Source organism: Metapseudomonas resinovorans DSM 21078, assembly GCF_000423545.1.
GTDB classification, from domain to species: Bacteria; Pseudomonadota; Gammaproteobacteria; order Pseudomonadales; family Pseudomonadaceae; genus Metapseudomonas; species Metapseudomonas resinovorans.
The window spans coordinates 1-55,911 of record NZ_KE384032.1 but is presented as its reverse complement, the minus strand read 5'-3'; the positions used below and the strand labels follow the sequence as shown (position 1 = coordinate 55,911).

The window sequence follows — 55,911 nt, the reverse complement described above, 5'->3', positions numbered from 1 at the left end:
GAAGACGGTGGCGGCTTGCAGCAGTTTTTCCTGCATCTGCTGACGCTCGGTGACGTCGCGAGCGATGGTCAGCAAGCAGGGTTCTCCACCGATGGGGATCGGTTGGGCGGAGAGCTCGCAGATGCGTACCTGGCCATTCTTGGTGCGGATGGCTGTAGTGAAGTGGTGCAGGCTGCCCTGGTCGCCGATGAGCTGGATCATGTGCTGACGATCCGCGGGATTGGCCCATAGGCCGAGTTCAAGGGTGGAGCGCTCAGCGACTTCCGGCTGGCTGTAGCCGGTGATGCGGCTGAAGCCGTCGTTGGCTTCCAGCAGCAGTCCGTCGCTGATGCGGGTGATGAGCAGGCCATCCGGGGAGGCGTGGAAGGCGCTGGCGAACTTTTCTTCGGAGACTTGCAGCAGTTGCTGGGTTTCCTTGAGCTGGGTGATGTCGCGGACTACCACCACGAGGGCGGGCGTGTCGTCCAGATCGATGGTCTGGGCGGAGATCAGGCCGATGAAGGTTTCGCCATTGGCGCGGCGGAAGGGCATTTCCAGGTTGTGCAGCGGGTTGCCCTGTTGCAGACGCTGCAGGAGTTTCGGCCCGATGCCGGGAATGCCCCAGATGTCGAGTTCGGTGGCGGTGCGGCCAAGGGCTTCGCTGGCCTTGAGGCCGATCTGCTGCTCGAAGGTGTGGTTGATGGCCAGCAGGCTGCCGTCGGTGCGGCGGGCGATGACGATGATGTCCGGGCAGTTGTGGAACACCGAGGCGAATTTCTGTTCAGACAGGCGCAGGGCCTGCTCGGTCTGCTTGGCCTCGGTGATGTCGATCATCAGGCCGCGCATCATCTGGGTCTCACCGTGGGGGATGAGGGTGATGATGTCCCGCACCCAGAGCACCCGGCCGTCGGCGGCGATCATGCGGTAGTCGAGGCTGTGGTCTCGGCCGGCGAGGGTTTCCGCTTCACAGAAGGCATTGGCCCAGGCTGTGTCGTCGGGATGCAGGGTGCGGCGCCAGAAGCCTGGCTCCAGCCAGTGGCTCAGGGGGTAGCCGAGCAGGCGTTCGGCGTGGGGGGAGACGTAGGTGTAGCAGTAATCGTCGACGCGCATTTCCCAGGCGATGGCGTTCAGGCTTTCCACCAGGCCGCGGTAGTGCTGTTCACTGCTGCGCAGTTCGTCTTGCAGGGCGGCGCGGCTGGCCATTTCGTTGCTGAGCCGGCGGTTGACGCGCAGGACGAAGGCCAGCACGCCAGCCAGTAGCAGCAGGGCAGGCAGGCCGTAGAGCAGGATGCGGCCCCAGTCAGGCTTTCGGTAGAGGGCGCCGCCCACCCAGCGTTCCTGGATGGCGGCAGCTTCTTCGGGGGTGATCTCGGCGAAAACTTTGTCGAGGATGCTGGCCAGCATCGGGTGGTTCTTCGGTGTCGCCATGGCCAACTGGTAGCGGTAGGGCGTTTCGCCGCTGATGCTGATGCCGTCGAGCTTGAGTTGGCGCAGGCTCCAGACGCTGGAGGCGAGGTCGCCGACGAAGGCGTCTACCTGTTCGGTGGCCAGGGCCTGGAGGGCCGCGGCGACGGAGGGATAGGCCTGCAGGCTCAGGTCGGGGTGCTGGTTGCGCAGCAGCTCGTGGGGGGCGTAATCGGCTACCACGCCGACGCGCAGGCCGTAGAGGTCGTCAATGCTGGACGGCTGTGGGCCGCGGGTCTGGGACAGGATGACGATGGGGAAGTCGAGGTAGGGGCGGGTGAAGTTCAGGTATTGCTGGCGCTCCGGGGTGGACATGATGCCGGGCAGCAGGTCGAGGTCGCCGGCGCGGGCACGTTGCAGCACTTCGGTCCAACTGCTGGGTTCGACGGGGGTGAGTTTCACGTCGAGGCGCCGGCGGACCTGGTCGATGTAGTCGGCGGCCAGACCCTGGTGGTTACCCTGGGCGTCGCGAAACTCGAAGGGCGGCCAGGAGGCGTCAATGCCGAGGCGCAGCTCGCCGTGATTGTCGAGCCAGGCCTGTTCTTCCGGGGTGAGCGTCAGGGCGCCGGCCGGGAAGGTCCAGAGTGCCAGCCAGAGCATCAGTAGGGCCCGCGCTCGCGCCATTGGCGGCCTCGTTCCTGGTAGGGATGTCAGACCGAAGTGTAGACGTGGCCGCCTGTCGCCTGGAAGAGGAAAGCACCCGGCTGCGGCCTTGCTGAGGCACAAAAGAAAACCCCCGGACTGGCCGGGGGTCTTTGTATCGCTTACTCGTCCAGGAACGAGCGCAGGTGCTCGCTTCGCGACGGGTGACGCAGCTTGCGCAGCGCCTTGGCTTCGATCTGGCGGATACGCTCGCGGGTTACATCGAACTGCTTGCCGACTTCCTCGAGGGTGTGGTCGGTGTTCATGTCGATGCCGAAGCGCATACGCAGGACCTTGGCTTCGCGGGCGGTGAGGCCGGCCAGGACTTCGCGAGTGGCTTCCTTGAGGCTTTCCACCGTGGCCACGTCGATCGGGGACTGCATGGTGCTGTCCTCGATAAAGTCGCCCAGGTGCGAGTCTTCATCGTCACCGATCGGGGTTTCCATGGAGATCGGCTCTTTGGCGATCTTAAGAACCTTGCGGATCTTGTCCTCAGGCATCTCCATGCGCTCGCCAAGCTCTTCCGGAGTGGGCTCGCGGCCCATTTCCTGCAGCATCTGACGGGAGATGCGGTTGAGCTTGTTGATGGTCTCGATCATGTGCACCGGAATACGGATGGTGCGCGCCTGGTCGGCGATCGAACGAGTGATCGCTTGGCGGATCCACCAGGTGGCGTAGGTCGAGAACTTGTAGCCGCGACGGTATTCGAACTTGTCCACCGCCTTCATCAGGCCGATGTTGCCTTCCTGGATCAGGTCGAGGAATTGCAGGCCGCGGTTGGTGTACTTCTTGGCGATGGAGATCACGAGACGCAGGTTGGCCTCGACCATCTCTTTCTTCGCCCGGCGAGCCTTGGCTTCACCGATGGACATGCGACGGTTGACGTCCTTGATCTCGTTGACAGTCAGTTCGACTTCCTGCTCGAGATCCACCAGCTTCTGCTGGTTACGCTTGATGTCGCCAACCAGCTTGCCGATGGCTTCGGCGTACTTGGCCTTGCCCTTGGCCAGGCCGTCGGCCCAGTCGAGGTCGACTTCGTTGCCCGGGAACAGGCGCAGGAAGTCGGCACGTGGCATGCGGGCGTCACGTACGCAGAGCTGCATGATGGTGCGTTCCTGAGCGCGGACACGGTCCAGGGCGCTACGGACTTTTTCCACCAGGGCGTCGAATTGCTTCGGCACCAGCTTGATCGGCATGAACAGCTCGGCCAGGGCCAGCAGTTCTTCGATAGCCTGTTTGCTGCTGCGGCCATGCTTCTTCAGGGCCTTCTTGGCCTTGTCGAGCTGGTCGGAAACCGCTGTGAAGCGGCGCAGGGCCTCTTCCGGGTCCGGACCACCATCGCCTTCTTCTTCGGCGTCGTCGCTTTCGCCTTCTTCCTCTTCGTCTTCGTCCTTGTCCTTGGCCGCGGCGGTATCGGATTTAAGCTCGACAGGCTCGACTTCTTCAGCCGGCACGGTGCCGTCATCCGGGTCGATGTAGCCGCTGAGAACGTCGGACAGACGGCCACCTTCGGTGGTGACGCGCTGGTATTCGGCGAGAATGCCGTCGACGGCGCCGGGGAAGTGGGCGATGGCACTCATCACCTCGCGGATGCCTTCCTCGATGCGTTTGGCGATTTCGATTTCGCCTTCTCGAGTCAGCAGTTCCACGGTGCCCATTTCACGCATGTACATGCGTACTGGGTCGGTGGTGCGACCGATATCGGTCTCCACTGCGGCCAGGGCGGCAGCGGCTTCCTCTGCTGCGGCTTCGTCGGTGTCGGCTTCGGCCAGCAATAGGGCGTCCGCATCCGGGGCACTCTCGAATACGTTGATCCCCATGTCGTTGATCATGCGGATGATGTCTTCCACCTGTTCCGGATCGGAAATATCCTCCGGCAGGTGGTCGTTGACCTCCGCGTAAGTCAGGTATCCCTGCTCACGGCCACGGGCGATCAACTCTTTGAGGCGAGACTGCTGTTGCGCTTTTCCGGACATAGCACCCTATCCACTTAGGTCTTGGCGGGCTAAAAACAAGCCGAGGATTATACCTGATCCTGGGCCTTACGCGCCAGTTGAGGTCGGAGTCAGGGAAGACGTGTTGCGGCTGAGTAGGTCGCGCAGCTGATCTTTTTCCTCTGCGCTGAGTTCACTTTGCCGCGCTTTGCGCAGCAGATTCTCCAGGCGGCGTTCCCGCTGGCGTGCCGACAACCTAGTTATAGTGTCGAAAAACTGTTGTTCAAGGTTGTCGTCGGAAATCAGCCATTCCTTTTCCGCCAGGGCCCGTAACAGCCGGCCCTGATCAGTGCCATGCCAGCGGGCGATCAGCTGCAGTGAACGGAGTTTCGGGTTCTTTTGTACGGCCTCTACCAACGCCACCATGAGCTGGGCGTAGGTGTCGTCTTCTGCGGCAAAATGGCTGGCATCCTCGACTTTCTGTGCAAGCGACGGATGGTGCAGCAGGGTGCGAAGTGCGGTGAGGGTGGGGGATTCCACCTTGACTTCGGTGCGCGGTGGACGCTTGAAGTCATCGCGGCCTTGCTTGTTCCACTTCTTGCCGTCTTTTTTCCAGTCGTCCTTTTTCCAGCTCTCTTTGCGCCGCTCGTCTTTCTGCCAGTTGCCCTGCTGCGCGGTGGGCTGCTCGAAGTAGTGCGCGGGCTCAGGCTCGTACTGCTGGTCGCCGTAGCCGGAGAAGGATTCGTAGTAGGCGTCGTCCGAGTGTTCGTGGCCCCCGCTGCTGACTGGGGCGCTGCGGGCGAACTGGCTGAGGGCATCGCCATTGAGGCCGGTAATTTCGGCCAGGCGCTGGCGCATCAGGACTTTCAGGTTGGCGCCGGGAACGCGCTCGATCAGAGGAGCCGCCAGGGTGGCCAGGTGGGCCTTGCCTTCCAGGGATGAGGGGTCGGCTTCCTGGGTCAGTTGCTGGAAGAAATAGTCGGCCAGGGGTTGCGCATGCTGGGTGATGCGCGCGCGGAGGGCGTCGGTGCCTTCCTTGCGAACCAGGCTGTCCGGGTCCTCGCCTTCGGGTAGGAACAGGAAGCGCGCACGGCGGCCGTCTTCGAGGCTTGGAAGCGTGGCTTCCAGGGCGCGCCAGGCCGCCTTGCGTCCGGCTTGGTCGCCGTCAAAGCAGAAGAGGATGCTCGGTACCAGTCGGAACAGGCGGCGGATGTGCTCTTCGCTGGTGGCGGTGCCCAGGGTGGCGACGGCATTGCGCAGTCCCTGTTGGGCGAGGGCGATGACGTCCATGTAGCCTTCGACGACCATGATTTCGTCGAGATTGCGATTGTGTTTGCGTGCCTCGAACAGCCCGTAGAGTTCCTGGCCCTTGTGGAATACCGGGGTTTCCGGGGAGTTGAGGTACTTGGGCTTGTCGTCGCCCAGGACTCGGCCGCCGAAGGCGATGATGCGTCCGCGGCTGTCGCGGATCGGGAACATCACTCGGTCGCGAAAGCGGTCGTAGCGCTTGCCGGTCTCGGCGTTCTCGATCAGTAGGCCGGCGTCGATCATGTGCTTCTGTTGCAGGCTGTCGCCGCCCATATGTTTGAGCAGGTTGTCCCAGCCGGGTGGGGAGAAGCCCAAGGCGAAGTCGCGGGCGATTTCGCCGGTCAGTCCGCGACCTTTCAGGTATTCGACCGCGGCTTTGCGCGTCGGATGCTGCTTCAGGGCGTGGCGGTAGTAGTCCGACGCGGCGGTGAGCAGGGCATAGAGCGGGGAGTCGGTCGGCTGGCGGTGGCCGCTGCTGCGGCCGCCTTCTTCCCGTGGGACTTCAAGGCCGGCGCGCTTGGCTAGATCCTCAACCGCCTGGGGGAAGTCCAAGTGGTCGTGGTCCATGACGAAGCCGAGGGCATTGCCGCCAGCGCCGCAGCCGAAGCAGTAATAGAACTGCTTGTCCGGGCTGACGCTGAACGACGGCGTCTTCTCGTTATGGAAGGGGCAGCGAGCGGTGTAGTTCTTGCCGGCCTTTTTCAGCTGCACGCGCGCGCCGATCACTTCGACTATGTCGGTGCGGTTCAGCAGGTCGTCGATGAAGCCTTGGGGGATCAGGCCAGCCATAGGGTGCTCGGGGCGCGGGAAGGTTCAAAGCATACTCGCGCCAGGTCGGTGACGACAGGCGGGAGGTGGAAGCTGGAAAGCAAAAAACTCCGCTATTCGCCGGGGCGAAGCGGAGTTTCTTGTGTGCTCATGATGCACTCGCCCGGCCGGGGCCGGGCGAAGCTTGAGCGTGCGGCGGTGCCTGTTAACTCAGTACAGGCGCTCGCGGCGGCGCTGCTCGCGCTGCACTTTCTTGGCATGACGCTTGACCGCGGCTGCGGCTTTGCGCTTGCGCTCGGAAGTGGGCTTCTCGTAGAACTCACGGCTACGGACTTCAGCCAGTACGCCGGCTTTCTCGCAGGAGCGCTTGAAACGACGCAGGGCTACGTCGAAGGGTTCGTTCTCTTTAACTTTGACGGCTGGCATCCAGGTCGTACCTTCATCAATTACCGAATGGTCGACGCATTCCGGCAAAAGCAGGCTCGGTGGCGCGTCGGATTTCAAGGGCTGCGGATATTAACGCCTCAAGGCTCGGAATGCAAAGCCTTCAGTCGAAAACCGCTGGTCGGCACAGGGGGCGACGATTATGATTCGCGCCTTCTTCATTTGCCAGGCCAGAAGGGCTCGTACCCATGCTAGTGCTGGGGTTGGAAACCTCCTGCGACGAAACCGGCGTCGCTCTATACGACAGTGAGTGCGGCCTGCTGGCCGACGCGCTGTTCAGTCAGATCGACCTGCATCGGGTCTACGGCGGCGTTGTGCCCGAGCTGGCGTCCCGCGACCACGTCAAGCGCATGCTGCCGTTGCTGCGTGAGGTGCTGGAGCAGGCCGGTCGCAAACCCGAGGATATTGACGGCATCGCCTATACCGCCGGCCCAGGCCTGGTGGGTGCGCTGCTGGTGGGCGCGTCCTGCGCCCAGGCGCTGGCCTTTGCCTGGGGCGTGCCAGCGCTCGGCGTGCACCACATGGAAGGCCACCTGCTGGCGCCCATGCTGGAAGAGCAGCCGCCGGGGTTTCCGTTCGTCGCCTTGCTGGTTTCCGGTGGTCATACCCAACTAGTCCGGGTAGACGGCATCGGTCGTTACCAGCTGCTCGGCGAATCGGTGGATGACGCTGCTGGCGAGGCCTTCGACAAGACCGCGAAGCTGATTGGCCTCGGTTACCCCGGTGGTCCGGAGATCGCCCGCCTGGCCCAGAGTGGTACGCCGGGTCGCTTCACCTTCCCCCGTCCGATGACTGATCGCCCCGGCCTGGATTTCAGCTTCAGCGGTCTCAAAACCTTCGCCCTCAACACCTGGCAGCAGTGCCGCAATGCTGGGGACGACGGTGAGCAAACCCGTTGCGACATCGCTCTGGCCTTCGAGCAGGCGGTGGTGGAGACTCTCACCATCAAGTGCAAGCGTGCTCTCAAGCAGACCGGCCTGAATCGCCTGGTGATCGCGGGCGGTGTCAGTGCCAACCAGTCGCTGCGCCAGTCCCTGGGCAAGATGCTGGGCGATCTCAAGGGCGACGTGTTCTACGCGCGACCGCGTTTTTGCACCGACAACGGCGCGATGATTGCCTACGCCGGATGCCAGCGACTGCTGGCGGGACAGCACGACGGTCCCGCAATTGCGGTTCAGGCACGTTGGCCGATGGAACGCCTTCCCGCGATCTGATGGCGGCTTGAGCTGTTTTCACTCAAGGTGTTCAGAAATGCCGTTCGCGTCCGGCAAAAAGGTCGCGTAGATTGCCGCGATGGCGCCAGACGATGAGTCCGGTCAGTACCGTCATTGGCAAGAGCGCACCGGGTTGCTGCCAGGCCAGCAATGGCAAGGTCAGCGGCGTAGCGATCAGCGCCGCCAGCGAGCTGGTACGAGTCAGATGAAAGGTCAGCAGCCAGACGCAAACAGCCAGCAGTGCGGCCGGGGGGTATAGCCCCAGAAGCATGCCGGCGGCGGTGGCAACGCCCTTGCCGCCTCGGAAGCGGAAGTACAGGGGGTAGAGGTGCCCGAGCACTGCGGCAAGGCCAACCCAGGCCTGCTGCTGGACCTCGAGGCCGCAGAGATGGGCGACCAGTACGGGCAGCAGTCCCTTTAACAGGTCGCCGAGCAGGGTCAGGATCGCCAGCTTCTTTCCCGCCACCCGCAGCATGTTGGTGGCGCCAGGGTTGCCGGAGCCCTGGGCACGTGGGTCGCCCGTGCCGAACACACGGCTGAGCAGAATGGCGAAGGACAACGATCCGAGCAGGTAGGCGAGAGTCGCCAGCAGCCAAAACATGGTATCCATTCCGGGGCGAGGAAGTCCCGATTCTAGCGGGGCAGCACTGACGTGGACACGGTTTTCATCGAGGGTCTTGAGGTCGACACCGTAATCGGTGCCTATGACTGGGAGCGCAGCATTCGCCAGTGCCTGCGCCTGGACCTGCAACTGGGCTGGGACAACCGCCCCGCCGCCGAGGGCGATGACCTGGACAAGGCACTCGATTACGCGGCTGTGTCCCAGCGCATCCAGGCCTTCGCCGCCGAAGCACAGTTCCTGTTGGTGGAAACGTTCGCCGAGCGGCTGGTTGCCGTGTTGATGACCGAGTTCAACATCCCGTGGGTCCGTCTGAAATTGCACAAGCCTGGCGCCGTACCGGCCGCCAGTAGCGTTGGCGTGGAGATCGAGCGCGGATGTCGCTGACCCCTATCTACCTTGGCCTCGGCAGCAACATCGAGCGCGAGCGCAACCTGACGGCTGGGCTCGAGGCCTTGGGTAGCTTCCTGCAGGACATCCGTTGTTCGCCGGTGTTCGAGAGTCTTCCCGTGGGTATCAAGAGCGGGAATTTCTTCAATTTCGTGGTGACCGCCCGCACCGACTTGTCGTTGCACGAGCTGGATCGTCGGCTGAAGGAGATCGAGGCTAACAACGGCCGGTATGCACCGGGTCGAAAGGGCCTGCCGCTGGATATCGACGTGTTGCTCTATGGCGACCGCGTGGGCAACTTCGATGGCCTGGTCCTGCCGCGCCCCGAGGTGTTGAAGAATGCCTTTGTGCTTTGGCCCCTGGCGCTGCTGGCGCCGGAGGTGAGGCACCCGGGTGAGAACCGCACCTTCGCTGATCTCTGGGAAAACGCCGCCATCCAGCAGGCACTCTGGCCTGCGTCCTTCTCCTGGGGCGGCGTCGAGTTGACGCCGCCAGACCTGATTCAGGCCTTCCCGCGACTTTCCTTGTAAGTCTTGAGCGCCTTGAGGCGTTCGCCCTTGAGCGCTTCACCCAACTCTGCGCCTTTGAGTCCCTTCGCCAACAGCGGCTGCACCGCCACGCCGCGGGCGACTGCGGCTGCGCCCAGGAGATAGGCCGCCTGGGGATAGTCGCGCTGTTCAAGGCCGGTCCTGCCGCGGGCATCCATTTCGCTGGCAGCAACGAACTCTTCGAAACGTTGCGGCCGGCGATAGACGTCGAAGCTCTGTAGCAGTTCAAGCAAGGTCGAGGCGCGCAGTTCCAGGGCGCGATGGGCATGGGTGTGATACTCGCCCACCAGCAGCGCCAGTTCCTGACAGTCGCGAGGTGCCTTGCACCGCTCGTTCACCGTCCTGATCAGCTTCAGTCCACGCTTCTCGTGGGCGATGTGCTGCGGCCATTCCTCTTCCGGGGTAAGCCCCTTGCCCAGGTCATGCAGCAGGCTGGCCCAGCGCACCGTCAGCGGCTGGTCGTGCTCGGCGCACTGGCGCAACACGGCCAGCACATGCACGCCGGAGTCCACCTCGGGATGGTGCTTTTCCGGCTGCGGCACGCCGAACAGACGGTCCACTTCAGGCAGCCAGGCAGCGAGGGCCCCGCTGTCGCGCAGTACCTGAATGAACACATCCGGACGCGGCTCCATCAGGGCGCGGGAGATTTCCTTCCAGCTACGCTCCGGCGTCAGTGCGTCCAGTTCGCCGGACTCGGCGATCTGTCGCATTAGCGCGAGGGTTTCCTTGGCAACTGTGAACCCCAGCGGCGCGTAGCGTGCAGCGAAGCGCGCCACCCGCAGCACGCGCAGGGGGTCTTCGGCGAATGCCGGGGATACATGGCGCAGTCGCCGGGCTTTCAGGTCTTTCTGGCCGCCGTAGGGGTCGATCAGGTGCCCGTGATCGTCCTCGGCCATGGCATTGACCGTAAGGTCGCGGCGGATCAGGTCTTGCTCGAGTGTCACGTCCGGGCTGGCATAGAAGGTGAATCCGCCGTAGCCGCGCCCGCTCTTGCGCTCGGTGCGCGCCAGCGCATATTCCTCGCCGGTCTCCGGGTGGAGGAACACCGGGAAGTCGGCGCCCACCGGGCGATAGCCTTTCTCGAGCATTTCCTCTGCGGTGGCGCCCACCACGACCCAGTCATTCTCGGTCGCTGCGCGACCCAACAGGCGGTCGCGTACTGCTCCGCCCACTCTGTATATCTGCATGGCTTGCCTCCGTGGCTGCGGAGGATAGCAGCCTAGCGGGCCGCAGGGACCTGCTCGACCAGTGCGCGAACCGCGCTTTCCAGCAGTTCGGCGCTCTCCCAGGAGGGGCTGAGGCCGGTGCTGGCCAGGCCTTCCCAAAGCACATTGCCGGCAGTGTCGGTCAAGCGCAGGCGCAAGGTGCCGGTTTCATCGCGCAGTCGGTGGATGGCCTGGTAGGGGCCGAGGGGGCTGGGCGGTGCTTGATCGACCTTGAATTCCAGCGGCTGGTCGTTCACCGCCAGCCAGTAGTAGACCCGAAACTGTGCATCGCGGGTGGCGCGGTAGCCGCGTGCCTCCAGGCCTCGGCGGATCAGTGGTGCGACCTGGGCATAGCGCTCCTGGTACGGCAGTTCGCCATCTACTGCCTGCGCCGGTGAAACCAGCTCGAAGCGGATGCGCCCAGCCAGCTCGGCAGTGGCCGGCTGCAGGATGCGGATCTGGGGCACGGGGGTGGAACAGGTGGCCAGGGCCAGGCACAGCAGCAGGACGAGGAACAGACGCATCTGAGGGCGGCTCCCATAGAGGGTGAGCCGCATGCTCGGCGTGCGCCGGGCATGCGGTCAACCGATCAAATGGGTGGAATGATCAGGTCCAGGCGTGGGTATTCCCCGTCCTCAGTGCGTTCCCCCTTTGGGGGTACGTGGTGGCTCCCGGTGATCTGCTCGCCGTGTCGGGTCTCCAGGTGAATGTCGAAACCCCAGAGGCGGTGCAGGTGCTTGAGTACCTCCTCGGTGGATTCGCCCAACGGTTTGCGGTCGTGCTGCTGGTGGCGCAGGGTGAGCGAGCGGTCACCACGGCGATCGACGCTCCAGATCTGTACGTTGGGCTCGCGGTTGCCCAGGTTGTACTGGGCCGCCAGGGTTTCGCGGATCAGGCGGTAGCCCTGCTCGTCATGGATGGCCGGAACTAGCAATTCGTCTTTCTGGTCGTCGTCGAGGATGCTGAACAGCTTGAAGTCGCGAATCACTTTGGGTGAGAGAAACTGCAGGATGAAGCTCTCGTCCTTGAAGCTATTCATGGCGAACTTGAGCGTGGACAACCAATCGCTGCCGGCAATGTCCGGGAACCAGTACCTGTCTTCTTCCGTTGGCTCCTCGCAGATGCGACGGATGTCGCGGTACATGGCGAAGCCCAGGGCATAAGGGTTGATGCCGCTGTAGTAGGGGCTGTCGAAAGGCGGCTGGTAGACCACGCTGGTGTGCGACTGCAAGAACTCCATCATGAAGCCGTCGGTGACCAGGCCTTCGTCGTACAGATCGTTGAGGATGGTGTAGTGCCAGAAGGTGGCCCAGCCTTCGTTCATCACCTGAGTCTGGCGTTGCGGGTAGAAGTACTGGGCGATCTTGCGCACGATGCGCACCACTTCCCGCTGCCAGGGTTCGAGCAGGGGAGCGTGTTTTTCGATGAAGTAGAGGATGTTTTCCTGTGGTTCGGCGGGGAAGCGCTGGTTGTCCCGCTCGCCACCCTTGCCGGCCCCCTTGGGAATGGTGCGCCAGAGGTCGTTGATCTGCTTCTGCAGGTGCTCTTCGCGCTCCTTCTGCCGGCGCCGCTCTTCCTCGGCGGAGATCGGGTAGGGGCGCTTGTAGCGGTCAACGCCGTAGTTCATCAGGGCATGGCAGGAGTCCAGCAGGTCTTCTACCGCGTCGATGCCATGGCGTTCCTCGCACTGCATGATGTACTGCTTGGCAAACACCAGGTAGTCGATGATGGAACTGGCGTCAGTCCAGGTGCGGAACAGGTAGTTGCCCTTGAAGAAGCTGTTGTGGCCGTAGCAGGCGTGGGCGATGACCAAGGCCTGCATGGTGATGGTGTTCTCCTCCATCAGGTAGGCGATGCAGGGATCGGAGTTGATCACGATCTCGTAGGCCAGGCCCATCTGACCGCGCGAATAGCCTTTCTCGGTGGCGAGAAAGTGCTTGCCGTAGGACCAGTGGTGGTAGCCGATGGGCATGCCGACTGAGGCGTAGGCATCCATCATCTGCTCGGCGCTGATCACTTCGATCTGGTTCGGGTAGGTGTCCAGCGCATAGCGCTCGGCGATCCGGCTGATCTCGCGGTCGTAAGTGCGGATCAGGTCGAAGGTCCATTCCGACCCCGTGGAGATGGGCTTGCGTTCCTTCTTGCTGGCAGTCATTTCACGCCTCCCCTCAGGTCACGAGCCTGCGTTGGAACAGCTCGCGGAACACCGGGTAGATATCCGCCGCCGAGACGATCTGCTGCTGGGCGAAGGTATCGCCGAACGTATCGCAGACCTGCTCGTACTCGTACCACAGCGCCTGGTGCTCGCGTGGAGTGATCTCGACGTAGGTGTAGTACTGCACGAACGGCATGATCTGCTTGATCAGGATATCCCGGCAGATGGGTGAATCGTCGTTCCAGTTGTCGCCGTCCGAGGCCTGGGCGGCATAAATGTTCCATTCGTTGATGGGGTAGCGCTCGGCCATGATCTCCTGCATCAGCTTGAGCGCACTGGAGACGATGGTGCCGCCGGTTTCACGGGAATAGAAGAACTCCTCCTCGTCGACCTCACGGGCGCTGGTGTGGTGACGGATGAACACGACCTCGATCTTGTCGTAATTCCGCTTGAGGAACAGGTACAGGAGGATGAAAAAGCGCTTGGCGATGTCCTTGGTGGCCTGGGTCATGGAGCCGGAGACGTCCATCAGGCAGAACATCACCGCCTTGGAGGAGGGGTTGGGCTGCTTGACCAGCAGGTTGTACTTGAGGTCGAACGTGTCGAGGAAGGGTACACGTTCGATCCTGGCGCGAAGTTTTGCGATTTCTGCTTCAAGTTCCTGTATATCGCCGAAGTTATCCGGTTCCTCGCGCTTCAGGCGTTCCAGTTCCTCTTTCGCTTCCTTCAGCTTGCCGCGGCTGCTGCCGGACAAGGCGATGCGCCGGGCATGGGCTGAGCGCAGGGTGCGGACGATATTGATGCGCGAAGGATTGCCTTCATTACTGATCCCGGCGCGCACGGTCTTGAAGGTATCGGCACCGGTGAGGTGACGTTTGACCAAGTTGGGTAATTCGAGGTCCTCGAACATGAAGTCGAGGAATTCTTCCTGGGTGATCTGGAAGACGAAGTCGTCCATGCCCTCACCCTGGTTGCTGGCCTTGCCGCCGCCACGGCCTCCACCCCCGCCCTGGGGGCGCGGAATGCGATCGCCGGTGGTGAATTCCTTGTTGCCGGGATGGACGATGGTCTGCCGACCGCCACGGCCGTGATGCAGGACAGGTTCGTCGATGTCGCGACCAGGGATGCTGATCTGTTCGCCATGCTCCATATCGGTGATGGAACGGCGGCTCACGGCCTCCTCCACGGCCTTCTTGATGTGCTCGCGGTAGCGCCGCAGGAACCGCTGGCGGTTCACCGTGCTCTTGTTCTTGCCGTTCAAACGCCTGTCGATGACATAGCTCATAGACCCCTCCGGGGAGCTTCAGGCTGCAAGACGCGGAGGACGCCGTACGAGACGGCGCCTCCGGCTAGCGTATTCCTGGCTTGCAGCTTGAGACTGTTTTACTGCGACTTGCGTACCCGCAGGTACCATTCGGACAGCAGGCGTACCTGTTTCTCCGTATAGCCGCGTTCGACCATGCGTTTGACGAAGTCGTTGTGTTTCTGCTGCTCCTCCTTGCTGCCCTTGGCGTTGAAGCTGATGACCGGCAGAAGGTCTTCGGTGTTGGAGAACATTTTCTTCTCGATGACCACGCGCAGCTTCTCGTAGCTGAGCCAACTGGGGTTCTTGCCGTTGTTGTTGGCCCGAGCGCGGAGAACGAAGTTGACGATCTCGTTGCGGAAGTCCTTCGGGTTGCTGATGCCGGCCGGCTTCTCGATCTTTTCCAGTTCCTCGTTCAGGGCCACCCGGTTGAGGATTTCGCCGGTTTCCGGGTCGCGGTATTCCTGGTCCTGGATCCAGAAGTCCGCATACAGCACATAGCGGTCGAAGATGTTCTGGCCGTACTCGCTGTAGGACTCCAGGTAGGCGGTCTGGATTTCCTTGCCGATGAACTCGATGTAGCGCGGCGCCAGGTACTCCTTGATGAAGCGCAGGTAGCGTTCACGCATTTCAGCCGGGAACTGCTCCTGCTCGATTTGCTGTTCCAGCACATAGAGCAGGTGCACCGGGTTGGCCGCCACTTCGTGCGGGTCGAAGTTGAACACCTTGGAAAGAATCTTGAAGGCGAAGCGAGTGGACAGTCCGTTCATGCCCTCGTCCACGCCGGCGGAGTCGCGGTACTCCTGGATGGACTTGGCTTTGGGGTCGGTGTCCTTGAGATTCTCGCCATCGTAGACGCGCATCTTCGAGTAGATGTTCGAGTTTTCCGGCTCCTTCAGGCGCGACAGCGCGGAGAACTGCGCCAGCATGCGCAGTGTGTCTGGTGCGCAGTGGGCGTGAGCCAGGGAACTGCCGACAAGCAGTTTGTCGTAGATCTTGATCTCGTCGGTGACCCGCAGGCAGTAGGGCACCTTGACGATGTAGATCCGGTCGATGAAGGCCTCGTTGTTCTTGTTGTTACGGAAGCTGTGCCATTCCGATTCGTTGGAGTGGGCCAGGATGATGCCGCTGAAGGGCAGGCCGCCCAGCCCCTCGGTACTGTTGTAGTTGCCTTCCTGGGTGGCGGTCAGCAGCGGGTGCAGCACCTTGATCGGCGCCTTGAACATCTCGACGAATTCCATCAGGCCCTGGTTGGCCCGGCACAGCGCGCCCGAGTAGCTGTAGGCATCGGCGTCGTTCTGCGGGAACTCCTCCAGTTTGCGGATATCCACCTTGCCCACCAGGGCGGAGATGTCCTGGTTGTTCTCGTCGCCTGGTTCGGTCTTGGCGATAGCGATCTGGTTGAGGACCGAGGGGTAGAGCTTGACCACGCGGAACTTGCTGATGTCGCCCCCAAACTCATTGAGGCGCTTGGTCGCCCAGGGCGAGATCACCGTACGCAGGTAGCGTCGCGGGATGCCGTACTCTTCCTCGAGGATGGCGCCATCCTCGTCGGCATTGAACAGCCCGAGGGGTGACTCGAACACGGGGGAACCCTTGATGGCGTAGAAGGGCACGCGCTCCATCAGTTGCTTCAGTTTCTCCGCCAGGGACGATTTGCCGCCGCCGACCGGACCCAGCAGGTAGAGGATCTGCTTCTTCTCTTCCAGACCTTGGGCGGCATGGCGGAAGTAGGAGACTATCTGGTCGATGCATTCCTCCATGCCGTGGAAGTCCGCAAATGCCGGATAGCGACGGATCACCTTGTTGGAGAAAATCCTCGAAAGCCGCGGGTCTAGCGAGGTGTCCAGCAGTTCCGGATCGCCGATTGCCAAGAGCATGCGTTCCGCCGCGCTGGCATAGGCACTACGGTCCTGCTTGCACAGGTCGAGATATTCCTGAAGGGAATATTCCTCCTGGCGGGTCGCTTCGAAGCGTTGTTGGAAGTGGCTGAAAATGCTCATGACGTCACCTCGCTGGAAACAGGAAGCCGGCGCGGGGTCGGTTGTGCGGGTGCGGGCAGTCAGCCGAAGAAGGTCGGCCGATGAAAGTCCCCCAGAACACCTGAATGGTCGCTGCCGATGGCCCGGAACCGGTGGACCGGCTCTCCCCTTTTTTGGATGGCCTGAGCTAAGAGTAGTTCGTTATCGGCAAGGTCAAGCATGACGGAACGATAACAGGGGAATACCGTTCGTCGGAGGGGAGGCGCTAAGCCAGTGATGGCGCGGGGTTGCGCCTCACCGAAAAAAATTTCAATCGACGCTGCCCTGGGTGACTTCGCCGGGATAGACGCTGCGCCAGAGCTCGAAACCGCCGTCCAGGCTGTAGACCTCGGCAAAACCCTGATGGGCGAGATAGGCAGCCGCGCCCTGGCTCGAGTTGCCGTGGTAGCAGGAAACGATCAGGGGCTTGTCGAAGTCGGCACGGGCGATGAAGTCGGCAAGGGAGTAGTTGTCCAGGTGGTGCGAGCCGCTGATATGGCTCAGGGCAAAACTCTGCGGGTCGCGGATGTCCACCACCACTGCGCCTTGCTCGCGCAGGGCCTGGGCCTGTTCAGGGGGGATGCGCTGGAACTCACTCATGGCGATTCTCCTCACAGCTGCAGCTGATGCGTTCGCGGCTGTCGATATTCAGCAGGGTCATGGCGCCGCCCCAGACACAGCCAGTGTCCAGGGCGAACAGGCCGGGTTCGTCACATTTGCCTTCCAGGGACGCCCAGTGGCCGAAGATGATCTTCTGCCCACGGGTCTTGCGCTCGGGGAAGCTGAACCAGGGGGCGAAGCCGGGCGGGGCGGTGCCTAGGCCTTCCTTGGACTTGAGGTCCAGGGTGCCGTCGGCGCGACAGAAGCGCATGCGGGTGAAGTAATTGGTGATGACGCGCAGGCGGGTGACGCCGTGCAGGTCGCTGTCCCACTTGGCCGGCTCGTTGCCATACATGCCGTCGAGGAACAGTGGCAGGCGGGCGTCGTCCTGCAGCGCTTCTTCGACTTCGGCGGCGCGCTTGAGGGCCTTCCTCAGCGACCACTGTGGCGGGATGCCGGCGTGGACCAGGGCGATGTCTCGCTTCTCGTCGTAATGCAGCAGCTTCTGTCGGCGCAGCCAGTCCAGCAGGTCGGCGCAGTCCGGCGCATCGAGGATCTCGCGCAGGGTGTCGGCCTTGCGCAGTCGCTCGATGTTGTTGGCGACGGCCAGAAGGTGCAGGTCGTGGTTGCCGAGTACGCAGACTACCGATTCACGAATGGAATAGAGGAAGCGCAGGGTTTCCAGGGATCTGGGGCCACGATTGACCAGATCACCTACCAGCCAGAGCTGGTCCCTGGCCGGGTCGAAGCGGACTTGCTCCAGCAGGCATTTCAGCTGATCCAGACATCCCTGGATATCGCCAACCGCATAAGCCGTCATGCTGGCCCCCTCAGTGCAGCGAGCCGGGAACGGCGAGGCGGAAGGGCGCGATGATGGCGTCGAAGCGTTTGCCGTCGTCGGCGACCATCTGATAGCTGCCCTGCATGCTGCCGACTCGCGTGGCCATCACTGTACCGCTGGTGTAGGTGTGGCTGGCGCCGGCCTCGATCAGGGGCTGTTGACCGACCACGCCAGCACCGCGGACTTCCTGGACGTGCCCGTCGCCGTCGGTGATCACCCAGTGGCGGGTGAGCAGTTTGGCTGGCAGTTCGCCGTTGTTCTGGATGGTCACGGTGTAGGCGAAGGCAAAGCGATTCTCGTCCGGCTGTGACTGTTCCGGGAGGAAGCGGGTGACGACGCTGACGTCGACCTTATAGCGGGAATCGGACACGCGAAAGCTCTCGAGTAGCTGGGATTGGAGTCTAGGGCCTGGGGCTGGCCACGGCCAGTTGATCGGCCAGGCGGACAAAAGCGGCCAGGTCGAGTTGCTCCGGACGCAGACCGCCGTCGACGCCCGCGGCTTCGATGGCGGCGGCGTCCAGCAGGCCCTTGAGGGTATTGCGTAAGGTCTTGCGCCGCTGGTTGAAGGCTTCGCGTACCACACGTTCCAGCAGTGCAGGGTCCTTCGCGGGATGCGGCAACACGTCGTGGGGCACCAGTCGGACGATGGCGGAATCCACCTTGGGTGGCGGGTTGAAGGCACCGGGGCCGACATTGAACAGGTGCTCCACCCGGCAGTGGTACTGGACCATGATCGACAGCCGGCCCCAATCGCCGCCACCAGGCTCGGCGGCCAGGCGCTCGACCACCTCCTTCTGCAGCATGAAGTGCATGTCGCGAATCAGGTCTGCGTGGTCCAGGAGATGGAAAATCAGCGGGGTGGAGATGTTGTACGGCAGGTTGCCCACAACCCGAAGGCTGTGCGGTTCAGCATCGAGCTGGCGGAAATCGAACTTCAGCGCATCGCCCTGGTTGAGGCGAAAGTTCGGCAACTGGCCGAACTTGTGCTGCAGGATGGGGATCAGGTCCAGGTCCAGTTCGACCACATCCAGTTGTGCGCCGCTGGCCAGCAGGCCTTCGGTAAGAGCGCCCTGGCCTGGGCCGATCTCCAGCAGGCGCTCGCCTGGGCGGGCGTGGATGCTGCGCAGGATGCGATGAATCACGCCGGCGTCGTGCAGGAAGTTCTGGCCGAAACGCTTGCGCGCGCGGTGTTGGTAGTGTTCGGACATCGAAGGCTCCAGGCCTTGGGGCCAGGCGGCGAGCCTGGCGTGGAAACGTAGATCGCGCAGTTTATCAGGCGTCAGCCCGCGCCGCCTAAGGCATGGCCGATAAAGCGTCGCGGGAAGGGCTGATCACTGATTGCGTTGCTGCGCGGTGGCCATCTGGTAGGCGGTTTCCAGCGCGACTTCCAGGCTGCCGCAGTCGATTCGGCCGGTGCCAGCCAGATCCAGGGCAGTGCCGTGATCCACCGAGGTACGGATGATCGGCAGGCCGAGCGTGACGTTCACGGCGGCGCCGAACCCCTTGTATTTGAGTACCGGCAACCCCTGATCGTGGTACATCGCAAGCACGGCGTCGCAATGCGCGAGGTGCTTCGGCGTGAACAGGGTGTCGGCCGGCAGTGGGCCGATGAGGTCCAGGCCTTCGGCGCGCAGGCCTTCCAGGGTCGGCTCGATGACTTCCAGTTCCTCCCTGCCCAGATGGCCACCTTCTCCTGCGTGGGGGTTGAGGCCGCAAACCAGGATGCGCGGATGGGCAATACCGAATTTGTTCACCAGATCGGCATTCAGGATGCGGCTGACCCGTTGCAGTCGCTCCGGGGTGATGGCAGCGGCGACGTCCTTGAGCGGCAGGTGAGTGGTGACCAGTGCCACGCGCAGGCCCCGGGTGGCGAGCATCATCACCACTTGGCGGGTAGCGGTCAGATCGGCGAGGAACTCGGTGTGGCCGGAAAAGCCGATGCCAGCTTCGTTGATCACACCTTTATGCACCGGCGCGGTGATCATCCCGGCGAAGAGGCCGTCGAGGCAGCCCTGCCCGGCCCGGGTCAAGGTCGCCAGCACATACTCCGCGTTCTCCGGTGACAGTTGGCCTGGTTTGACCGCCGCTCGCAGTGGCGTATCCCAGACAAAAAGGCTGCCGGCAGGGGCGGGGGCGTCCGGAAGCCGGGTGGGATCGACATCGATCAACTGGATGGATAGGCCCAATTCAGCGGCGCGCTGTTCAAGCAGGCTGCGGCTGGCGATGGCGATCAGGGCGTGGGGTTGGGCGGAGCGGGAGAGGAGCAGGCAAAGGTCGGGGCCGATGCCGGCAGGTTCACCAGGGGTGAGGGCGAAGCGGAGAGCGTTCATTCCGGGTCCTTGCGTGGTGTCCAGCGCGTTGGCGGTGATTGTACCGCCAGCGCGCTGTCCTGCGACCCGTGCGATTACAGCTTGGTTTCGACGTAGGCCTCGTCGCGGATCTGGCGCAGCCAGGCCTGCAGTTCCTCGTCGTACTTGCGATTGCGCAGGATATTCAAGGCCTGCTGCTCGCGGAACTGCTCGCTGCCGTCCGTGGCGCGGCGGCCCAGCACTTCCAGCACATGCCAGCCGTAGGGACTCTTGAACGGCTTGGAGAGTTTGCCTGCCTGGGTCTGGCTCATGACTTCGCGGAACTCAGGAACCAGTGCATTGGGGTCGATCCAGTTCAGATCACCGCCGTTGAGAGCAGAGCCCGGGTCTTCGGAGAAGCTCTTCGCCAGTTCGGCGAAGTCTTCGCCGGACTGGATGCGCTCGTAGAGGCGCTCGGCCAGACGCTTGGTATCCGCTTCGCTGCGAATCTCGCTCGGCTTGAGCAGAATGTGGCGAACATGCACTTCGTCGCGAACCAGGGTTTCGCCGCCGCGCTTGTCCAGCAGCTTCAGGATGATGAAGCCGCCTGGAGTGCGAACCGGCTCGGTAACCTGGCCGGGTTGCAGGGCGCTGATCATGCCGTCGAAAGGGGGCGGCAGCTGTGCGGCCTTGCGCCAGCCAATCTCGCCGCCTTCCAGTGCTGTTTCACCGGCGGAGCGCGAGATGGCCAGTTGGGTGAAGTCGGCACCTTGCTGCAGCTGCTGGTATAGCTCCTGGACCTGGCGTTCTGCGGCCTGAATGGTGCTGGGAGACGAGCCTTCCGGAACCGGGATCAGGATGTTGGCCAGACGGAACTCTTCGGACAGCTGGATCTTGCCCATGTCGGAGGCCAGGAAGTTCTGCACTTCCTGGTCGGTGACCTGAATGCGCTCGGCCACGCGGCGCTGACGCACACGGCTAATGACCATCTCACGGCGCACCTGGTCGCGGGCGTCGTCGTAGGACAGGCCGTCACGGGACAGGGCGCCGCGGAACTGGTCGACCGTCATGCCGTTGCGCTGGGCAATGGCTTCGATGGCCTGATTCAGTTCTTCGTCGGCAATGCGGATGCCGGAACGATCACCGATCTGCAGTTGGATATTCTCGATGATCAGGCGCTCCAGCACTTGCTGGTTGAGCACATGCTCAGGTGGCAGCGAGGCACCGCGCTTGGCGATGGTCTGCTGCACTTCACGCAGGCGCTGATCCAGCTGGCTCTGCATGATTACGTCGTTGTCGACAATGGCGACCACGCGGTCGATGGAGCGAACCTCGGCGTGCGCAACACCGCCAAGGAGCAAGGCGCCCAGCAACAGCGGGCGCAGACAATCAGAGAGCTTGGTCTTCACGTTCACGGTAACCTTGAATGCCTTTTTCCAGGAAGCCTTCGGCCTTGTTGCCCACGATGCCGCCGAGGCCCTTCAGGACGATCTGCAGGAAGATCCCGCGGTCGCCGCTTTCGTTGGCTGTATCCGGCGTCTGGTCGAACTCGTCGTAGTCCACCCAGTAGCGGTTGATCAGGCGCAGCTTCCAGCAGCAGTTGTCGTACTCGAAGCCGCCGAAGGCTTCCAGGGTACGGTCGCGGTTGTAGTCGTACTGCCAGCGCGCAATGGCGCTCCATTGCGGGACCACCGGCCAGATGACCGAGAAGTCGTGCTGGCTGATCTTGTAGTAGTCCTCGATGAAGCCTGGGGTGCCGGGGGTGCCGAAGTCACCGCCGCCAACGTTCCAGGTACCGGTGGACTGGTCGAAGCGGATGGTGTCGTTACGGTAGCGATAGCCGGCGTTGACCACCTTGTTCGGATTGTCTTCAGGCTGGTAGTGGAACATCGCGCTGCCGGAGCGGGTGCGATGGGAGTCCGGATCCCAGTTGAAGTCCGAGTTGATACGCCAGTCGCGGTTGAAGCGGTACATGTACTCCAGAGCGTACGGCGAGGTCGAGGCCTGGGCGTCGGCACGGTCTCGGTAATCGATACCCGGCAGCTGCACCTTGCGGTCTTCGAAGTAGAACGCCTGGCCGATGCTGAAGCGCTGGCGTTCAAAGCCATTGGGTTCGATCCAGCGGTTCGTCGCACCCAGGGAAATCTGGTTGGCGTCGCCGATGCGGTCGCGACCGGAGAAGCGGTTGTCACGCCACAGCGACGAGTAGTTGAAGGTGGATTCGCCCGTGTCGAACAGCGGGATGTCCGTCTGGTCCTCTTCCGGCACGTAGAGGTAGAACAGGCGCGGTTCCAGGGTCTGCGTGTAGTTCTTGCCGAAAAACTGGGTCTTGCGGTCGAAATACAGGCCGCTGTCGACGCTGTAGATCGGCACCTGGCGATCCTGGCTGCCATGGAAGGTCTGCTCGGCCAGCAGGGTGTTCTTGCCGCGCTGGTCCAGGTCCAGGTCGTACTGGGTATAAGCGTACTTGACCTGCGGTTTGAGGAAGCCCCAGGTCCAGTTCATTGGCAGGCTGATGCCAGGCTCCAAGTGGGTGCGATCGCCATTGGCGCGCGCCAGGCCGCGGAGGTTGTTGTCGTTCCAGTTCGAGGTGACACCGTCGACGTCAGTGAACAGGCCGTCACGCAAGTTGCGGTCGAAACGCACGAACTCGGTGCTGTAGGCAAAGTTCAGGCCGGCGGGCTGGAAGGGCAGGGCGCCATCCAGGGTGATCTGCGGCAGGCGATCATACGGCGTGATATCGGAGATGGTCGCCAGCTCGTAGGCATGGGCGTTCAGCTTCGCGGTGTAGGTGTCGCCACGGTAGGTCAGGGTACCGCGCTGGTTGACGTAGGTGGGGGTGTCCACACCCAGGTCGGTATCCAGGTCGTCGAAGTAGTACGGGTCGCTGATATCGGTGTAGTCGACTTCGGCCAGCAGGCGGGAGTCCAGGCCGCCGGTGTGTTTCCAGCTGTACAGCCAGCGTTTTTTCTCGTACTCGGACATGAGCTTGCGCTCGTCTTCCTGGTCGTCCAGGTAGGCGGCGCCCAGCTGGCCTTCGCTGCTGTGGGTCAGGTAGCGGAACTCGCCTTCCACCATCATGCCGCGCTTGGCCATGTAGCGTGGGTACAGGGTGGCGTCGTAGTTCGGTGCCAGGTTGAAGTAGTAGGGCGTGACCAGCAGGAAGCCGGTGTCGCTGCTGCTGCCGATGGTCGGCGGCAGGAAGCCGGACTGGCGACGGTCGTCGATCGGGAAATAGATGTACGGGGTATAGAACACCGGGATGTCCTTGACCCGCAGCGTGACGTTGGTCGCGGTGCCGAAGCCGGTAGCCGGGTTCAGCTTGATGTTGTTGCCTTTCAGGTGCCAGGCGTTGTCACCCGGTTCGCAGCGGGTGTAGGTGCCGTCCTTCAGGCGAATGATGGCGTCTTCCTGGCGCTTGGCGTAGAGCGCGCTACCGCGGGTGTGCGATTGGTGCAGGACGTACTCGGCGTTGTCGACCTTGGCTTCGCCGTTGTCCAGTTGCAGCTCGGCGTGATCACCGACTACCAGGGCGCCTTTGTCACGCAGCTTGACGTTTCCGACCAGTTCACCGCGGTTTTCCGCCTGGTGCAGGTTGGCCTCGTCGGCCTCTACCTGCATGCTGCCCTGGCGAAGCACGACATCACCAGCGAGGGTGGCGATCTGCTTCTCCTGCTCATAGCGCGAGGCTTTGGCGGAGATATAGGTGGGCGCATCCTCCGTTGGCGTGTCATCGTCCATGCCCGGGCGCGGCGGCTCTATATAAGCGCCAGCGCAATAGGGGCCGGCTTCGGCCAGCTGCGCGGGGGTGAGTTTGTCGCGCGGTACCCAGTCGAGGTGACTGTAGTCGGCACTGCGGGAGGTCAGCCCCTTGCCTTCGGCCTCGGTCACCAGGGTGGCCTTGCTGCCTTCAGCTTCGCCGCCTTCGGAGGCCTGGGTAGCACCGCCAGTGGTCGAACTCACGGCGCTGCCGCTGTGAACAGGGCGCGGCGGCAGGCTCTCGGCGCTGGCTTTGGGCGCGCACGCCCAGCTCCCAGTGGCGGAAGCCTGGCAGTCGAACTGCTCGGCGGCGACGACGAATGAGGTGGCTACTGGCTGAAGGGCCAGCAGGCTGCCGGTCACCAGCAGAGGGAACTTTCTACGAAACGCGGGGGATCTTACTGCCATCTTGTTAGTCCGGGCTTCCTGCGCGCCTTCGGCCCGCTGGGGCCGCACGCCTCTCGATGGGCTGAAAAAGATGCTGGATAATAAAGCATGACCCGCACAACGGCTAGCGCCGCCGGAGACCACCTGATGCACCATGAAGACCTTCGCCTTCAGCAGCTGAGCCAATGGCTTGACCAGCAGTTGCCGACCCTGTTCGCTGCCCAAGGCTGGGGCCCCGTGCCTGCCGCGGAGCTGGTTCCAGCCAGCAGCGATGCCAGCTTCCGCCGTTATTTCCGCTGGGAGGCCGAAGGCCGCACCCTGATCCTGATGGACGCCCCGCCGCCCCGCGAGGACTGCCGGCCCTTCGTCAAGGTGGCCGGAATGCTCGCCGAAGCGGGTGTGCATGTGCCGCGCATCCTTGCGGCCGATGTGGAGCAGGGCTTCCTTGTTCTCGACGACCTCGGGCGCCAGACCTACCTCGACGTGATCAACAGCGACAACGCTGATCAGTTGTTCGATGACGCCCTGCAGGCGCTGCTGACTTTCCAGAAGCGCAGTCTCGACGTGCCCATGCCCAGCTACGACGACGCCTTGCTGCGTCGTGAGCTGCAGCTCTTCCCCGAGTGGTACCTGCAGCGCCACCTGGGCGTCGAGCTGGAAGGTGAGCGCCTGGCCGCCTGGCAGCGTATCTCCGACCTGCTGATCGATAGCGCCCTGGCCCAGCCCAAGGTGCTGGTGCACCGCGACTACATGCCGCGCAACCTGATGCTGAGCGCGCCCAACCCCGGCGTGCTGGATTTCCAGGATGCGGTCTACGGTCCGGTCACCTACGACGTTACCTGCCTGTTCAAGGACGCCTTCCTCAGTTGGCCGGAGGAGCGCGTCGCCGGTTGGCTGGAGCGTTACTGGAATCAGGCCCGCGAGGAGGGTATTCCTGTCCAGGCGGAATTCTCCGAGTTCCATCGCGCCAGCGACTTGATGGGTGTGCAGCGCCATCTCAAGGTCATCGGCATCTTCGCGCGAATCTGCCACCGCGACGGCAAGCCCAAGTACCTGGGTGATGTGCCGCGGTTCTTCGCCTATATAAAGGCAGTGATCGAACGCCGCCCCGAGCTGGCAGAGCTGAGTGACCTGCTGGCCAGCCTGCCCCGAGACGAGGTCAGCCACCCATGAAGGCCATGATTCTTGCCGCTGGCAAGGGCGAGCGTATGCGCCCGCTGACCTTGCATACCCCAAAGCCGCTAGTCCGTGCTGCGGGCACTCCGCTGATCGAGTTCCATCTTCGTGCCCTGGAGCAGGCCGGTTTCCGTGAGCTGGTGATCAACCATGCCTGGCTGGGCCAGCAGATCGAGGATCACCTGGGCGATGGCGCACGCTTCGGCCTGTCCATCCGCTATTCCGCTGAAGGGGAGCCGCTGGAAACCGGAGGTGGCATCTTCCGCGCGTTGCCGCTGCTGGGGGGCGAACCCTTCCTGGTGGTCAACGGTGATGTCTGGACCGACTTCGACTTCAACCACCTGCGCCGGCCATTGGACGGCTTGGCCCACCTGGTGTTGGTGGATAACCCGGCGCATCACCCGCGCGGTGACTTCCGCCTGGACGGCGGCCGGGTGAGTGATGCCGTGGACGGCGAACCGAACCTTACCTACAGCGGTATCGCCGTGCTCCATCCGCGCCTGTTCGAGGGCTGCCAGGCGGGAGCCTTCAAGCTGGCGCCGCTGCTGAGGCAGGCGATGATTGCCGGCCAGGTGAGCGGCGAGCATTTCCGCGGGCGCTGGGTGGATGTCGGCACCCACGAGCGCCTGGCGGAAGTCGAAAGCCTGTTGCTGGCGGAGGCCTGAGTTGGTCTGGCCAGCCACCCTGATCGGCGCCGCCGCCGGATTCGCCTTGGCGAGCATTCCAGGGGCCATGCTTGGCGGGCTCCTGGGGCATGTGCTCGATCGCCGTCTGGCGCTGGATTCCTGGAGCGCCCTGCGCGCCCGGCTGCGCGGTGATCCTGCCATTGACCAGCAGGACCTGCTGTTCATCCTGCTCGGTCGCCTCGCCAAGAGCGATGGCCGGGTGCAAGAAGCTCATATCCAGCAGGCGCGATCCGAAATGAAACGTCTCGGGTTGGACGAGGCGGGTGCCCGCCGCGCGATTGCCGCATTCAACCGGGGCAAAGCGGGCGGCGACAACCTGCATCCCTGCCTGTGCAAATTGAAGGACGAACGCCTGACGGCCGAGCGCCTGCTGCGCAGTTGCTGGCAGATGGCTGCGGCCGATGGCAGGATCGGCCAGCGCGAGCGCGAGCTCATCCTGCAGTGGGGGCGCTGGCTTGGTTTCTCGGCATCCCGGGTGGAGACCCTTGGTGCCGGTTATGACACGCCTCAGGGCCTACCGCCCAAACGCAGCAACAGCTACAAAGAGGCGTTGACCTTGTTGGGCGTGACCGCCGATTGCGAACCCGCGGTGATCAAGCGAGCCTACCGCCGCCTGATCAGCCAGAACCACCCGGACAAGCTGGCCGGCTCCGGCGCCAGCCAGGCCGTGGTGCGCGCCGCCACTGACCGCACTCGCGAATTGCACAGTGCGTACAACTTGATTCGCGAGCGCCACGGCTTTCGTTGATTGCTCGTTCGTCGCTCAACCGCCTCCGGCCGGGGACTTGCCGTTGTCCGCTTCCAGATGCAGGCTCAGCCACCCGCGAATGCGCCGGATCAGTTGTGCCTGCTCGGTGTCGGGATCGGCCGGCAGCGCCTTCATGGCGATCTGGATGTAGGCCGGGTGTTGCTGTCGTTTGCTCGCCTGGAGGCGTCGCAGAGCCGCATCGCGGTCCGTGGGCTGGTCCTTGTAGTAGAAGTCGCCGGTGGCCAGTTTCAGCTCAGGCAGCGAATCTTCCAGCGCCGGTTCATAGCCGGGGGGCAGCTCTGCTGCAACCAGCAAGAGGTTGCGTACGTCCTTCGGTTCCTGGGCAGTGAGGAATTGCGTTGCCCAGTAGGCGCCGCTGCCGTGCCCAAGCAGCACGATGGACTTCGGCTTCTGCTGGCGGGCGAAGGCCAGGGCCGCTTCGATGCGGGCGAATACCCGATCGGTCTGGGTCTTCTGAATGGCGTCGCGAGACAGCGCTGGAGGCGCCGGGTCGGTGTTGGGCTCGGCGCTGCCGGCCTGTTCGGTATTGGCCGGGCCTTCCTCCTGCGCCTTCTCCGGGCTTACCGCGGGTTCTGCCTTGGTCGGTTCTTCGGTTTTCAGCGGACGCGGTGGCGGCGGGTTGCCGCTGGGGTCCGGCAGGCTCAGTGCGAGGGTGCTCCAGCCAGCGTTCGGCAACTGACGCCGCAACGGGCCTATGGCTTCTGGCCAATCGGCACTTTCGCCCTCGCCGGGCAGGAGGATTACCAGGCCGTTGGGATTGCTCACATTGGCCGGCTGCCAGAGTGCAAGGAACGCCTCGTCACCGGCCACGAGCGGTTGTTGCTCCCGGCTCGGGAGTTTGCGCTCCAGGTTGGCGGCTTCCTCCTGGCTGCGCTCCACCAGGGGCGCACGCTCTAGCGTTGGTGCGGATTCCTTGGACATGGTTGCGGCCTCGTCTTCCGCCAGCAAAGCGGGAGACGCGGGCAACAGGGCGAAGCAAAGGGCTGCAAGGGTCGGGTGAAAGACGCGGGGCATCTGGGAGTTCCTGGTCGAGCTGGAAAGCAGGAGCCTAATGGCTCGTTGGATCTTTGTCAGGCCGTGCCTTCGCATGGTTCGTCGAGGCTGGAGTAAGGTATGTCGGCTGTTCTCCTCGTTGCGGTTGGTCTTCGATGATGCGTGCGCTCCTTTCCCTGTTGTTTGCCTTCTGCCTGGCGATACCCGTATCGGCGGCACCTGCCCGGCTGCCACTGGCAGAGAGCCAGCGACAATGGCTCGAGAACCACAGTCAACTCCGCGTCGGCGCCGTATTGCAGGCGCCCTATGTCCAGTTGGACCGTCGCCTGCAACAGCTCTCGGGGGCCAACGTCGAGTTGATGAACTGGCTGGCCACGTCCATGGGGGTGGAGCTGGTCTGGCGTACCTACGACAGCCTGGGCGAGCTGGAGCAGGCCTTGCGTGCCGGGCAGATCGATTTGGCTCCGGGCCTCGGCCAGACACCTGCCGGTCTGCGCCTGTGGTTATTTTCCGACCCGTATATGCGGGTCTCGCAATTGATGGTTGGGGAGCGAGAGGGCAACGCGGCGGTGGACCTGGAGCAGCTGGACGCCACCTCCCCGGTCGCCCTGCGCGAGCCCAGCGCGGTGGCCGACTACCTGCGAGCCACATACTCCAACCTCAACCTCAAGCCCGTGGCTAGCGAACGGCAGGCCTTGCAGGCATTGCTCGCCGAGCAGGTGCGTTATGCCGTGCTGGACGAGGCCCAGCTCAGTCGATTGTCCCGTGAGCAGGAGTTCGCCGGGCTCGCCGTGGTGGCGGATGTCGGTTTTCCACAGCTGCTGCGAGTCGCGTCGCGGCGCGACTGGCCGGAATTGGCGACCATCGTCGATATCGCCCTGCGCAGCCTGCCGGCCAAAGACCTCGACCAGCTCCATGAGCGCTGGCTGCAACCCAAGTACCCCCGCCTGGGTGAGTCCGCCGGCTTCTGGCAGAACCTCAGCCTGCTGCTCGGCGTACTGCTATTGGCCGCTGCGGCCATCATCACCTGGCTGCGTCGACAGCGGCGCGGGCTTGAGCGGCAACTGCTCGATGCCCGCCAGGCGCTGCAACTGCGCGAAGCGGCCGAGGAAGCCCTGCGCCTCACCCAGTTCTCGATCGACCACAGCACCCTCGGCATCCTCTGGGTGAACTGGGACAGCCATGTGCGTTACGCCAACCGAGCCGCCGAACAGATGCTCGGTTATGCGCCTGGCAGCCTGGCGGACCGGCCCCTGGCGGACTTCCAGCCCGAACTGAACATGGACCGCTGGCTGAACCTCTGGCGCCGCGCGCGCAATAGCGACGAGGGCCCGCTGAGCTTCGAGACGCGCAGCCTGCGGCCGGACGGCAGCTGGCTGCCGGCGGATGTGTCGCTGAGCTTCCTGCGCTTCGGTTCCTCGGAGTACCTGGTGGTCTTCCTTTCCGATGCCACCGAGCGCCGTCGCGCCCGCGAGGCGTTGGAGGAAAGCGAGGCGCGCCTCAAGGGCATCGCTTCCAACGTTCCCGGCCTGGTGTTCCGGCTGGAACGACCGAAGGCCGGCGCGCCGTCGAATTTTGCGTTCATCGGTGAAGGTAGCGAGGGGCTGGTGGGCTACAGCGCAAGCGAGCTGCTGGATACCGGGCGTGGCATTCGTGGCCTGGTCCATCCGGAAGACCGCGATGGTTACTGGGACAGCCAGACCCAAGCGCTGGACGCTGACCGTGATTGGCACTGGCAGGGGCGAATCCTGACTCGCGATGGCCAACTGCGCTGGGCCGACATCAAGGCCAGTGCGCGGGTCTTCGACGACGGCCGTGCGGTCTGGGACGGCGTGGTCTGGGACATCACCGGCAACAAGCAGATCGAGCTGGAACTGGCCGCATCCCGCGCCCAGTTGCGCGACCTCTCGGCGCACCTGGAAAGCGTGCGCGAAGAAGAGAAGGCGCGTATCGCTCGCGAAGTGCATGACGAACTGGGCCAGGTACTTACGGTGCTCAAGCTGGAAACGTCCATGTGCGAGCTGGCGTTCGCCGGGCTCGATGCGGGCCTGCGCGAGCGTCTGGACAGCATGAAGCGGTTGATCGCTCAGCTCTTCCAGTTGGTGCGCGATGTCGCCACCGCGCTTCGGCCACCCATCCTCGATGCAGGTATCGCTTCGGCCATCGAATGGCAGGCCCGGCGTTTCGAGGCGCGCACTCAGATTCCCTGCCTGGTGGAAGTGCCCGAGCAACTGCCGCAGCTGTCTGATGCCAAGGCGGTTGGGCTATTCCGGGTGCTGCAGGAGGCGCTGACCAACGTCATGCGTCATGCCGAAGCGCATACTGTCGCGGTTCGTCTCTGCGAGGAGGACGGCATGCTCAGCCTGCGGATCAGCGATGACGGTCGAGGGTTCGACACCCGCGCCGCGCGTAGCAGCTCTTTCGGCCTGGTGGGCATGCGCGAGCGGGTGCTGATGCTGGGCGGCAGCCTGCAGATAGAGAGCCAACCAGGGGAGGGCACCACCCTCTGTGTACGCGTGGCATTGGATAAGGAGAAAGCAGCGTGATCCGAGTACTGGTGGCCGAAGACCACACCATCGTCCGCGAGGGCATCAAGCAACTGATCGGGCTGGCCAAGGACCTTTGCGTGGTGGGTGAAGCCGGCAATGGTGAGCAGTTGATGGAAACCCTGCGCCAGACGCCCTGCGAAGTGGTGCTGCTGGATATCTCCATGCCCGGCGTTAACGGCCTGGAAGCCATTCCGCGCATCCGCGCCCTGACAAATCCGCCAGCGGTACTGGTGCTGTCCATGCACGATGAAGCGCAGATGGCTGCGCGGGCGCTGAAGATCGGTGCGGCCGGCTACGCGACCAAGGACAGCGACCCGGCGCTGTTGCTCACGGCCATACGCAAGGTGGCATCGGGTGGGCGTTATATCGACCCTGACCTGGCCGACCGCATGGTCTTCGAGGTCGGGCTGACTGATGCCCGCCCTGCCCATACCTTGCTCTCGGAGCGGGAGTTCTCGGTGTTCGAGCGCCTGGTGCGGGGCGAAGGGGTGAACGAAATCGCCCAGCAACTGGCGGTCAGCAGCAAGACGATAAGCACCCACAAGGCCCGCCTGATGCAGAAGCTGGGGCTGCATTCCGTTGCGGACCTGGTGAAATACGCCGTGGAGCACAAGCTGCTGTGAGTGTCCGACAATGGCGCTCTGGTTTGTAGGGCGATCCCTACAAGAAATCCTCTCTAAGCCTTATAGCAATCTCTCATACCGCCCGATTTGCGTGACCTGCCACCTTCTCTAGGCTTTTGTCTACGGCAGACACAAAAACAAAGGTGCGGTTATGGCCGAGACACAAGGCAACGACATCCTGGTCAGCTTTCGCGGCGTGCAGAAGAGCTACGACGGCGAGACCCTGATCGTCAAAGACCTCAACCTGGACATTCGCAAAGGCGAGTTCCTGACCCTGCTCGGGCCGTCCGGCTCCGGCAAGACCACCAGCCTGATGATGCTCGCCGGGTTTGAAACCCCCACCAGCGGCGAGATCCTCCTGGCCGGTCGCTCCATCAATAACGTGCCCCCGCACAAACGCGACATCGGCATGGTGTTCCAGAACTACGCGCTGTTCCCGCACATGACCGTGTCCGAGAACCTCGCGTTCCCGCTCTCGGTGCGCGGCATGAGCAAGACCGACGCCAGCGAGCGGGTCAAGCGTGCGCTCTCCATGGTCCAGCTCGACGCTTTCCGCAACCGCTACCCGGGCCAGCTTTCCGGCGGTCAGCAGCAGCGTGTCGCCCTGGCCCGTGCCCTGGTGTTCGAACCTCAGCTGGTGCTGATGGATGAACCTCTCGGCGCACTGGACAAGCAGCTGCGTGAACACATGCAGATGGAGATCAAGCACATCCATCAACGCCTCGGCGTGACCGTGGTCTACGTGACCCACGACCAGGGCGAAGCCCTGACCATGTCCGACCGCGTGGCCGTGTTCCACCAGGGTGAGATCCAGCAGATCGCCCCGCCGCGCGAGCTCTACGAGCTGCCGCGCAACACCTTCGTGGCGAACTTCATCGGTGAGAACAACCGCATGAACGGGCAGCTGGAAAGCCACGACGGCGATCGCTGCGTGGTGCGTCTGGCCCGTGGCGAGAAGATCGAGGCGCTGGCGATCAACGTCGGCAAGCCGGGTGAGTCGGTGACCTTGTCGATCCGTCCGGAGCGCGTACGCCTGAATGGCCACAGCGAGAGCTGCGTGAATCGCTTTTCCGGGCGCGTTGCCGAGTTCATCTACCTGGGCGATCACGTGCGTATCCGCATGGAGGTGTGCGGCAAGCCCGATTTCTTCGTCAAGCAACCTATTGCTGAGCTCGACCCCGCACTGGCGGTAGGCGATGTGGTGCCGCTCGGCTGGCAAGTGGAGCACGTCCGCGCACTGGACCCGCTTCTGGCGGAATGACGCGACGGCGCCAAGGCATTAGCAACCCTGCACTGTGGAGAAAATAACAATGTCGAAATCCCTGAAACTCACCGCCATCGCTCTCGGGCTGGCCTGCGCCTCCCAGGCGATGGCTGCTGACCTGACCGTGGTGTCCTTTGGCGGCGCCAACAAGAATGCTCAGGTCAAGGCGTTCTACGAGCCCTACCAGCAGAGCACCGGCAACAAGATCATCGCCGGTGAGTACAACGGCGAAATGGCCAAGGTGAAAGCCATGGTCGACACCAACAGCGTGTCCTGGAACCTGGTGGAAGTGGAGTCGCCTGAGCTTTCCCGTGGCTGCGACGAAGGCATGTTCGAAGAGCTCGACGCCGCCCAGTTCGGCAAGTCCGAAGACTTCGTACCCGGTGCCATCCAGCCCTGCGGCGTCGGCTTCTTCGTCTGGTCCACCGTGCTGGCCTACAACGCCGACAAGCTGCAGAGCGCGCCCACCAGCTGGGCTGATTTCTGGGATGTGAAGAAATTCCCCGGCAAGCGCGGCCTGCGCAAGGGCGCCAAGTACACCCTGGAGTTCGCCCTGATGGCTGATGGCGTTGCGCCGAAAGACGTCTACAGCGTGCTCGCCACCAAGGAAGGCCAGGACCGCGCCTTCAAGAAGCTCGACGAGATCAAGCCGAGCATCCAATGGTGGGAAGCCGGCGCCCAGCCGCCGCAGTTCCTCGCTTCCGGCGACGTGGTCATGAGCTCCGCCTACAACGGCCGTATCGCTGCCGTGCAGAAGGAAAGCAACCTGAAAGTCGTGTGGACCGGCGGTATCTACGACTTCGACTCCTGGGCGATTCCGAAGGGCGCCAAGGATATCGACAAGGCCAAGGAATTCATCGCCTTCTCGGTCAAGCCCGAGCAGCAGAAGATCTACTCCGAGAACATCGCCTACGGGCCGGCCAACACCCAGGCAGTGCCGCTGCTGGACAAGGCCCTGCTCAAGGACATGCCGACCACCCCGGAGAACATCAAGGACCAGGTCGCCATGGATGTCACCTTCTGGGCTGACTACGGCGAGCAACTGGAGCAGCGCTTCAACTCCTGGGCGGCCAAGTAAGGCTGCCGCTATTCCCCTCTCCCTCCGGGGGAGGGGCTGGGGGTGAGGGAAGTCTTTCCTCACCTCGGCCCTACCGGGCTGAAAGTCCAACCCTGTTCCAACGGAGTTCGTCATGGCCACTGCAGTGCCCCTTACCGAGGTCGCCGGCCCCAGCCTGAAGCAGCGCCTCGCCCGTGCCGAGCGGATGAATCGCCTGAAGTCCCAGGCGCTGATCCTGCCGCTGCTGATTTTCCTCCTGCTGACCTTCCTGGTGCCCATCGGCGCGCTGCTCTACAGGAGCGTGAACAACCCGGAAGTGGTCGGTTCCATGCCGCGCACCGTCGACGCCATTTCCAGTTGGGACGGCAAGGCGCTGCCCGACGAACCGGTGTACAAGGCCTTGGCTGAAGACCTCGCCGCGGCGCGCAAGAACCAGACTATCGGCGACCTTTCCAAGCGCCTGAACATGGAGCTGGCCGGCTACCGCAGCCTGATGGCCAAGACTGCCCGTGCCCTGCCGTTCAAGACCGAGCCAGCCTCGTATAAAGATGCCCTGGAAAGTCTGGATGAGCGCTGGGGCGACCCGGCCTACTGGCAGGCGATCCGCCGCAACGCCAGTGAACTGACCCCCTATTACCTGTTGGCGGCCCTCGACCATCGCATCGATGATCTGGGCGAGGTTGCCCCGGCCACTCCGGACCAGGCGATCTATCTGGACATCTTCGCCCGCACCTTCTGGATGGGCGCGGTGATCACGGTAATCTGCCTGCTACTGGCCTACCCGCTGGCCTACTTGCTGGCCAACCTCCCGACCCGGCAGAGCAACCTGCTGATGATCCTGGTGCTGCTGCCGTTCTGGACCTCCATCCTGGTGCGCGTCGCCGCCTGGATCGTGCTGCTGCAGTCTGGGGGCCTGATCAACGGCGCGCTGATCAAGCTCGGCCTGATCGACCAGCCGCTGCAATTGGTGTTCAACCGCACCGGCGTCTACATCGCCATGGTGCACATCATGCTGCCGTTCATGATCTTGCCGATCTACAGCGTGATGAAGGGCATCTCGCCGAGCTACATGCGGGCGGCGATCTCCCTCGGCTGCCACCCCTTCGCCAGTTTCTGGCGGGTGTACTTCCCGCAGACCGTGGCCGGCGTTGGTGCCGGGTGCCTGCTGGTGTTCATCCTGTCCATCGGCTACTACATCACCCCGGCGCTGCTGGGCAGCCCGAACGACCAGATGGTGAGCTACTTCGTCGCCTTCTTCACCAACACCACCATCAACTGGGGTATGGCCACGGCCCTGGGCGGCATGCTGCTGTTCGCCACCCTGATTCTCTATGTGGTGTACAGCTGGCTGGTAGGCGCTGGCCGCCTGCGTCTGGGTTGAGGAGAGAAAAATGCTGAGTCCCTACATGTCCCCGGTCGAGCGCCTGTGGTACTTCACCCTGCGCGGCCTCTGCGGCCTGGTGCTGCTGTTCCTGATCCTGCCGGTGCTGGTGATCATCCCGCTGTCGTTCAACTCCGGCACCTTCCTCGTCTATCCGCTGCAGGGCTTCTCCTTGCGCTGGTATGCCGATTTCTTCGGCTCGGCGGAGTGGATGCGCTCGCTGGCCAACAGCATGATCGTCGCCCCGGCGGCCACTGTGCTGGCCATGGTCTTCGGCACTCTGGCCTCCATCGGCCTGACCCGGGGCGAGTTCCGCGGCAAGGCGCTGGTGATGAGCCTGCTGATCTCGCCGATGGTGGTGCCCGTGGTGATCATCGGTGTCGCCAGCTACCTGTTCTTCGCACCATTGGGGCTTGGCAACAGCTACCTGTCGCTGATCCTGGTGCATGCGGTGCTGGGTGTGCCCTTCGTGATCATCACGGTGTCGGCCACCCTGCAGGGCTTCAACTACAACCTCGTGCGCGCCGCCGCCAGCCTGGGAGCGCCGCCACTGACCGCCTTCTTCAAGGTGACCCTGCCGCTGATCGCGCCGGGGGTGATCTCTGGAGCGCTCTTCGCCTTCGCCACTTCCTTCGACGAAGTGGTGGTTACCCTGTTCCTCGCCGGCCCCGAGCAGGCCACCCTGCCGCGGCAGATGTTCAGTGGTATTCGCGAGAACCTCAGCCCCACTATCGCCGCTGCCGCGACGTTGCTGATCGGTTTCTCCGTCGCGCTGTTGCTGGTGCTGGAATGGCTGCGTGGTCGCAGTGAGCGCATGCGCACCTCCATGCCGGAGTAAGCTTCTCCAACCTTCGCCTGCCCGCGTCCCTATCGCGGGCAGGTTCTTTTCCGCCTCACCTCAGTCATCGGTCGAATCCCCGCGCGCCATTCATCCCGGCTACAATCCGCGCCACCGTGATTCTGCCCTGAGGTCCGCCATGCAGCCTTTCGCCATCGCACCGTCGATCCTATCCGCCGATTTCGCCCGCCTGGGCGAAGAAGTGGAGAACGTCCTCGCCGCCGGCGCCGACATCGTTCACTTCGACGTGATGGATAACCACTATGTGCCCAACCTGACCATTGGCCCGATGGTCTGCTCGGCGCTGCGCAAGTACGGCATCACCGCGCCGATCGACGCGCACCTGATGGTCAAGCCGGTGGATCGCATCATCGGTGACTTCATCGAGGCGGGCGCCACCTACGTGACGTTCCATCCGGAAGCCTCCGAGCACGTCGACCGCTCCCTGCAACTCATCCGCGATGGCGGTGCCAAGTCCGGCCTGGTGTTCAACCCGGCGACTCCGCTGGACGTACTGAAGTACGTGATGGACAAGGTCGACATGATCCTGCTGATGAGCGTCAACCCCGGTTTCGGTGGACAGAAGTTCATCCCCGGCACCCTCGACAAGCTGCGCGAGGCGCGTGCCCTGATCGACGCCTCCGGCCGTGACATCCGCCTGGAGATCGATGGCGGCGTCAACGTGAAGAACATCCGCGAGATCGCTGCTGCGGGTGCCGACACCTTCGTCGCCGGCTCGGCCATCTTCAACACCCCGGACTACGCCGAAGTCATCGCCGCCATGCGCGCCGAGCTGGCCCAGGTTTGATATGAGCGCGCTGCAGCGGCTGTTCGACGGGCGCCTGCCACGCCTGGTGATGTTTGACCTGGATGGCACTCTGGTGGATTCAGTTCCCGACCTGGCGGCCGCTGTCGACAGCATGTTACTTGCCCTTGGCCGACCTGCCGCCGGAGTGGAGCGGGTTCGCGAGTGGGTCGGCAACGGCGCTCGGGTGCTGGTGCGCCGTGCCCTGGCCGGGGATATCGATCATTCCGCAGTGCATGACAGCGACGCCGAGCGCGGTCTGGTGCTGTTCATGGACGCCTATGCCGAGAGCCATGCCCTGACCACCGTCTACCCGGGCGTGGCGGAAACCCTCAAGTGGCTGAAGAAAGAGGGCGTGGAGCTGGCGCTGATCACGAACAAGCCTGGACGCTTCGTCGCCCCCCTGCTGGACGAGATGAAGCTTGGGCGCTATTTCCCGCTGATCATCGCTGGCGACACCCTGCCGCAGCAAAAGCCCGACCCGGCCGCACTGCTCCATGTGATGCACATGACCGGCGTCAGTCGCACCGATGCGCTGTTCGTCGGTGACTCGCGCAACGATGTGCTTGCAGCCAAGGCAGCCGGGGTGCAATGCGTGGCGCTGAGCTACGGTTACAACCATGGCCGCCCCATTAGCGAGGAGGAACCGGCCCTGGTGGTGGATGACCTGCGCGAGCTGTTGCCTGGCGGTTGCGCCGCTCACGGTGCTGCGCTAATGTCGCCGGACTCCTCCGACAATCCGCCTCAACGAGACAGAAACGTGGTGGTTCACTGCAAGCATCGGCTCGAACGAGCCGGAATGAAGATCATCAAGGCCGTCGCCCGTTGGCGCTGGCGCGCCTGAATTCATTCTGGCCGGATGCTCCGGCGCGCTTGCACACCGACGTTCTAATCTCCAGGAGTCCTCAACGGGCTCCCTGCCCACGAGGCTGATCATGACCCGCGAAAAATTCCTGCGTTTGGCCGCCGAAGGCTACAACCGCATTCCGCTTGCGTTCGAAACCCTGGCGGATTTCGACACTCCCCTCTCCCTCTACCTGAAGCTTGCCGACACCCCATACTCCTACCTGCTGGAGTCCGTGCAGGGCGGCGAGAAGTGGGGGCGGTACTCCATCATCGGCCTGCAGAGCCGCACTGTGCTGCGCGCCCACGGCCTGAAGGTCAGCGTCAGCGTCGACGATGTCGAGGTGGAATCCCACGATTGCGAAGACCCGCTGGCCTTCGTCGAAGACTTCAAGGAGCGCTACCAGGTGGCGCCCATCGCCGGCTTGCCGCGTTTCAACGGCGGCCTGGTGGGTTACTTCGGCTATGACTGCGTGCGCTACGTCGAGAAGCGCCTGGCCAACTGCCCGAACCCCGATCCGTTGGGTACCCCGGACATCCTGCTGATGGTCTCGGACGCGGTGGTCGTGTTCGACAACCTGGCCGGCAAGCTGCACGCCATCGTCCTGGTCGACCCGACCCAGCCCGAGGCCTACGAAAAGGGTCAGGCCCGCCTGGTCGAGCTGCGGCAGAAGCTGCGGCAGCCGGTAGTGCCGCGCCTGGGCGTGGACCCGAGCCTACCGGTTGGGGGCGAGCCGGAATTCCGCTCCAGCTTCACCCGTGAGGACTACGAGCAGGCAGTGCGTGAGATCAAGGAGTACATCCTGGCCGGCGACTGCATGCAGGTGGTGATTTCCCAGCGCATGTCGATTCCCTTCCAGGCCGCTCCTATCGACCTTTACCGCGCCCTGCGCTGCTTCAACCCCACTCCTTACATGTACTTCTTCAACTTTGGCGACTTCCACGTGGTGGGCAGCTCGCCGGAGGTGCTGGTGCGTGTCGAGGACGGATTGGTCACCGTGCGCCCGATCGCTGGTACCCGCCCACGTGGTGCGACCGAGGAAGCCGACCGCGCCCTGGAAGAAGACCTGCTCTCCGACGCCAAGGAGCTGGCAGAACACCTGATGCTGATCGATCTCGGCCGCAATGACGTAGGCCGCGTCGCCAGCACGGGCAGCGTCAAGGTCACCGAGAAGATGGTGATCGAGCGCTACTCCAACGTGATGCACATCGTTTCCAACGTCACCGGCCAGCTCAAGGAAGGTATATCCGCAATGGAAGCGCTGCGCGCCATCCTGCCGGCCGGCACGCTTTCCGGTGCGCCGAAGATTCGCGCCATGGAAATCATCGACCAACTCGAACCGGTCAAGCGTGGTGTCTACGGCGGTGCCGTGGGCTACCTGGCCTGGAACGGCAACATGGATACGGCCATCGCGATCCGTACCGCGGTCATCAAGGACGGCGAACTTCATGTACAGGCTGGCGCCGGCATCGTCGCCGATTCGGTCCCAGCCCTGGAATGGGAAGAGACGCTGAACAAGCGCCGGGCGATGTTCCGGGCCGTGACTCTCGCCGAACAGACCGCCAAGACCGACGCTTGAGGATTGCACCATGCTGCTGATGATCGACAACTACGATTCCTTTACCTACAACGTGGTGCAGTACCTCGGTGAACTGGGCGCGGACGTGCATGTGATCCGCAACGACGAGCTCTCCATCGCCGAGATCGAGGCGCTGAACCCGGAACGCATCGTGGTCTCCCCCGGCCCCTGCACGCCCAACGAAGCGGGCGTGTCGCTGGAAGTGATCCGCCATTTCGCCGGCAAGCTGCCGATCCTCGGCGTTTGTCTTGGCCACCAGAGCATCGGCCAGGCCTTCGGCGGTGACGTCGTGCGTGCGCGCCAGGCCATGCACGGCAAGACGAGCCCGGTGTTCCACAAGGACCAGGGCGTGTTCGAAGGCCTGAACCACCCACTGACCGTCACCCGCTATCACTCCCTGGTGGTGAAGCTGGAAACCCTGCCCGTCGAGCTGGAAGTCACCGCCTGGACCCAGCACGCCGACGGCTCGGTGGACGAAATCATGGGGTTGCGTCACAAGACGCTGAACATCGAGGGTGTGCAGTTCCATCCGGAGTCCATCCTTACCGAACAGGGCCATGAACTGCTGGCCAACTTCCTCAAGCAAACCGGTGGAGTGCGCTGATGGACATCAAGGAAGCCCTGAACCGGGTGGTCAACCAACTGGATCTGACCACCGAAGAAATGCAGGACGTGATGCGCCTGATCATGACCGGCCAGTGCACCGACGCACAGATCGGTGCCTTCCTCATGGGCATGCGCATGAAGAGCGAGACGATCGAAGAGATCGTCGGTGCGGTCTCGGTCATGCGTGAACTGGCCACCCGTGTGGAACTCTCCAGCCTCGACCACGTGGTCGACGTAGTGGGGACCGGCGGTGATGGCGCCAACATCTTCAACGTTTCTTCCGCCGCCACCTTCGTGGTTGCTGCGGCAGGCGGCAAAGTGGCCAAGCATGGCAACCGCGCGGTATCCGGCAAGACCGGCAGCGCTGATGTACTGGAAGCCGCCGGCATCTACCTGGACCTCAAGCCGGAGCAGGTGGCGCGCTGCATCGAAGGCATCGGTGTCGGCTTCATGTTCGCCCAGGTGCATCACAAGGCCATGAAATACGCCGCCAGCCCGCGTCGCGAACTGGGTCTGCGCACCCTGTTCAACATGCTCGGCCCGCTTACGAATCCGGCCGGGGTGAAGCATCAGGTGGTCGGCGTATTCAGCCAGGCGCTGTGTCGCCCGCTGGCCGAGGTACTCAAGCGCCTGGGCAGTGAGCACATCCTGGTGGTCCACTCCCGTGATGGCCTGGACGAGGTGAGTCTGGCCGCACCGACCCATGTCGCCGAACTGAAGGACGGCGAAGTGACCGAGTACCAGATCCAGCCCGAGGACTTCGGCATCAAGAGCCAAAGCCTGATCGGCCTGACCGTCGGCAGTCCGCAGGAGTCGCTGGAGCTGATCCGCGACGCCCTGGGCAGGCGCAAGACGGAAAACGGCCAGAAGGCCGCCGACATGATCGTGCTGAACGCCGGCGCGGCGCTCTATGCTGCCGACCTGGCGTCCAGCCTGAAAGAAGGTGTGCGCCTGGCGCAGGACGCTCTGCACACTGGTCTGGCCCGCGAAAAGCTGGACGAGCTGGCCTCCTTTACCGCGGTGTTCCGAGTGGAGAATGAAGCGTGAGCATCCCAACCGTTCTTGAGAAGATCCTGGCGCGCAAGGCCGAGGAAGTGGCTGATCGCCGTGCCCGCGTCTCACTGGCCGAAGTCGAAGCGTTGGCCCGCGCCGCCGACGCCCCTCGTGGTTTCGCCCGGGCGCTGCTGGAGCGTGTCGAGCGCCACGAGCCAGCAGTAATCGCCGAAGTGAAGAAGGCCTCCCCGAGCAAGGGCGTGCTGCGCGAGAACTTCATTCCGGCGCAGATTGCCAAAAGCTACGAGGCCGGCGGTGCCGCCTGCCTGTCGGTGCTGACCGATGTGGACTTCTTCCAGGGCGCCGATGCCTACCTGCAGGAGGCCCGTGCGGCCTGCTCGTTGCCGGTGATCCGCAAAGACTTCCTGATCGATCCGTACCAGGTGGTCGAGGCCCGTGCGCTCGGTGCTGACTGCATCCTGCTGATCGTCTCCGCGCTGGAAGATTCGCGGATGAAGGAGCTGGCGGCCACCGCCAAGGACGTCGGCCTCGATGTGCTGGTGGAAGTGCATGACGGCAAGGAACTGGATCGCGCGCTGAACTGCCTGGATACCCCGCTAGTGGGCATCAATAACCGCAACCTGCACACCTTCGAAGTCAGCCTGGAAAACACCCTCGACCTGCTGCCGCGCATTCCGCGTGACCGCCTGGTGGTAACCGAGAGCGGTATTCTCAATCGTGCCGATGTGGAGCTGATGGAAGTCAGCGGCGTGTATGCCTTCCTGGTGGGCGAAGCCTTCATGCGCGCCGAAGAGCCGGGCACCGAACTGAGCCGCCTGTTCTTCCCCGAGCGTAATCGCGTGGTGGCGGGCATCGATCCGGACTGAGCAAGGCCTTTGCTTCAGACATGAAAAAGCCGGCTTGCGCCGGCTTTTTCGTTTGCGGCTTCAGCGGGTGCCGAAGACCACCATGGTCTTGCCCTTTACATGCACCAAGCCCTGTTCCTCCAGGCTCTTGAGCACGCGGCCGACCATTTCGCGGGAACAGCCGACGATACGGCCGATTTCCTGGCGGGTGATCTTGATCTGCATGCCGTCCGGGTGAGTCATGGCGTCCGGCTGCTTGCACAGGTCGAGCAGGGTGCGTGCTACGCGGCCAGTCACGTCGAGGAAGGCCAGGTCGCCTACCTTGCGCGTGGTGTTGCGCAGGCGGTCGGCCATCTGGCTGCCGAGGGCGTAGAGGATTTCCGGATCCTGCTGAGTGAGCTCGCGGAACTTGGCGTAGCTCAGTTCGGCCACTTCGCACTCGGTCTTGGCGCGGACCCAGGCGCTGCGCTCCTTCTCTGCGCCTTCCTTTTCGAACAGGCCCATCTCGCCGAAAAAGTCGCCGGCGTTGAGGTAGGCGATGATCATCTCGCGACCGTCGTCATCCTCGATCAGGATGGTGACGGAGCCCTTGATGATGAAGAAGAGGGTTTCGCAGCGATCGCCCGCATAGATGATGGTGCTCTTGGCCGTGTAACGGCGGCGGTGACAATGCGCGAGAATCTTGTCCAGGCTCTTTATTTTTGGTGTAAGGGTAATTGCGACCATGCCCGAGTCCCGAAATAGAGAAGGTAAGCCTTTGTCCAACAGGCAATTTTCTAATAGTTGTCCGGCCAAGTGTGCCAGTAATCCGGCGCCAGCTTAACAGAGGACCCTGATTCGACAACGTGATTTTGCGACGCACCTAACACCTGCCCCGGAACTATTTGCAGCCCGGCATGGAAAACGCGCTGTGATAAGCTACCGCACCTTTTTCCGAGCGGAGTTCCAGGCGATGAAAGCACGCATCCAATGGGCGGGCGAAGCCCTGTTCCTTGGCGAATCCGGCAGCGGCCACGCGGTCGTGATGGATGGCCCGCCCGAGGCTGGCGGTCGCAACCTGGGCGTGCGTCCCATGGAAATGCTGCTGATCGGTCTTGGCGGTTGCACCAACTTCGACGTGGTGAGCATCCTGAAGAAATCCCGCCAGCCGGTGGAAAGCTGCGAAGCCTTCATGGAAGCCGAGCGCGCCAGCGAGGACCCCAAGGTCTTCACCAAGATCCACGTGCACTTCGTGGTGAAGGGGCGCGGACTCAAGGACGCCCAGGTCAAGCGCGCGGTGGAGCTGTCTGCGGAGAAGTACTGCTCGGCTTCGATCATGCTCGGCCGCGCAGGTGTCGAGATCACCCATGATTACGAAATCGTCGAGCTGGGCTGAGCCCGGTCCCGATGGATGGCCGGATAACGACATCCGGCCATCATAATTGCGCGGCAAACTCTGGCAGACGGCGCCCGTCGTCTGCATAATTCGCCCCCTTTCAATTTCCGGGGCGTCGGGCCCCGAACCTACGACCACAATCGCCAACGCGAAGAGGTGTAAACCGTCCTACGCAGAAGTGTCGTGCGCTTCTGACGGGCATGCTCAACCACGCGGCAGAGCCGCATATGCACAGAGAGCTCTCAACGGTGAAAAGCAAACTCAAGCTCCACGGGTTCAACAACCTGACAAAGACCTTGAGCTTCAACATCTATGACATCTGCTACGCGGAGACCCCCGAGGATCAGCAGGCCTACGTCCAGTACATCGATGAAGAGTACGACGCCGAGCGCCTGACCCAGATCCTCACCGACGTGGTGGACATCATCGGTGCCAACATCCTCAACATTGCCCGCCAGGACTATGATCCCCAGGGCGCGAGCGTGACCATCCTGATCTCCGAGCAGCCGGTGACCCCTACCGACAGCCAGATCGAGGAATCTCCGGGCCCGCTGCCGGAGACCATCCTGGCGCACCTCGATAAAAGCCACATCACCGTTCACACCTATCCGGAGATCCATCCGGTGTCGGGTATCGCCACCTTCCGGGTGGACATCGATGTTTCCACCTGCGGCGTGATTTCTCCGCTGAAGGCGCTCAACTACCTGATCCACCAGTTCGACTCGGACATCGTCACCGTCGACTATCGCGTGCGCGGTTTCACCCGTGATGTGGAAGGCAAGAAGCACTTCATCGACCATGAGATCAACTCGATCCAGAACTACCTCTCCGAAGACACTCAGGACGCCTATCAGATGACGGACGTCAACGTGTACCAGGAGAACATGTTCCACACCAAGATGCTGCTCAAGAACTTCGAGCTGGACAATTACCTGTTCGGCGATGCCACCAGCAATCTGACTGTCGAGCAGCGCAAGGAAGTCGAAGAGCGCGTACGGCACGAGATGCTGGAAATCTTCTACGCGCGAAACATGCCTCATTGAGGACGCTTCCCGGTAGAAACGAAAAAGGGCGCTGATGGCGCCCTTTTTCATGTGCGGCGTTCAGACCCGGTAGGTGCTCTTGGTCATGATCTTCGACAGCAGTGTCATGCCGAACTTCACCGGAGCGGGGAAGCGCAGGCCGCCGGCCTCAATGGCGCTAGTGGCGTGTTGCTCCTCGTCGGTACGCATCTGCTCGAGGATGGCGCGGGACTTGGCGTCTTCGGCGGGCAGTTGCTCCAGATGCTCGTCGAGGTGCTTGCACACCTGGTCTTCGGTCGCGGCAACGAAGCCCAGGCTCACTCGATCGCTGATCAGGCCGGCTACGGCGCCGACGCCAAACGACAAGCCATAGAAGATCGGATTGAGGACACTCGGGCGGCTGCCCAGCTCGCGGATACGCTGTTCGCACCAGGCCAGGTGGTCGACCTCTTCCTCGGCGGCGTGCTCCATGGCCTCGCGCACTTCTGGCAGCTTCGCGGTCAGCGCCTGCCCCTGGTAGAGCGCTTGGGCGCAGACTTCGCCGGTGTGGTTGATACGCATCAGCCCGGCGATGTGGCGGGCGTCCTCTGCCTTGAGTTCAGCATCGGGTTGGCCATCGGCGGGAGAGGGGCGGAATGGCTGACCGGTAAATGGCAGCAGGGTGCGCAGTGCGGCATCGGCCTGCAGCAACAGGCGGTCGGCGGGGGAGTAGGAACGTTCGCTGGCCATGCGGCACCTCCGTAGGACGTCGGCAGGCATTCTACCGCAAGGGGATGACCAAGGTTTGACCGGAGTCAGACGGTGGTCGGTGGGCGGGAGGGCTTCCCGCCCTTGGGACGAGGCCGGATCAGCCCGGCGGCCAGTGCATCTGGCGCTGGCCAAGCACGTGCATGTGGATGTGGTAGACGGTCTGGCCACCCTGTTCGTTGCAGTTCATCACCACGCGGAAGCCTTCGTCGCAGCCTTGCGCCATCGCCAGGCGCTGGGCGGTGTAGGCGATATGGCCTACCAGCGCCTTGTCGTCCTCGGTGAGGTCGGTGAGCGTGCGCACGTGCTTCTTCGGGATCACCAGGAAGTGCACGGGAGCCTGCGGCGCGATGTCGTGGAAGGCGACGACCTGGTCGTCTTCATAGAGCTTGCGCGCGGGAATTTCCCCGGCAGCGATTTTGCAGAACAGACAGTCCACGGGAATTCTCCGGCCTGTTATAAGAATGTCCGAGTTTAGCGGCGAGCGATTTCCCCGGCCAGCATCGGCCGATGCCCACAAGGAGCCTCTGTGAAGAACGATATCCACGACCTCAGCCTAGTGCTGGACTCGAGGGTCAAGCTGGTCCTGATCGAGTCCTGGGATGAGCGCCGGGTGCTTGAAACCCTCACCAGCCTGGCCGTCAAGCGCGGTCTCGGACTCTTCACCTGGGCGGTCAGCGAAGGGCTGCAGCGCCTGGGTTTCGGTGGTGACAGCATGGGCGAGGGTGACAGTCGCGAGCCGGAAACGGCGCTCAAGCTGATTAAGGCTGATCCGCAACCAAACCTGTATGTGATGTGCGATCTGCATCCCTTTCTGGGCGACAACCCCAAGGTGGTAAGGCTGCTCAAGGAAGTGGCCATGGCCGAGGGCACCCATAAGCCAACCCTGGTGCTGGTGTCCCATGCGCTCAAGCTGCCGCCGGAAGTGCAGCGCTACGCGGCGCGCTTTGATCTGGCACTACCCAGTGAGGATGAGTTGCTGAGCATCGTTCGCGAAGAGGCCTCGCGCTGGAGCGAGCGTAATCGTGGTGCGCGGGTCCGCACCGACAACCGCACCTTGCAACAGGTGGTGAAGAATTTGCGTGGCATGAGTCATGGTGAGGCCCGGGCCCTTGCGCGCAATGTGATCTGCGACGACGGCGCCATTACCCAGGAAGACCTTCCGGAGCTGAACAAGGCGAAGTTTCAATTGTTGGATCTGGAGGGCGTGCTCAGTTTCGAGTACGAGACGGCTCGTTTTGCCGAGGTTGGGGGGCTGGCCAACCTCAAGCGTTGGTTGGCCGAGCGTCAGTCTGCGTTGCTGGACGACAAGGGCCTGGACCGACCCAAAGGGGTATTGCTGGTCGGTGTGCAGGGTGGAGGCAAGAGCCTCGCGGCCAAGGCAGTCGCCGGCCTCTGGGGGTTGCCACTGCTGCGCCTGGACTTCGCTTGCCTGTACAACAAATTCTTTGGCGAAACCGAGCGCAACCTGCGCGAAGCGCTGAAGCTGGCAGAGCAGATGGCCCCCTGCGTGCTATGGATGGATGAGGTGGAGAAAGGCCTGGCAAGCGGCGACCATGATGGCGGTGTCAGCCAGCGCGTGCTGGGGACCTTGCTGACCTGGATGGCCGAGCGCAAGGCGCCGGTGTTCATGGTGGCGACTGCCAATGCCATCGACCGGCTACCGCCAGAGCTGCTCCGCAAGGGACGCTTTGATGAGCTGTTTTTCGTCGACTTGCCGCAGCCTGAAGTTCGTGCCGAAATCTTCCGTATTCACCTGGGCCGACGCGAGTTGGACCCGGCGCAGTTCGACCTGCATCAACTGGTGGGGGCCAGTGATGGTTTTTCCGGCGCTGAGATCGAACAGGCGGTGGTAGGCATGCTCTACGCTGCCCAGGCCCAGCAATGCCCGGCCGACCAGGCTCTGCTGCTGCGTGAGATCAAGGGTACCGCGCCATTGTCGGTGCTGATGGCCGAGCAGCTGGCAAACTTGCGGGCATGGGCGAACGGGCGTTGCGTGAAAGCCGAGTGAGGCCCCTCAGGGTTGGGCGAAACGGCGAATGACCCGGCCCAGCAAGCGGCGTACCAGCCAGCGCGGGGCCAGCCTGGGGACCAGGGCGGCGAGCCGGTTGCGCCAGCCGGGGATAATGATGGCGCGGTTCTTTTCCAGGGCGCGTACGGTGATCAGCGCTACTTCCTCGGGGCTCATCATCAGTTTGCTGCCTTCCAGGCTGTCGACTTGCAGATGGGCGCCGCGGAAGAAGGCGGTGCGGGTTGGGCCAGGGCACAGCACCGAGACATTCACGCCGCGCGGGCGCAGTTCTTCTCGCAGGCCTTCGGAGAGGTTCAATACGTAGGCCTTGCTGGCGTAGTAGTTGCTCATCCAGGGGCCGGGCTGGAAGCCCGCCACCGAGGCGACGTTGAGGATCTGCCCGCCACCCTGGCGTGCCATCAGACCGCCAATGCCATGGCAGAGCCGGGCCAAGGCGAGGATGTTCAACTCGATCAGCTCCTGCTCGCGGCCCCAGTCCTGGTCAACGAAGGCGCCGCAGGAACCAATGCCTGCGTTGTTCACCAGCAGGTCGATTTCCCGCTCACCCTGTTCCAGGTCCATCAGCAGGCCGGACACCTGCAAGGGTTCGGCGAGGTCGCAGTAGCGGAACAGCACCTCGACGCCGAAGCGCTGGGTCAACTCGCAGGCGATGCTCTCCAGCACGTCCCGCTGTCGGGCCACCAGCAGCAGGTGGCGCCCCCGTCTCGCCAGGGCCTCGGCCAGGGCCAGGCCAATACCGCTGGAGGCGCCGGTGATCAAGGCATAACGGGGCATCTGGAGGTTCTCCGTAACGGGGCCGGGTTGGACAACGCCGGCCCCGGGAGGTTGCTTACTCGGCGGACTCGCCTTCGAGCGGGGGCACTTCGGCCGGTTGCTCGAAGCTGGCGGCAGCGTCCAACTGGGCGCGCATCAGGTAGTCCTGATAGGCCGGTATCGAAATGGCGGCGACTATACCGATTACCGGCACCAGAATGATCAGCCAGGCCAGCACTTTTACTGCACGACTGTTTGGCGGCGGTGGCGGGCCATAGCGGTTCGGGCCGTCAGTGCCAGGGACGAAGAGCATCAGAAGCGCGAAAACGCTGCCGACGACGGGGACGAAGTTCAACAGCCAGAGCCACCCGGACCAGCCGATGTCGTGCAGGCGCTGCACGCCAATGCATACGCTGACCACAACTAGCGCCAGACTCGCGACCAGAGTCAGCAGACCGGCGAGGATCTCGGAAAGCGCGAAGCTGCCCAGGATGACACCGCCGATCGGCAGGAAGGCAAGCATCAACGCCATGCTCCAGCCGAGGTAGCGCACCCGGCCGATGCGGCCGTTGGTGCCGAACACCTTCAATTCGCCGAACTCCGGCAACTGCTCGCCGACCTGGGCCTGGGGCGGAGCGTAGGGCGATGCGGGTTCGCTGCTGGTGATTGAGGCTTTCACCAGGGTGGCTTCTTCGGACAGTTGCGTCTGGCGGGCCAGGTATTTGTCGATGATGATCCCGCAGGCCTGGCACTCCGTCGATTTCGGTTGTTCATGGCCGCATTTCGGGCAGCTCATGCTGTCGCTTTTCGGGGCGACTTCGGCAGCAGGGGTGCTGGGCTCCGGGTGATCATCCGTGGTCACCAGACTCAGGCCTGCCGCCAGGTCGTGCTCCTTGCGCACTTTGGCGCCGGCGCGTTGCAGCGCGGCGAGGTACTTGTCCGCCTCGGCTTCCAGCAGGTGGCGCTTGAAGGCGACACTGCGGCCGCCGAACAGGCTGTCGATCTTACTGGTATCGCTCTTGAACAGGCGGGCGAGGTTTTCTTTGACGGTGTCCAGCGCCACACCGGGCATGGGTTCTCCGTCGAAGACGATCTTGTAGCGGGCTTCGGTCATGCGAGCATCCTTGTCAGCGACAGAAAAATGATGGCACAGCGTAATTGCGCTCTGGCCCGCGGCACAAGCGGGCTGGCGCACAAAAAACAGGGTTCAGGCGAGGCCGAGCGGGCTCCAGCGTCCGACCAGGCTTCCGCGGCGCAACAGGCGCAGGTCAGCGAACTCGCCTAGGGTGCCTTCAGAATGCGTCGGACGCAGGAAGACCCAGTCGTCCACGGCGAGCCCTGTAGCGTGGGAGCCGGCCAAGCGCTCCTGGTTGGCGCTGCGGCCGTAGAGGTTGTCATGGGTGGGTCCGGCCGGGGAAACCGGGGTGGCTTGCCAGTTGCCTCCATAGAGGTAATGGGCGCGCTGGCAATTGGGGTTCCAGCCCTGCAGCACTCCTTGTGCGCCTTCCAGATAGGGTAAGGCGCCATCGAGTACCTTGAGTACGGGTGTGGCTATCCACAGGGCCGGCAGGTGCTCGTGGAGCAGGTCACTGTCGAATGGTTGAGGCCCATGAAGTAGGCATCGTGGGGGCGGCCGTGATCAGTCGGACGCGCGGACCACAGGCCCAGGGCGCCGAGCGCTCCGAGCCCGAGCCCGAGCCCGAGCAGGGTGCGCCGCCTCATTGAGCCCAGCGTTGACCCAGTTGCCCGGCCTTGTCGCGGGCGGCGCGATACTCCTGGTCAAGACGGGCGATCAACTCGTCCACCGTGGGTAGGTCGCGAATGTTGCCCACCCCCTGGCCAGCTGACCAAACGGTCTTCCAGGCCTTGGCTTCATCACTGACGGGTTTCAACTTCTCGCCGTAGTTGATATCGCCCTTGTCGGCGAGGCGCTTCAGGTCGTAGCCGGCCGCTTCCAGGCTCTGGCGCATGAAGCTCGCAGGTACGCCGGAAACGGCCGGAGTGTGGATGATGTCGGCTGCGCGGGCATCGAGGATCATTTGTTTGTAGCGGGTTTCGGCATCGCTCTGCTGAGTGGCGATGAAGCGGGTGCCGAGGTAGGCCAGGTCGGCGCCGAGCATCTGCGCGGCAAAGATTTCGTGGCCGTGGTTGAGGCAGCCAGCGAGCAGCAGGGTCTTGTCGAAGAACTGGCGAATTTCGGCGATCAACGCAAAGGGGCTCAAGGTGCCGGCATGGCCGCCGGCGCCCGCCGCTACGGCGATCAGGCCGTCCACGCCTGCCTCGGCGGCCTTCTCGGCGTGGCGGCGAGTGGTCACGTCGTGAAATACAAGACCGCCGTAGCTGTGCACAGCGTCTACGACCTCCTTCACTGCGCCGAGGCTGGTGATGACGATGGGGACACGCTTGTCGACGCAGATGGCCAAGTCGGCCGAAAGTCGCGGGTTGCTGTGGTGAGCAATGAGGTTCACCGCGAAGGGCGCAGCGTCTGTCCTAAGGCCCGCCTCGATCTCATCCAGCCAGGCGCGAAAGCCGCTGCTCTCGCGCTGGTTGAGGGCGGGAAAGCTGCCAACGATACCGTTGTTGCAGCAGGCCAGGACCAGTTTGGGATTGGACACCAGGAACATTGGTGCGGCCACGACCGGCAAGCGCAGGCGTTGATCGAGCAGGGCAGGCAGGGACATCTGGAGTTCCTCTTGTCAGTTCAGAAGGGCTTGACCACCACCAGGATGACGATGGCGATCAGGAATAGCACCGGGACTTCGTTGAACCAGCGGTAGAACACATGGCCCCGGCGATTTTCGCCCCGGGCAAAACGCTTGAGCAGGGAGCCGCAGGCGTGGTGATAGCCGATCAGCAGGATCACCAGAGTGAGCTTGGCGTGCAGCCAGCCCTGGCTCAGCCAGCCCGAGTTGAGATAGAGCATCCAGATTCCCAGGACCAGGGTGGCGATCATCGAGGGCCCCATGATGCCGCGGTAGAGCTTGCGCTCCATGACCTTGAAGCGCTCACGGCTGGGCTCGTCCTCGGCCTGGGCGTGATAGACGAAGAGTCGCGGAAGGTAGAACAGGCCGGCGAACCAGCAGACGACGGCGATGATATGCAAGGCCTTGAGCCACAGATAGAGCATGGGAAGGTTTCCATCGGACAGATGGTCCGGATAGTAGAGGCTTGAGCGGCCGCACGTCACCTCAGCGGTTGGCCCCTGGCCGATGCGGCCTTATCATCGGCAGCTTTCCAATCGGTTCATTGAGGGGCAAGTGATGGTCAAGGTCGGAATCGTCGGCGGCACAGGCTATACCGGTGTCGAATTGCTGCGTCTGCTGGCTCAGCATCCGCAGGCGGAGGTCGCGGTGATCACCTCGCGATCCGAGGCCGGGGTCAAGGTCGCCGACATGTATCCGAACCTGCGCGGTCACTACGACAACCTCGCATTCAGCGTGCCTGACGCCGCAACCCTGGGAGCGTGCGACGTGGTCTTCTTCGCCACGCCCCATGGCGTAGCCCATGCGCTGGCCGGTGAGTTGCTGGCGGCCGGAACCCGGGTCATCGACCTCTCCGCGGACTTCCGTTTGCAAGACGCCGAGGAATGGGCCAAGTGGTACGGCCAGCCCCATGGCGCGCCGGCATTGTTGCCGGAGGCTGTTTACGGCCTGCCGGAAGTGAATCGTGAAGCCATCAAAGGCGCACGCCTGATCGCCGTCCCCGGTTGCTATCCGACTGCTGCGCAGCTCGGTTTCATCCCGCTGCTGGAAGCCGGCCTGGCCGATACGCATCAACTGATCGCCGACTGCAAGTCCGGTGTCAGTGGTGCCGGTCGTGGTGCGAAGGTGGGCTCGCTGTTCTGCGAGGCAGGCGAAAGCATGATGGCCTACTCGGTGAAGGGGCATCGCCATCTGCCGGAAATCAGCCAGGGCCTGCGCCGCGCCGCCGGTGGCCCGGTAGGCCTGACTTTCGTACCGCACCTGACTCCGATGATCCGCGGTATCCACGCCACCCTCTATGCGAACGTTGTGGACAAAGGCGTCGACCTGCAGTCGCTGTTCGAGAAGCGCTACGCCAACGAACCCTTCGTCGATGTGATGCCGGCCGGCAGCCATCCCGAAACCCGCAGTGTGCGCGGCGCCAACGTATGCCGCATCGCGGTTCACCGTCCCCAGGGCGGCGACCTGGTGGTGGTGCTTTCGGTGATCGACAACCTGGTGAAGGGTGCGTCCGGTCAGGCGGTACAGAACCTGAACATCATGTTCGGCCTTGATGAGCGCCTTGGTCTCTCCCACGCGGCTCTGCTGCCGTGATGTCAGGCGGCGCCGGAGGTTCGTGTCCCGGCGCCGCACCTCGATCCATTGGCAGGGTCGAATCGCTTAATAGTTGACCAGTTTTCTAGGGTAAGCGGATAATGCCTCGCCTTAGCGCAGTATGGCGGCGTCAAGCCGGGAGAGTTGCAGCATGAGCGTCGAAACCTTCACCCCTTCAGCCCTGATGTTCACCGAGGGCGCGGCCAGCAAGGTGAAGAACCTGATCGATGAAGAGGGCAATCCGCGCCTGAAGCTTCGTGTCTTCGTGACCGGCGGCGGCTGCTCGGGATTCCAGTACGGCTTCACCTTCGATGAAGACGTGGCGGACGACGACACCATCGTCGAACGCGACGGCGTCAGCCTTGTCGTCGACCCGATGAGCTTCCAGTACCTGGCGGGTGCCGAGGTTGATTATCAGGAAGGTCTCGAAGGGTCGCGTTTCGTGATCAAGAACCCGAATGCCACCACCACCTGTGGCTGTGGGTCTTCGTTCTCGATCTGATTTTCAGCTCGTACAGCGAACGCCGTGCTTATGCACGGCGTTTTAGTTTCTGCTGACTTCGTTCAGGCGGGGTAAATGGCGCCGAGGATGCGCAGGCCGCGGGCGCCAGTGACGCTGGGGCGGTTGGTGGGAATACCTTCCAGACAGCAGTGGGCCAGCCAGGCAAACGCCATGGCCTCGACCCAGTCCGGGTCCACGCCAAAGTCGGCAGTGCTGCACACGCGAGTGTCAGGCAAAAGGGCAGCGAGACGCTGCATCAGATGCTGATTGTGGACGCCGCCGCCGCAGACCAGCAGGTCGTCAGTCTTCGACTGCGCGGCGCGGAGGGCTTCCGTGATGCTGCGGGCAGTGAGCTCCAGCAAGGAGGCCTGTACATCTTCGGGCTTGAAGAGCGGCAGGCGTGCCAGCCGGGACTGTAGCCAACCGAGGTTGAATAGCTCGCGGCCAGTGCTCTTGGGCCCTTGGGTGGTGAAGAAGGAATCACCGTACAGGGTATCCAGCAGCCGCTGTTGCAGGGTTCCGCTGGCGGCCCAGTCACCATTGCGGTCGTAGCTCTCGCCGCGCTGAAGATGAATCCAGGCATCCAGCAGAACGTTGCCAGGACCACAGTCGAATCCATGCACTGCTTTGCCCGGCTCGATCAGGCTCAGATTGCTGAAACCGCCGACGTTGAGCACGGCACGGTAGCTGTTGGCGTCGCCGAACAACGATTCATGGAAGGCGGGTACGAGAGGCGCACCCTGTCCGCCAGCAGCGACGTCGCGTCGGCGGAAATCGCCAACCACGGTGATACCTGTGAGCTCGGCAAGCAGTGCGGGATTGCCGATCTGGATGGTGAAACCACGCGCAGGTTCGTGGCGCACGGTCTGTCCGTGGCTGCCGATGGCGCGAATATCCCTGGCGCCCAGGTTGTTGCGAACCAGCAGGGCGTTGATACCCGCAGCGGCCAGCTCGACCCAGCCGTTCTCCGCCAGTGCGGCGCGGGCGAGCTCGTCGGGGCCGGAGGCGCAGAGCGCCAGCAGCTCGCTACGTAGCGAGCCGGGCATGGGGATGTAGTGGGTGTCGAGAAGGGTGATCCGATCGGTCTGTTCGACCAACGCAATGTCCAGGCCATCAAGGCTGGTCCCGGACATCACCCCCAGATAGCGCTGCATGCGGTCAGCGCTTGTTCAAGGCAAGCATGCTGGCCTTTTCCCTATCCATGCGTGCCATCAGCGGCTGGCTCATCTGCAGGAAGCGCTTCTTCTCGCTGGCGATCAGCGGATCAGCCATCGGCAGTTTCACGCCCAGCGGGTCGACATGCACACCGTTGACCTGGAACTCGTAGTGCAGGTGCGGACCGGTAGACAGGCCGGTAGTACCCACATAACCAATGATCTGGCCCTGCTTGACGCTGCCGCCGGTACGAATGCCCTTGGCAAAACCTTGCATGTGGCCGTACAGCGTCTTGTATTTGCTGCCGTGCTGGATGATCACGGCGTTGCCGTAACCGCCGCGGCGGCCTGCCAGGACGATCTTGCCGTCACCGGTGGCCTTGATCGGAGTACCGCGGGGAGCAGCGTAATCCACGCCTTTGTGAGCGCGGATCTTGTTCAGGACTGGGTGGCGGCGACCGTTGGAGAAGCGCGAGCTGATGCGGGCGAAGTCCACTGGTGTGCGGATGAAGGCCTTGCGCATAGCTGTGCCGTCGCCGCGCAAGTAACTGGCAGTGCCCTGCTTGTCGACATAGCGGACCGCGGAAAAGGTCTTACCACGGTTGATAAAGCGAGCGGCGAGGATTTCCCCGCTACCTACTTTCTTGCCCTCAACCACCTTCTCTTCGTAGATCATCTCGAACTCGTCGCCTTCACGGATGTCGAGGGCGAAATCGATGTCGTAGCCGAAGATATTGGCAAGATCCATGGCCAGATCGTGGGAAAGGCCGGCGCGTTTAGCGGACAGGAACAGCGAGCTGTCGATTACGCCGCGGGCGTACGCAGAGCGCAACTCCGGCTTGATTACATCACGCTTGAAGGCGTAGCCCTTGGGGGTCTTTTCCAGGTGAACGCTCTCGAGACCGCTAACCTTGGTGCTGATCTTTTCGAGCTCACCGCTGGGTGTGAGCTTGAATTCGAAGTTCTGGCCAACCTTCAGGCGGCTGAGTTGCTTGGCGTCCTTGCTGCTGTTCAGGACGTCGTGCAGGACATTGGCGGATAGGCCGACCTTGGCGAACACCGTAGACAAAGTATCGCCGTTGCCTACGGTCACGGCCTTGAGGCTGGGATCGACAGGCTTCTGAGTGGCAACGAGGTCGGTAGCTTCTTCTTTCTTCTTATCCGCGTCTTTTCCGGCGCTGTTCTGGTTGTCGGCAGGGTTCTCGATCTTGGTGAATGGCGAGAAACCCTCATCCCCGGTGATGGAACCTGGTCGGAGGTCGTCCTTCTCCTGGATTACCATCTCCGAGCTGTTCTCCAGCTCCAGGTTGATGTAGGTCTTCTTCGCCTCGACTTCGCGAGACGGGAACACCAGCAGGGCCAGGCTGAGCAGCGCAGCCACACCGCTAGCAGCCAGCAAGTGGCTCTTCGGATAGGGCGGCGCTTTGGGTACTGAATGCGTCATGGCGTGTGGTGTTGTTTTGGAATATGAACTAACTGCCTAAAATATAATCAAAATCCGCCCTAGGCAACCTTGGAGTGCAGCCTTCCGCTGACTGGCACGGCGCTGGGCTCAGAACTTGTAATTAGTTCGCGATCTTGTATGGTTGGTTCCCCTTTTGTCCATCCAACGGTCTACGAGTCCTGTCATGAAGTCGGTTGAAGAGCAGCTGGCGCTGATCAAGCGCGGTGCGGAAGAGGTTCTGGTCGAGTCCGAGCTGGTCGAAAAGCTCAAGCGTGGCCAGCCGTTGCGTATCAAGGCAGGATTCGATCCGACCGCCCCCGATCTTCATCTCGGGCACACCGTCCTTATTAATAAGCTGCGGCAGTTTCAGGAGCTGGGGCATCAGGTGATCTTCCTGATCGGTGACTTCACCGGGATGATCGGCGACCCCAGCGGCAAGAGCGCCACTCGCCCGCCGCTGACTCGTGAGCAGGTTCTGGAGAATGCTGAGACCTACAAGGCTCAGGTGTTCAAGATTCTTGATCCGGCCAAGACCGAGGTGGCGTTCAACTCGACCTGGATGGACCAGTTGACTCCAGCGGACTTTATTCGCCTGGCCTCCCAGTACACCGTCGCCCGTATGCTCGAGCGCGATGACTTCAGCAAGCGCTACGGCACCAATCAGCCTATTGCCATCCATGAGTTCCTCTATCCGCTGGTGCAGGGGTACGACTCCGTAGCGCTGCGCGCGGATGTCGAGTTGGGTGGTACTGATCAGAAGTTCAACCTGCTGATGGGGCGTGAGCTACAGCGTGCCTACGGGCAGGAGTCCCAGTGCATCCTGACCATGCCATTGCTGGAAGGTCTAGATGGCGTGAAGAAGATGTCCAAGTCCCTGGGTAACTACGTGGGCATCCAGGAGGCGCCGGGTGTCATGTACAACAAGCTGGTGTCCATCCCGGATCAATTGATGTGGCGTTACTTCGAGCTCCTTAGCTTCCGTTCCATGGAGGAAATCGAGCAGTTCAAGTGTGACGTAGCGGCGGGTGCCAATCCTCGCGACATCAAGATCAAGCTGGCTGAGGAGATCGTCGCTCGTTTCCATGGTGAGGAAGCTGCGGCCACTGCTCACCGCTCCGCCGGCAATCGCATGAAGGAAGGCGAACTGCCGATGGATCTACCGGAGGTTCAGCTGTACTCCGCCGAAGACATGCCCATTGCGTCTGTCCTTAATAAGGCAGGTCTGGTGAAGAATGCCGCGGTCGCCCGTGACCTTCTTGGCTCTGGTGGTGTGCGTGTGGACGGTCAAGTTGTGGATCGTGCTTTTACCTTCAAGCTGGGCGCAACTCATGTACTGCAGGCCGGCAAGAAGGCATTTGCTCGCGTATCCCTGGCTGTCGAGTAAAACCTTTCAATTAAGTGTTGACGGCAGAATCTGCATCCCTATAATGCGCACCTCTTCCGGCGCAGTTGCCAAGCAAAACTCCTTGTAGATCAATGAGTTAAGTGGTTGGTGAAGGTGCTGGGAGGTTCCGCTTCGCAAGGTTCGCCGGTGGCGAGTGGAGTTGGAAAGGAGGTGTTGACAGCGTGATTGAGCGCTGTAGAATGCGCCTCCCGCTGACGAGAAGAGAGATCGGATCGAAGGCGCAAGCGGTTGAGTAGAAAAGAGATTTTCGAAAAACAGCTTGACAGTAAGAAAGGCTGCTGTAG

The 55,911-nt window shown here is 62.9% G+C and carries 53 protein-coding genes (1 of these 53 only partly in view); 24 read left to right on the top strand and 29 right to left on the bottom strand.

All coding sequences use genetic code 11. The annotated features are described in order from the left end of the window. The 4 genes from G559_RS0126320 to rpsU all read right to left on the bottom strand — a co-directional run. A protein-coding gene (locus tag G559_RS0126320; protein WP_028631095.1) for a bifunctional diguanylate cyclase/phosphodiesterase crosses the window boundary here: on the bottom strand, positions 1-2,067 show its 5' portion. Its footprint begins 1,671 nt before the window's first position; 2,067 of the gene's 3,738 nt are visible here — the first part of the coding sequence; it begins with the start codon at positions 2,065-2,067; its stop codon lies beyond the left edge, outside the window. 140 nt (positions 2,068-2,207) lie between these two features. Next, positions 2,208-4,061 carry an RNA polymerase sigma factor RpoD gene (rpoD, locus tag G559_RS0126315; RefSeq protein ID WP_028631094.1) on the bottom strand — a complete coding sequence of 618 codons (1,854 nt, stop codon included), beginning with the start codon at positions 4,059-4,061 and terminating at the stop codon, positions 2,208-2,210. A 66-nt stretch (positions 4,062-4,127) separates the two neighbouring features. Continuing rightward, on the bottom strand, positions 4,128-6,116 hold the full coding sequence (dnaG, locus tag G559_RS0126310; protein ID WP_028631093.1) for a DNA primase: 1,989 nt from the start codon (positions 6,114-6,116) through the stop codon (positions 4,128-4,130). Positions 6,117-6,305: 189 nt separating this feature from the next. Beyond that, positions 6,306-6,521 (bottom strand): 30S ribosomal protein S21, encoded by a 216-nt coding sequence (rpsU, locus tag G559_RS0126305; protein ID WP_010795989.1) that lies wholly within the window; start codon positions 6,519-6,521, stop codon positions 6,306-6,308. A gap of 206 nt (positions 6,522-6,727) precedes the next feature. Between rpsU and tsaD the strand changes: the two genes are divergently transcribed. Continuing rightward, positions 6,728-7,753: a tRNA (adenosine(37)-N6)-threonylcarbamoyltransferase complex transferase subunit TsaD gene (tsaD, locus tag G559_RS0126300; protein WP_028631092.1), complete on the top strand. Its 1,026-nt coding sequence runs from the start codon at positions 6,728-6,730 to the stop codon at positions 7,751-7,753. A gap of 31 nt (positions 7,754-7,784) precedes the next feature. Here tsaD and plsY read toward each other — a convergent pair whose 3' ends face one another. Beyond that, positions 7,785-8,354, bottom strand: a complete 570-nt coding sequence (gene plsY, locus G559_RS0126295; RefSeq protein WP_028631091.1) for a glycerol-3-phosphate 1-O-acyltransferase PlsY — start codon at positions 8,352-8,354, stop codon at positions 7,785-7,787. Between the two features lie 51 nt (positions 8,355-8,405). On the opposite strand from plsY, the gene folB reads away from it, so the two are divergent. Continuing rightward, positions 8,406-8,759, top strand: a complete 354-nt coding sequence (gene folB, locus G559_RS0126290) for a dihydroneopterin aldolase (RefSeq protein WP_028631090.1) — start codon at positions 8,406-8,408, stop codon at positions 8,757-8,759. Next, positions 8,750-9,292, top strand: a complete 543-nt coding sequence (gene folK / locus G559_RS0126285; protein ID WP_028631089.1) for a 2-amino-4-hydroxy-6-hydroxymethyldihydropteridine diphosphokinase — start codon at positions 8,750-8,752, stop codon at positions 9,290-9,292. Before folB ends, folK begins: the two co-directional genes overlap by 10 nt. Here the strand turns inward: folK and G559_RS0126280 are convergent. The 12 genes from G559_RS0126280 to G559_RS0126225 form a co-directional block, all read right to left on the bottom strand. Further along, on the bottom strand, positions 9,265-10,497 hold the full coding sequence (locus tag G559_RS0126280; protein ID WP_028631088.1) for a multifunctional CCA addition/repair protein: 1,233 nt from the start codon (positions 10,495-10,497) through the stop codon (positions 9,265-9,267). The two genes, folK and G559_RS0126280, sit on opposite strands and share 28 nt — an antisense overlap. Positions 10,498-10,529: 32 nt before the next feature. After that, positions 10,530-11,039 (bottom strand): DUF4136 domain-containing protein, encoded by a 510-nt coding sequence (locus G559_RS0126275; RefSeq protein WP_028631087.1) that lies wholly within the window; start codon positions 11,037-11,039, stop codon positions 10,530-10,532. 65 nt (positions 11,040-11,104) lie between these two features. Beyond that, positions 11,105-12,670, bottom strand: a complete 1,566-nt coding sequence (locus tag G559_RS0126270) for a SpoVR family protein (protein ID WP_028631086.1) — start codon at positions 12,668-12,670, stop codon at positions 11,105-11,107. A gap of 13 nt (positions 12,671-12,683) precedes the next feature. Continuing rightward, the gene (locus G559_RS0126265; protein WP_028631085.1) at positions 12,684-13,955 is read right to left on the bottom strand and encodes a YeaH/YhbH family protein; all 1,272 of its coding nucleotides are present in this window, start codon (positions 13,953-13,955) and stop codon (positions 12,684-12,686) included. Between the two features lie 98 nt (positions 13,956-14,053). Then, complete coding sequence (locus G559_RS0126260; RefSeq protein ID WP_028631084.1) at positions 14,054-15,976, bottom strand: PrkA family serine protein kinase; 1,923 nt, start codon at positions 15,974-15,976, stop codon at positions 14,054-14,056. 288 nt (positions 15,977-16,264) lie between these two features. Beyond that, positions 16,265-16,594, bottom strand: a complete 330-nt coding sequence (glpE, locus tag G559_RS0126255) for a thiosulfate sulfurtransferase GlpE (RefSeq protein ID WP_028631083.1) — start codon at positions 16,592-16,594, stop codon at positions 16,265-16,267. Continuing rightward, on the bottom strand, positions 16,587-17,414 hold the full coding sequence (locus tag G559_RS0126250; protein ID WP_028631082.1) for a symmetrical bis(5'-nucleosyl)-tetraphosphatase: 828 nt from the start codon (positions 17,412-17,414) through the stop codon (positions 16,587-16,589). Before G559_RS0126250 ends, glpE begins: the two co-directional genes overlap by 8 nt. Before the next feature lie 10 nt (positions 17,415-17,424). Beyond that, positions 17,425-17,805, bottom strand: coding sequence for a Co2+/Mg2+ efflux protein ApaG (apaG, locus tag G559_RS0126245; protein ID WP_028631081.1), 381 nt, complete (start codon positions 17,803-17,805; stop codon positions 17,425-17,427). A 31-nt stretch (positions 17,806-17,836) separates the two neighbouring features. After that, on the bottom strand, positions 17,837-18,643 hold the full coding sequence (rsmA, locus tag G559_RS0126240) for a 16S rRNA (adenine(1518)-N(6)/adenine(1519)-N(6))-dimethyltransferase RsmA (protein WP_028631080.1): 807 nt from the start codon (positions 18,641-18,643) through the stop codon (positions 17,837-17,839). Between the two features lie 123 nt (positions 18,644-18,766). Further along, positions 18,767-19,765 (bottom strand): 4-hydroxythreonine-4-phosphate dehydrogenase PdxA, encoded by a 999-nt coding sequence (pdxA, locus tag G559_RS0126235; RefSeq protein WP_028631079.1) that lies wholly within the window; start codon positions 19,763-19,765, stop codon positions 18,767-18,769. Between the two features lie 74 nt (positions 19,766-19,839). After that, a complete protein-coding gene (locus G559_RS0126230; RefSeq protein WP_028631078.1) occupies positions 19,840-21,132 on the bottom strand; it encodes a peptidylprolyl isomerase in 1,293 nt (430 codons plus the stop codon). Further along, positions 21,113-23,890, bottom strand: coding sequence for an LPS-assembly protein LptD (locus G559_RS0126225; protein WP_028631077.1), 2,778 nt, complete (start codon positions 23,888-23,890; stop codon positions 21,113-21,115). Before G559_RS0126225 ends, G559_RS0126230 begins: the two co-directional genes overlap by 20 nt. Before the next feature lie 126 nt (positions 23,891-24,016). Here G559_RS0126225 and G559_RS0126220 point away from each other — a divergent pair, with 126 nt between their 5' ends. From G559_RS0126220 to G559_RS0126210, 3 genes are read left to right on the top strand one after another with little or no spacing between them, the layout of a single operon-like run. After that, positions 24,017-25,042, top strand: a complete 1,026-nt coding sequence (locus tag G559_RS0126220; protein WP_028631076.1) for an aminoglycoside phosphotransferase family protein — start codon at positions 24,017-24,019, stop codon at positions 25,040-25,042. Further along, positions 25,039-25,710 carry an N-acetylmuramate alpha-1-phosphate uridylyltransferase MurU gene (murU, locus tag G559_RS0126215; protein ID WP_028631075.1) on the top strand — a complete coding sequence of 224 codons (672 nt, stop codon included), beginning with the start codon at positions 25,039-25,041 and terminating at the stop codon, positions 25,708-25,710. Before G559_RS0126220 ends, murU begins: the two co-directional genes overlap by 4 nt. A gap of 1 nt (position 25,711) precedes the next feature. Then, complete coding sequence (locus G559_RS0126210; protein ID WP_028631074.1) at positions 25,712-26,479, top strand: TerB family tellurite resistance protein; 768 nt, start codon at positions 25,712-25,714, stop codon at positions 26,477-26,479. A 15-nt stretch (positions 26,480-26,494) separates the two neighbouring features. Here the strand turns inward: G559_RS0126210 and G559_RS0126205 are convergent, their stop codons facing one another. Next, positions 26,495-27,514, bottom strand: a complete 1,020-nt coding sequence (locus G559_RS0126205) for an alpha/beta hydrolase family protein (RefSeq protein WP_028631073.1) — start codon at positions 27,512-27,514, stop codon at positions 26,495-26,497. 134 nt (positions 27,515-27,648) lie between these two features. On the opposite strand from G559_RS0126205, the gene G559_RS0126200 reads away from it, so the two are divergent. The 12 genes from G559_RS0126200 (at position 27,649) to trpC (ending at position 40,919) form a co-directional block, all read left to right on the top strand. After that, positions 27,649-30,039: a PAS domain-containing sensor histidine kinase gene (locus G559_RS0126200; RefSeq protein WP_028631072.1), complete on the top strand. Its 2,391-nt coding sequence runs from the start codon at positions 27,649-27,651 to the stop codon at positions 30,037-30,039. Continuing rightward, entirely contained in the window at positions 30,036-30,665 is a 630-nt protein-coding gene (locus G559_RS0126195; RefSeq protein WP_028631071.1) for a response regulator, read from the top strand. Before G559_RS0126200 ends, G559_RS0126195 begins: the two co-directional genes overlap by 4 nt. Before the next feature lie 151 nt (positions 30,666-30,816). After that, positions 30,817-31,926 carry an ABC transporter ATP-binding protein gene (locus tag G559_RS0126190; protein ID WP_028631070.1) on the top strand — a complete coding sequence of 370 codons (1,110 nt, stop codon included), beginning with the start codon at positions 30,817-30,819 and terminating at the stop codon, positions 31,924-31,926. A gap of 49 nt (positions 31,927-31,975) precedes the next feature. Then, a complete protein-coding gene (locus G559_RS0126185) occupies positions 31,976-33,007 on the top strand; it encodes an ABC transporter substrate-binding protein (protein WP_028631069.1) in 1,032 nt (343 codons plus the stop codon). A 112-nt stretch (positions 33,008-33,119) separates the two neighbouring features. Next, a complete protein-coding gene (locus tag G559_RS0126180) occupies positions 33,120-34,367 on the top strand; it encodes an ABC transporter permease (RefSeq protein ID WP_028631068.1) in 1,248 nt (415 codons plus the stop codon). Between the two features lie 10 nt (positions 34,368-34,377). Further along, positions 34,378-35,205 (top strand): ABC transporter permease, encoded by an 828-nt coding sequence (locus G559_RS0126175; protein WP_028631067.1) that lies wholly within the window; start codon positions 34,378-34,380, stop codon positions 35,203-35,205. A gap of 139 nt (positions 35,206-35,344) precedes the next feature. Beyond that, positions 35,345-36,013, top strand: coding sequence for a ribulose-phosphate 3-epimerase (rpe, locus tag G559_RS0126170; RefSeq protein WP_028631066.1), 669 nt, complete (start codon positions 35,345-35,347; stop codon positions 36,011-36,013). A 1-nt stretch (position 36,014) separates the two neighbouring features. Further along, positions 36,015-36,854: a phosphoglycolate phosphatase gene (locus tag G559_RS0126165; protein WP_028631065.1), complete on the top strand. Its 840-nt coding sequence runs from the start codon at positions 36,015-36,017 to the stop codon at positions 36,852-36,854. 91 nt (positions 36,855-36,945) lie between these two features. Continuing rightward, positions 36,946-38,433 carry an anthranilate synthase component I gene (gene trpE, locus G559_RS0126160; RefSeq protein ID WP_028631064.1) on the top strand — a complete coding sequence of 496 codons (1,488 nt, stop codon included), beginning with the start codon at positions 36,946-36,948 and terminating at the stop codon, positions 38,431-38,433. 10 nt (positions 38,434-38,443) lie between these two features. Then, entirely contained in the window at positions 38,444-39,037 is a 594-nt protein-coding gene (locus G559_RS0126155; protein ID WP_028631063.1) for an aminodeoxychorismate/anthranilate synthase component II, read from the top strand. Then, on the top strand, positions 39,037-40,086 hold the full coding sequence (trpD, locus tag G559_RS0126150; RefSeq protein ID WP_028631062.1) for an anthranilate phosphoribosyltransferase: 1,050 nt from the start codon (positions 39,037-39,039) through the stop codon (positions 40,084-40,086). Before G559_RS0126155 ends, trpD begins: the two co-directional genes overlap by 1 nt. Beyond that, positions 40,083-40,919, top strand: coding sequence for an indole-3-glycerol phosphate synthase TrpC (gene trpC / locus G559_RS0126145; protein ID WP_028631061.1), 837 nt, complete (start codon positions 40,083-40,085; stop codon positions 40,917-40,919). The genes trpD and trpC overlap by 4 nt, the downstream gene beginning before the upstream one ends. A 60-nt stretch (positions 40,920-40,979) precedes the next feature. Here trpC and crp read toward each other — a convergent pair whose 3' ends face one another. Beyond that, the gene (gene crp, locus G559_RS0126140) at positions 40,980-41,624 is read right to left on the bottom strand and encodes a cAMP-activated global transcriptional regulator CRP (protein ID WP_028631060.1); all 645 of its coding nucleotides are present in this window, start codon (positions 41,622-41,624) and stop codon (positions 40,980-40,982) included. Between the two features lie 226 nt (positions 41,625-41,850). Between crp and G559_RS0126135 the strand changes: the two genes are divergently transcribed. After that, positions 41,851-42,273: an OsmC family protein gene (locus G559_RS0126135; RefSeq protein ID WP_028631059.1), complete on the top strand. Its 423-nt coding sequence runs from the start codon at positions 41,851-41,853 to the stop codon at positions 42,271-42,273. Between the two features lie 248 nt (positions 42,274-42,521). Further along, positions 42,522-43,316: an adenosylmethionine decarboxylase gene (speD, locus tag G559_RS0126130; protein WP_028631058.1), complete on the top strand. Its 795-nt coding sequence runs from the start codon at positions 42,522-42,524 to the stop codon at positions 43,314-43,316. Between the two features lie 60 nt (positions 43,317-43,376). Here the strand turns inward: speD and coq7 are convergent, their stop codons facing one another. Together coq7 and G559_RS0126120 are read right to left on the bottom strand one after the other, a co-directional pair. Then, entirely contained in the window at positions 43,377-44,024 is a 648-nt protein-coding gene (coq7, locus tag G559_RS0126125; protein WP_028631057.1) for a 2-polyprenyl-3-methyl-6-methoxy-1,4-benzoquinone monooxygenase, read from the bottom strand. Between the two features lie 118 nt (positions 44,025-44,142). Beyond that, positions 44,143-44,481 carry a histidine triad nucleotide-binding protein gene (locus tag G559_RS0126120; protein ID WP_028631056.1) on the bottom strand — a complete coding sequence of 113 codons (339 nt, stop codon included), beginning with the start codon at positions 44,479-44,481 and terminating at the stop codon, positions 44,143-44,145. 90 nt (positions 44,482-44,571) lie between these two features. Here G559_RS0126120 and G559_RS0126115 point away from each other — a divergent pair, with 90 nt between their 5' ends. Next, positions 44,572-46,053: an AAA family ATPase gene (locus tag G559_RS0126115; protein ID WP_028631055.1), complete on the top strand. Its 1,482-nt coding sequence runs from the start codon at positions 44,572-44,574 to the stop codon at positions 46,051-46,053. Between the two features lie 6 nt (positions 46,054-46,059). On the opposite strand, the gene G559_RS0126110 is transcribed toward G559_RS0126115, so the two are convergent. The 5 genes from G559_RS0126110 to hemJ form a co-directional block, all read right to left on the bottom strand. Continuing rightward, positions 46,060-46,848: an SDR family NAD(P)-dependent oxidoreductase gene (locus G559_RS0126110; RefSeq protein ID WP_028631054.1), complete on the bottom strand. Its 789-nt coding sequence runs from the start codon at positions 46,846-46,848 to the stop codon at positions 46,060-46,062. A 55-nt stretch (positions 46,849-46,903) separates the two neighbouring features. Next, complete coding sequence (locus tag G559_RS0126105) at positions 46,904-47,941, bottom strand: DUF805 domain-containing protein (RefSeq protein ID WP_028631053.1); 1,038 nt, start codon at positions 47,939-47,941, stop codon at positions 46,904-46,906. A gap of 93 nt (positions 47,942-48,034) precedes the next feature. Continuing rightward, entirely contained in the window at positions 48,035-48,319 is a 285-nt protein-coding gene (locus G559_RS29400) for a type III PLP-dependent enzyme domain-containing protein (RefSeq protein WP_028631052.1), read from the bottom strand. 226 nt (positions 48,320-48,545) lie between these two features. Beyond that, a complete protein-coding gene (locus G559_RS0126095; protein WP_028631051.1) occupies positions 48,546-49,508 on the bottom strand; it encodes an NAD(P)H-dependent flavin oxidoreductase in 963 nt (320 codons plus the stop codon). A gap of 20 nt (positions 49,509-49,528) precedes the next feature. Continuing rightward, positions 49,529-49,954 carry a protoporphyrinogen oxidase HemJ gene (gene hemJ / locus G559_RS0126090; RefSeq protein ID WP_028631050.1) on the bottom strand — a complete coding sequence of 142 codons (426 nt, stop codon included), beginning with the start codon at positions 49,952-49,954 and terminating at the stop codon, positions 49,529-49,531. Positions 49,955-50,087: 133 nt separating this feature from the next. On the opposite strand from hemJ, the gene argC reads away from it, so the two are divergent. Further along, on the top strand, positions 50,088-51,122 hold the full coding sequence (argC, locus tag G559_RS0126085; RefSeq protein WP_028631049.1) for an N-acetyl-gamma-glutamyl-phosphate reductase: 1,035 nt from the start codon (positions 50,088-50,090) through the stop codon (positions 51,120-51,122). A gap of 151 nt (positions 51,123-51,273) precedes the next feature. Then, positions 51,274-51,624 (top strand): iron-sulfur cluster insertion protein ErpA, encoded by a 351-nt coding sequence (gene erpA, locus G559_RS0126080; protein ID WP_028631048.1) that lies wholly within the window; start codon positions 51,274-51,276, stop codon positions 51,622-51,624. Positions 51,625-51,686: 62 nt separating this feature from the next. On the opposite strand, the gene G559_RS0126075 is transcribed toward erpA, so the two are convergent. Both G559_RS0126075 and G559_RS0126070 read right to left on the bottom strand, forming a co-directional pair. Further along, positions 51,687-52,778 carry an anhydro-N-acetylmuramic acid kinase gene (locus G559_RS0126075; protein WP_028631047.1) on the bottom strand — a complete coding sequence of 364 codons (1,092 nt, stop codon included), beginning with the start codon at positions 52,776-52,778 and terminating at the stop codon, positions 51,687-51,689. Positions 52,779-52,782: 4 nt separating this feature from the next. Continuing rightward, positions 52,783-54,222, bottom strand: coding sequence for a peptidoglycan DD-metalloendopeptidase family protein (locus G559_RS0126070; RefSeq protein WP_028631046.1), 1,440 nt, complete (start codon positions 54,220-54,222; stop codon positions 52,783-52,785). 184 nt (positions 54,223-54,406) lie between these two features. Here G559_RS0126070 and tyrS point away from each other — a divergent pair, with 184 nt between their 5' ends. Beyond that, on the top strand, positions 54,407-55,606 hold the full coding sequence (gene tyrS, locus G559_RS0126065; RefSeq protein WP_028631045.1) for a tyrosine--tRNA ligase: 1,200 nt from the start codon (positions 54,407-54,409) through the stop codon (positions 55,604-55,606). A 6-nt stretch (positions 55,607-55,612) separates the two neighbouring features. Here the strand turns inward: tyrS and G559_RS30835 are convergent. Then, on the bottom strand, positions 55,613-55,911 hold a 299-nt coding region (locus G559_RS30835; RefSeq protein ID WP_211228809.1), incomplete at its 5' end, for a hypothetical protein.

Excerpts from the sequence above, each read along its gene's own strand:
- rpoD (WP_028631094.1), bottom strand. The coding sequence starts at position 4,061 with ATGTCCGGAAAAGCGCAACAGCAGTCTCGCCTCAAAGAGTTGATCGCC.
- dnaG (WP_028631093.1), bottom strand. The coding sequence starts at position 6,116 with ATGGCTGGCCTGATCCCCCAAGGCTTCATCGACGACCTGCTGAACCGC.
- rpsU (WP_010795989.1), bottom strand. The coding sequence starts at position 6,521 with ATGCCAGCCGTCAAAGTTAAAGAGAACGAACCCTTCGACGTAGCCCTG.
- tsaD (WP_028631092.1), top strand. The coding sequence starts at position 6,728 with ATGCTAGTGCTGGGGTTGGAAACCTCCTGCGACGAAACCGGCGTCGCT.
- plsY (WP_028631091.1), bottom strand. The coding sequence starts at position 8,354 with ATGTTTTGGCTGCTGGCGACTCTCGCCTACCTGCTCGGATCGTTGTCC.
- folK (WP_028631089.1), top strand. The coding sequence starts at position 8,750 with ATGTCGCTGACCCCTATCTACCTTGGCCTCGGCAGCAACATCGAGCGC.
- G559_RS0126280 (WP_028631088.1), bottom strand. The coding sequence starts at position 10,497 with ATGCAGATATACAGAGTGGGCGGAGCAGTACGCGACCGCCTGTTGGGT.
- G559_RS0126275 (WP_028631087.1), bottom strand. The coding sequence starts at position 11,039 with ATGCGTCTGTTCCTCGTCCTGCTGCTGTGCCTGGCCCTGGCCACCTGT.
- G559_RS0126270 (WP_028631086.1), bottom strand. The coding sequence starts at position 12,670 with ATGACTGCCAGCAAGAAGGAACGCAAGCCCATCTCCACGGGGTCGGAA.
- G559_RS0126265 (WP_028631085.1), bottom strand. The coding sequence starts at position 13,955 with ATGAGCTATGTCATCGACAGGCGTTTGAACGGCAAGAACAAGAGCACG.
- G559_RS0126260 (WP_028631084.1), bottom strand. The coding sequence starts at position 15,976 with ATGAGCATTTTCAGCCACTTCCAACAACGCTTCGAAGCGACCCGCCAG.
- glpE (WP_028631083.1), bottom strand. The coding sequence starts at position 16,594 with ATGAGTGAGTTCCAGCGCATCCCCCCTGAACAGGCCCAGGCCCTGCGC.
- G559_RS0126250 (WP_028631082.1), bottom strand. The coding sequence starts at position 17,414 with ATGACGGCTTATGCGGTTGGCGATATCCAGGGATGTCTGGATCAGCTG.
- rsmA (WP_028631080.1), bottom strand. The coding sequence starts at position 18,643 with ATGTCCGAACACTACCAACACCGCGCGCGCAAGCGTTTCGGCCAGAAC.
- pdxA (WP_028631079.1), bottom strand. The coding sequence starts at position 19,765 with ATGAACGCTCTCCGCTTCGCCCTCACCCCTGGTGAACCTGCCGGCATC.
- G559_RS0126225 (WP_028631077.1), bottom strand. The coding sequence starts at position 23,890 with ATGGCAGTAAGATCCCCCGCGTTTCGTAGAAAGTTCCCTCTGCTGGTG.
- G559_RS0126220 (WP_028631076.1), top strand. The coding sequence starts at position 24,017 with ATGCACCATGAAGACCTTCGCCTTCAGCAGCTGAGCCAATGGCTTGAC.
- murU (WP_028631075.1), top strand. The coding sequence starts at position 25,039 with ATGAAGGCCATGATTCTTGCCGCTGGCAAGGGCGAGCGTATGCGCCCG.
- G559_RS0126205 (WP_028631073.1), bottom strand. The coding sequence starts at position 27,514 with ATGCCCCGCGTCTTTCACCCGACCCTTGCAGCCCTTTGCTTCGCCCTG.
- G559_RS0126200 (WP_028631072.1), top strand. The coding sequence starts at position 27,649 with ATGATGCGTGCGCTCCTTTCCCTGTTGTTTGCCTTCTGCCTGGCGATA.
- G559_RS0126190 (WP_028631070.1), top strand. The coding sequence starts at position 30,817 with ATGGCCGAGACACAAGGCAACGACATCCTGGTCAGCTTTCGCGGCGTG.
- G559_RS0126185 (WP_028631069.1), top strand. The coding sequence starts at position 31,976 with ATGTCGAAATCCCTGAAACTCACCGCCATCGCTCTCGGGCTGGCCTGC.
- G559_RS0126180 (WP_028631068.1), top strand. The coding sequence starts at position 33,120 with ATGGCCACTGCAGTGCCCCTTACCGAGGTCGCCGGCCCCAGCCTGAAG.
- G559_RS0126175 (WP_028631067.1), top strand. The coding sequence starts at position 34,378 with ATGCTGAGTCCCTACATGTCCCCGGTCGAGCGCCTGTGGTACTTCACC.
- rpe (WP_028631066.1), top strand. The coding sequence starts at position 35,345 with ATGCAGCCTTTCGCCATCGCACCGTCGATCCTATCCGCCGATTTCGCC.
- G559_RS0126165 (WP_028631065.1), top strand. The coding sequence starts at position 36,015 with ATGAGCGCGCTGCAGCGGCTGTTCGACGGGCGCCTGCCACGCCTGGTG.
- trpE (WP_028631064.1), top strand. The coding sequence starts at position 36,946 with ATGACCCGCGAAAAATTCCTGCGTTTGGCCGCCGAAGGCTACAACCGC.
- G559_RS0126155 (WP_028631063.1), top strand. The coding sequence starts at position 38,444 with ATGCTGCTGATGATCGACAACTACGATTCCTTTACCTACAACGTGGTG.
- trpD (WP_028631062.1), top strand. The coding sequence starts at position 39,037 with ATGGACATCAAGGAAGCCCTGAACCGGGTGGTCAACCAACTGGATCTG.
- crp (WP_028631060.1), bottom strand. The coding sequence starts at position 41,624 with ATGGTCGCAATTACCCTTACACCAAAAATAAAGAGCCTGGACAAGATT.
- G559_RS0126135 (WP_028631059.1), top strand. The coding sequence starts at position 41,851 with ATGAAAGCACGCATCCAATGGGCGGGCGAAGCCCTGTTCCTTGGCGAA.
- coq7 (WP_028631057.1), bottom strand. The coding sequence starts at position 44,024 with ATGGCCAGCGAACGTTCCTACTCCCCCGCCGACCGCCTGTTGCTGCAG.
- G559_RS0126110 (WP_028631054.1), bottom strand. The coding sequence starts at position 46,848 with ATGCCCCGTTATGCCTTGATCACCGGCGCCTCCAGCGGTATTGGCCTG.
- G559_RS0126105 (WP_028631053.1), bottom strand. The coding sequence starts at position 47,941 with ATGACCGAAGCCCGCTACAAGATCGTCTTCGACGGAGAACCCATGCCC.
- G559_RS0126095 (WP_028631051.1), bottom strand. The coding sequence starts at position 49,508 with ATGTCCCTGCCTGCCCTGCTCGATCAACGCCTGCGCTTGCCGGTCGTG.
- hemJ (WP_028631050.1), bottom strand. The coding sequence starts at position 49,954 with ATGCTCTATCTGTGGCTCAAGGCCTTGCATATCATCGCCGTCGTCTGC.
- argC (WP_028631049.1), top strand. The coding sequence starts at position 50,088 with ATGGTCAAGGTCGGAATCGTCGGCGGCACAGGCTATACCGGTGTCGAA.
- erpA (WP_028631048.1), top strand. The coding sequence starts at position 51,274 with ATGAGCGTCGAAACCTTCACCCCTTCAGCCCTGATGTTCACCGAGGGC.
- G559_RS0126075 (WP_028631047.1), bottom strand. The coding sequence starts at position 52,778 with ATGCAGCGCTATCTGGGGGTGATGTCCGGGACCAGCCTTGATGGCCTG.
- G559_RS0126070 (WP_028631046.1), bottom strand. The coding sequence starts at position 54,222 with ATGACGCATTCAGTACCCAAAGCGCCGCCCTATCCGAAGAGCCACTTG.
- tyrS (WP_028631045.1), top strand. The coding sequence starts at position 54,407 with ATGAAGTCGGTTGAAGAGCAGCTGGCGCTGATCAAGCGCGGTGCGGAA.